Source organism: Xanthomonas sp. WHRI 6106 (genome assembly GCF_040202405.1).
In the GTDB taxonomy this organism is placed as follows: Bacteria; Pseudomonadota; Gammaproteobacteria; order Xanthomonadales; family Xanthomonadaceae; genus Xanthomonas; species Xanthomonas cannabis.
Map to the genome: position 1 here is coordinate 111,928 of NZ_JBEGFC010000012.1, position 57,671 is coordinate 169,598.

Sequence of the window (57,671 nt, forward strand, 5' to 3'; positions counted from 1 at the left end):
CCTTGCCGCGTAGTCCTGCCGGCGCAGCACGGCGCCGCTGGCGGCATCGAGGTCCAGGGCGTTCAAGGCGCGGTCGTGGTCCGCCTGATCGGGCAGAAACCGCACATTCAAGGCCTGCCCGGCACGGGCGGGAATACGCAGATCCAGCGCGGCGTGATGCGTGGCCGGGATGCCATCCAGGGTGCGTTGCACGCGCGCAAAATCCACTGTCGCCGGACGCCGGTCGCGCCGGTCGTCGCGCGCCACGGGCTCGCCGCCGAGCACGGCCGCCATGCCGTCGCGGTACCAGGGATAGGACCAGGTCAGGCCGGTCAACGCGATGAGCAGATACACCAGCAGGCACCAGGTGCCGAACACCGCGTGCAGGCTCCACAAAAAACTGCGGCCCTGCCGGCGCCACTCCACCACCCACCAGGTGCGCAGGCTCCACCACCGGCGTGGCCAGCGCAGATAGAGCCCGGAGGCGCAGAAAAACAGCAGGATCAGCGTGCAGGCGCCGGTCACTGCCTGGCCGCGTTTGCCCGCCGCCAGATGGCGGTGCAGATCTTCGAGGAAGGCAAACGTACTGCTCAGCCGCGGCGCCGCCACCCGTGCACCGGTATACGGGTCGAAATACACACGTGCACTGCCCTTGGCGGCGAGCCGCGCATTGGAGGGCCGCTCACCGGTGGGGTCGATCAGCATCCGGGTGACCGGCGGCGGCCCGGACGTGGTCGGTGCCAGATCCAGCCGCTGCAGCAGCACATCCACCGGCAACGCGCGCTCGCCTGCCGCGTGCCGCTGGGCCAGCTGCACGAGGGGCGGATTGGCCAGCCGCACGAGTTCGTTCTCGAAGGACATCGAGGCGCCGGTCAGCCCCGTTACCGACAGCACCAGACCGGCCGTGATGCCGAGCAACCAGTGCAGCTGGAACAGCAGCGTTTTGATCAAGACGGCAGAAGATCAGTGACGGCCGGGCATTGTAGATGAGAATGCGTCTCGCATGCGCCACCGCGCGGGTGACCCGGCGCCCACGGCGGCGCATGTGGTCCAACCGTCATCTGCCGCACGTGGGACTGCTGGATGCTCCCGATCCACGACCGTGCAGCATGCGGCGTGCGACGCGGTGATCGATCGCCTGTGGCCAAATCGGCAACACGGCACGCTCCGCATGGCGTTACCGGCGTGGCAGGAAGTGTCTGCACATCGCCTGGAGCGATCTGGAACGGGTCGTGCTGCATCTGAACACGACGCACCGAATCGCCATGCTCCAGATGCAGTGATCGCAGTCATCGCAGTGACTTTCGTGGCACCTGGATGCTGCTTGAAACGGCATTGGCCAGGCCGCAGTGCATCCCGGTGCGTGCGGGTTGGACACCGCAGGGAACCGACTCGGTCGCACCGCAAGACGTTCGGGACGTGCCGCTCATCGAACCATGATGTCGTTGCGAATCGAGTGCACTCAACCCATCCGCGCGGCCGCTCGCCGCGGATGGGTGACTGGAACCGGCGCGCTTCAGCCTCTTCCTGCGCGGGGGTTTACTCCCGCACTCTGCTCCACCCACGGCTCTGTCAGTCGCGCATTCAGCGCGTGCGGCTGCGTCGCCGTGGCGCAGCCGCGCCGTGCGGGTCAGCGTGCGTCTTCGCGCAACCAACGCGCCACTTGCGGGGCGAAATAGGTCAGCACGCCATCGGCACCGGCGCGCTTGAAGGCCATCAGCGCTTCCAGCACGCACTTGCGCTCGTCCAGCCAGCCGTTGGCCGCCGCCGCCTTGAGCATGGCGTACTCGCCGCTGACCTGATACGCGAAGGTCGGCACGCGGAATTCGTCCTTCACCCGGCGCACCACATCCAGATACGGCATGCCCGGCTTGACCATCACCATGTCCGCGCCCTCTTCCAGATCCAGCGCGATCTCGCGCAGCGCCTCGTCGCCGTTGGCCGGGTCCATCTGGTAGGTGGTCTTGTCGGCCTTGCCCAGATTGCCGGCGCTGCCCACCGCATCGCGGAACGGGCCATAGAACGCCGAGGCGTACTTGGCCGAATACGCCATGATGCGCACGTTGAGATGCGCGTCGGCATCCAGCGCGCGGCGGATCGCACCGATGCGGCCGTCCATCATGTCCGAGGGCGAAATGATGTCCACACCGGCCTGCGCATGCGACAACGATTGCTTGACCAGCGCCTCGACGGTGATCTCGTTGAGCACATAGCCCTTGTGATCGATGATGCCGTCCTGCCCGTGCGTGGTGTACGGGTCCAGCGCCACGTCGGTCATGACGCCCAGCTCGGGGAAGCGCGACTTGAGCGCCCGCACCGCGCGCTGCGCCAGGCCGTCCGGGTTCCAGGCTTCGGCCGCGTCCAGGCTCTTGCCGGCCGGGTCGATCACCGGAAACAGATCGATCACCGGGATGCCCAGTTCCAGGGCGTTCTCTGCCTCGCGCAGCAACTCGTCCAGCGACAGCCGCTCCACGCCCGGCATCGAGGCGATCGGCGCGCGGCCGGGCAACTCGTGCACGAACACCGGCCAGATCAGGTCATCGGTGGTCAGCGTGTTTTCGCGCATCAACCGACGCGAAAACGCGTCGTGGCGCATGCGGCGGGGGCGATAGTGCGGATGGGCCATGACAAGGCTCCTGGAGACAGCCCACAAGTCTACGCCCGCCGCCTTGCCGCAGACGCGCTGCGACGCACTGTCGCAGCGCTGCAACGGCTTAGATCACCCCGCCGCCCAGGCTCAGGCGGATCACCCCGACCACGATCACCAGGCCGTTGAGCAGCAGGCCGGTCTTGGCCCGCCCACGGTTGCCTGCCGAGGTGAACAACAGCGCGATCGCCGCGATGATGGCGCCGACCGCCGCGAACGGAATCAGGAACCAGTTGCCCCACCCCAGCAGCGGGATGAAGGCCAGCACCATCCACAGCAGCGCCACAATGCCCCAGAGCAGGCTGATCAGTCCCACGTGCCACCTCGTCCGTCGAAGAAAGGCGCAGCTTAACGGTGCGCCTGCCAAGACGCCGTGGGCGGGTGGTCACCCTGACCAATGGCGGCTTGGCGGCAGCCTCACATGGGCGTGGCTAGGGTGCGTCAAACTCCGGTGCACTTCGGAACCACTCGCACCACGGCCGCCCGCGCCGTGTTGTTAGCCACTCTTCAGTTCGGCCACCGGATCATCGCTGTCACTGTCGTCAACAGGGGGCTATTGCATGAACAAGCACATCGTCGTCGGCGCCACGCTGGCCCTGCTGCTGGCCGGCTGCGCCAGCAGCTCCAAGGTGATGCTGGGCCAGGCCCGCGCGCCGATCGACCCCGCGCAGGTGCAGGTGTATTCCAACGCCCCGGTCGGCTCGGTGGAGATCGCCCAGCTCGAATCCACCAGCGCCGCCGGCTTCGGCACCCAGGGCCAGACCGATGCCGCCGTGGAACGCCTCAAGCGCGAAGCGGCCAAGCTCGGCGCAAACGGCGTGGTCATCGTCGGGGTGGGCTCGGAGCGCTCCGGCGGCGGCCTGTCGGTCGGCGGCGGCAGCTACGGCGGCCGCGTCGGTGGCGGGCTGGGCATCGGTATCCCGACTACGCAAAAGCGCGCGGCTGGCATGGCGATCTGGGTACCTGCGGGGGCGCAGCAGCGCGCTGCACCGGAGATGCCGCCGCCAACGCGCTGAGGCGGCCCCAGGAAATTCGAGAGTGTTCAATGCAACGAGGCGCGATGGTTGGCTGATTCCAGCTCCATCGCGCCCAAGGCCTTTTACACAGCCTCTTTTACGCTGCGGCGGACTGCTTAGCGCTTGCGTTGCTGCGCGGGAATGAACTGCGTCTCCACCGCCTTGGCCAGTTGGTCCGGCGGCAACAAGCCCTGATCGAGCAGGAAATTGTTGAAGGCCAGGCGGTCGAACTTCTTGCCCAGTGCCAGTTCGGTGCGCATGCGCAGTTCGAGGATGCGGGTGTAGCCGTAGAAGTAACTGCCGGCCTGGCCGGGCGCGCGGACGGTGTAGCGGTCCAGTTCCTGGCGGGTCATGGCCGGTGAGAGGCCGACGTCGTCTTCCAGCACCTGGCGCGCGCGTTCGCGGTCGATCAGGCCCAGGTTGAGCATCGGGTCGAGCATGGCGCGGGCGGCGCGCAGCAGGCGGAACTGCAGGGCGATCAGCTGCCCGTCGATGGGTTCGTACGGCACCATTTCGGCTTCGGCATACAGCGCCCAGCCCTCGACGTTGACCGAGTTGAAGGCGAACAGGCTGCGCGCCAGCGAGATGCCACGTTCGACCATGGCGGTGAACTGCAGTTCGTGGCCGGGGCGGCCTTCGTGGGCGCTAAGCGTCCAGGCCGCCGAGCCGAAGTTGAAGTCGTCGTACTGTTCCTTCTTGCCGCCATCGGCAGTCGGGTTGCCCAGCGGCAGCACGAACTGGCCCTGCTGGCCGGTGTTGCCGATCAGCGGTGCCGGCAGGAAATGCGGCGCCGGCTGCGCGGCGCTTTCGGCGGCGCTGCCCAGGCGCATCTGCATCGGGCGGTTGGGCACATCGACGATGCGCTGCTGGCGGATGATCGGGTCGATCTGGTCGATCACGCCGCGGTAGTGGGTTTCCAGCTGGTCGTCGGCGATCTTGTTGCCCTTGAGCGCACGGATCACCTGCACGTAATCGCTGCCCTGCACGCCCTTGGCCTTGGCCACCAGCGGCGCCAGCTGGCGCATGGCCGAGCGGGTTTCCATGAATTCCAGTTGCGCGCGCTGGATCAACTGCTGCGGGGCGATGTCGATGCCGACCTGCTTGAGCTGGAAGGCGTACAGCGGCTCGGGCAGGCGGGTGTCCTTGCGCGCCTTGGGCAGCACGGTGGTGCGGGTCCAGGCGGCGTAGTCCTTGAGCTGGGTGGACATGGCCTTGAGCGCCTCGTCGGCACCGGCGATCTTGTACTTGGCGAACAATTCGCCGATACCGGCGACGTAGGTGTCCACATTGGCCAGCGCCTGCTCCACTTCGCGCTGGGTGGGCTGCAGCAGCGCGGTGTTGCCCAGCTTTTCCTCGTAGCGCTGGCGCGCCAGCGTGGTGGTGGGCGTGCTGCCCGGCACCAGGCCGACATAACGCTTGAGGCGGTCCAGTGCCTTGGCGCGGCGTTCGGGCACGGTCTGGTCGGACAGCAGACCATTGAGGCCACTGAAGACCGTCTCAGGGGCGTCGCTCCAGGGCAACAGATACCGCTCGTTGAGCTCGCTGCCTTCGATGTTCTGCGCGGCCGCGCCGATCATGATCTGCAGGTCCTGGCGCACGTTGGCATCGCGCTCGGTGGCCAGCTTGGCCTGCAGCGTGGCGCGCGCCTTTTGCATCGCATCGCGATAGCGCGCAGCGTTGTCCGGGCCCAGGTCGACGACCTGATCGTCGTAGCCAGGCACGCCGAAGAAGCTGGCGTATTCGGGCTGGAACGGCGCCTGCGCGTTGAGCAGGATCTGCGCATAGCCGTTGCTGGTGTGCACCCAGGCCGGGCTGGCCGGTTGGGTCGGCGCTGCCTTGCTGGTCTGTGCCTGCAGTGGCAACGAGGAACCGAGCGCCAGCGCGACGGCGAGAACGAGTGGCTTCATGAGGCGGATCCGCAAGTTGAGTAGCGCGACCCTACCCATCTGCAGCGACCGCGGCAATCTGCCTTTGGTCATGGCAGGCGGGCCACCGTAGCGATGCTGCGGCTGGCAACACATCGACCGGGTCGCCTTGAGTGCCGCGGACGCCAGTGCTGATCGGCCCCGACGGCCATGCCTGCGCGTGGCATCCACCTGCACTCGGCCCTCCGCGCGAGCCCCGCCGTCCAACGTTGGCGCGCGACGTCGGGGCGCAACACGCGGATGCTCCGGTTCCTGGACGCCGCGCACGCCGAGCTGACAACCGCTCGCGACGTTTCGTGCGCCGCGCCTAGTCGTGCACCGGCATCAAACAGCGCTGCAAAAACGCTTCGGCGGTCTTGTAACGATGCAGTGCAGTGGCACCTGAAACACTGTGCTTCGCACCAGGATAGGTCATCAGCTCGAACGCAGTGCCGCGTTGCTGCAACTCGCTCATCAGCGCGGTGGAGTTAGTGAACAACACGTTGTCGTCGGCCATGCCGTGGATCAGCAGCAGCCTGGCGCGCAGGCCGTCCAGATGGGTGGCGATGCGTGCGTCGCGATATCCGTTGGCATTGCCGGCCGGCAGGTCCATGTAGCGCTCGGTGTAATGGGTGTCGTACAGGCCCCAGTCGGTGACCGGTGCGCCGGCCACGCCGCAGGCATACGCATCACTATGCTTGGCCAGCAGCATCAAGGTCATGTAGCCGCCGTTGGACCAGCCCTGCACGCCGATCCGCCTGGCATCCACCCAGGGCTGGCGCTTGAGCCAGGCCACGCCTTGCAGCTGGTCGTCCACCTCGGCGGTGCCCTGCCTGCCGTACAACGCGCCACCGAAGTCGCGCCCGCGCCGTGGGGTGCCGCGGTTATCCAGCGAAAACACCACGTAACCGCGCTGGGCCAGGTATTGATCGAACAAGGCATCGCCACGGCCGGGCCAGGCATCGAGCACGGTCTGCGCGGCCGGGCCGCCGTAGACATAGACGATGACCGGGTAGCGCTTGGCCGGATCGAAATGGTCTGGCTTGGTGAGGCGGTACTGCAACGGCGTCTTGCCGTCGGCGGCAGTCAGCGTGCCGAACTCCACCGGGCGCTGCGCGTCGCGGTAGCGGGCATACGGATGCTGCGGATCGGCAAGATCATTGGTGAGCAAGGTGGCGATTTTTTCGCCATTGGCCCGGAATAGTTCGATCTGCGGCGGCGTGGTGGTGTTGGACCAGGTATCGACATACACGCTGGCATTACTAGCGAACGTGGCTATGTGCGTGCCGTTGGTCCTCGAGCGCTTTTCGATCGCGCCACCGGCCAGGGGTACCGCGTAGACCTGGGTCTGGGTCGGCGACTGCTTGCTGGCGGAAAAGTACACCGTGCCGGCCTGCTCATCGACGGCGAGCAAGGCATCGACCACCCAGTTGCCGGAGGTCAGCGGCGTCAGCGTGCGGCCGTCTTCGGAGGCAAGGTAGAGGTGCTCGTAGCCGCTGCGTTCGGAGTTCCAGAGAAAGCGGCCGTCCTCGAGGAAACGCAGGTCGTTGGTGAGCGGGACCCAGGTCGGCGAGGTCTCGGTGATGAGCGTGCGCTGCGCGCCGCTGGCCAGCGTGGTTTCGATCAGCTCCAGGGTTTTCTGGTCGCGCGACTGGCGCTGGAAGGTCAGCCGCTGCGCGTCGCGCCAGTCCACCCGTGCCAGATAGATATCCGGATTCTTGCCCAGGTCGACCCAGCGCGGTGTCGCGCCGGGACGTGGGGCGATGACGCCCAGTTGCACCGCCACATTCGGCTGGCCGGCCTGCGGATAACGCTGGCTGATGACTTCGGTGTGGTCGGCATACACTTCCGGGCGCTTTTGTACCGGCACCTGCGCTTCGTCGATACGCGCGAAGGCAATGGCCGAATCGTCCGGTGCCCACCAGTAGCCGGTGTGGCGATCCATTTCTTCGTCGGCGACGAATTCGGCCACACCATTGCCGATGGTCTCGCTGCCATCGTGGGTGAGCTGCAATGGCTTGCCGCTGGCCAGATCGATCACCCACAGATTGCGCTCGCGCACGAAGCTGACGAAGCCGCCCTTGGGCGAGAGCTTGGCATCGGTGGCGAAACCTTCGCCGTGGGTAAGCTTGCGCACCGCGGCCGCACCGGTCTTGCGCAGGTCATACAGATACAGCTCGCCGCCGAGCGGGAACAGCAACGCCTGCGCATCCGGGGCCCATTGGTAATCGACAATGCCGGTCAATGCGGCGATGCGTTGGCGCTCGCGCCGGGCCTTTTCGGCATCGCTCAAGGTCTCGGTGCCCGGCAGCACGACCTTGGAATCGACCAGCAGGCGGGTCTGGCCGCTGGCGATGTCGTATTCCCACAGATCCAGCTGATTGCGGTCACTGTCCTTGCCGCGCAGGAAGGTCACCCGCGAGCCATCGGGCGCCACCTTGGGCTTCATCAGCGTCGGGCCGGACAGCGGCAACGGGCCGGTGATGGCCTCCAGGGTGAGTTTTTCGGCGTGGGCCATGGGGATGGTGATAAGAGCGGCTAACAACACGTAACCGGCAGTCAACAGACGGGTGTGGACGGCGCGCAGGAACCGCAGTGTACGAGGAGTCCATGCCGATTCCGAGCAGCGGCCGCGTTGGTCTGATGGCGGCACAGTCTGCATGAGGGCAAGGTCGGCGGATGGGGCGCGCATCGAAGATCCTGTCTGAAGACTGCGCACAGGATGCGGGTGCGTGCGGTGTTTGAGAAGCGTGGCGGCCGTACGCGTTCGTGGCGACGGGTATCTATGGAGGATGGTCGGTGGTGTCTAGGCCGGGTCGCGAACAGGCCAGCGTATGTGCTTCCTGCTCGATGCTGAAGTGCGATGCGGGCGGGCTACCACAGGCTTGACGCGGCGCGGGTGACCGGTGGCTGTGACTGTGACGCGGAGCCGTACCCTCACCCCAACCCCTCTCCCGCGGGGAGAGGGGCTCTGGCTTCCTTCTCCCGCGGGAGAAGGTGGCGCGTAGCGCCGGATGAGGGTCGGGCGCAGCCTGGCCTTGCGATTGGTACCGCTGTGTAGCGCGGTGTCTGACCGCGCTAGTGCGCGCGGCGATCCACTCCAGGACATCCCTATGCAAGGCAACCTCTGCAGCGCTCAGCCCCAACAGCACGGCGCCTCAGCACCATGCTTGCGCGCTCTGCCTCAGCCCTACGCGTCAGCGCTTACCGAACAAATGCTTGCGCTCTTCCTCGCTGAGCGGCTTGCCGGCGTTGGGGTTGACCTGCTCTTTCAGCGCATAGGCGCGCTGCGTGGCTGGGCGGGCGGCGATGGCGTCATGCCAACGCTTCAGGTGGGGGAACGCGGCGTAGTCGGGGCGGATGTCTGCATAGACCTCCAGCCACGGGTAGCTGGCCATGTCGGCAATGCTGTAATCCTCACCCGCGAGGAAAGCGTGCTCGGCCAGGCGCTTGTCCAGCACGCCGTGCAGGCGGCGCACCTCGGTGTTGTAGCGATCCACCGCGTAGGCAATCTTGTCCGGGGCATAGACGTTGAAGTGACCCATCTGGCCGGTCATCGGGCCCAACCCGCCCATCTGCCAGAACAGCCATTCCAGCGCGGCGATCCGCCCGCGCGCATCGCGTGGCAGGAAGCGGCTGGTCTTTTCGGCCAGGTACAGCAGGATCGCGCCGGACTCGAACACGCTCTGCGGCGCGCCGCCATCGTCCGGTGCATGGTCGACGATGGCCGGCATCTTGTTGTTGGGCGAGATCTGCAGGAACGCCGGGGCGAACTGCTCGCCCTTGCCGATGTCCACCGGCTTGATGGTGTAGTCCAGCCCGGCTTCTTCCAGGAACAGGGTGACTTTGTGGCCGTTGGGGGTGGGCCAGTAATACAGATCGATCATGGGTGCTCCGCTAGCTGAGGGGTGATGCGCGACCGAGACGACGCCGAATTCCTCGGCATGCACAGCCGCGTGTCGGAGGTCGGCAACCGCGTTGTAGCCAAGGCAGTCCACCGGTGCACGCGTGGCGGCCCTGTCGGTCGCAATGAGACGCCGTCGGGACGGAACAAGCGCGTGAGGAGTGCACGCATTGGCCGTGCCAAAATGACCGATCCCAAGCACTGGACCATGTCATCGACGCCCGATGGTACGGCTCCGGCTGTTGCACGCACGTGCACCGTCAATGCCCGTGCTGGAACGATGTGTGACGCCATTGGCTTGCGGCCGATGCTGCAGTGCAAATTGACTTCGTTAAGCCCGCGCTAACAAATGCTCGATTGTTCGATCGACCTTTGCCTGTCCTGCTCGGGGCCGGCCTTATCTTTTGTTTGGGGAAGCAATCACCGTGAGAGAGACACGCACCCTGCCGCGCACGCGGCGCCTGACGTCTGCCCTGCTGTTCGCATTGTCGACGCCGCTGGCCGCGCAGACCGCGCCGGCGCCGCAATCGGCATCCACCGTCCCCGGCTCCAGCCAGGCCGATCCCGCCACCCTCGATACCGTCCAGGTCAGCGGTATCCGTGGCAGCCTCACCTCGTCGATGAATGTCAAACGCGATGCGCAAGGCATCGTCGACGGCATCGTGGCCGAGGACATCGGCAAGTTCCCCGACACCAATCTGGCCGAATCGTTGCAGCGCATCAGCGGTGTGTCGATCGACCGTTCGCTGGGCGAAGGCTCGCGCGTCACCGTGCGCGGCGTCGGCCCGGACTTCAACCTGGTGCTGTTGAACGGCCGGCAGATGCCGGGCGCCAGCATTGAGGAATCCAACGCCTCCAACTCGCGTGCGTTCGACTTCGCCAACCTGGCGTCCGAGTCGATCTCCGGCATCGAGGTGTTCAAGACCAGCCGTTCCAGCACGCCCACCGGCGGCATCGGCGCGACCATCAACATCAAGACGGCCCGGCCGCTGGACAACCCCGGCATGCATGCCAACATGGGTCTGAAGGGTGTGCACGATGCGTCCAACGAGAACCTGCCCGGGCGTTTGCAAGGCGATTCGCTGACGCCGGAAATCTCCGGCATCTTCAGCAACACCTCGGCCGATGGGCGCTTCGGCGTGTCGCTGAGCGGCAGCTACCAGGAACGCGACTTCGGCTACAGCCAGGTCGGCGTGCCCAATGGCTGGCGCTCGTTCCGTGGCGATGCCACCGCCTACGGCACCATTCCGCAGCCGGGTGCGCCGGGCTCGGAGAACATCGTCAACCGTCCTGGCCCCAACGATATCTATTCGGTGCCGCAGAACCTCAACTACCGCGTGGTCGGCGTCGAACGCCAGCGCACCAACGGGCAGCTGGTGTTGCAGTACAAGCCGCTGGACAACATCACCACCACGCTGGATTACACCTACTCGGAAAACAAGATCCAGCAGCAGCGCAACGAGATGTCGGTGTGGTTCAACTACGGGCCCTCCGCCAGCGCCTGGACCAATGGGCCGGTGGCCGGCCCGATCACCTATTCGGAAATCGTCAACCCGGCCACCAGCGATCTGGCCACCGCCGGCTCCAAGGCGGCCACGCGTAACCAGAACAAGTCGCTGGGCTTCAACGTGGATTGGGCGGTCAACGATCAGTTCAAGCTCAATTTCGACATCCATCGCTCCACCGCCGAAGCCGGCGCGGACAGCCCGTACGGGTCGAGCAACTCGCTGGGCGTGTCCGGTTTCTACCGCGGCACCTCGGTAGTGGATTTCAGCAAGGATTTCCCGGTGTTGCAGCAGCAGCTGGGCTTCGGGCTGACCGGGCTGGACCCGTCGCGCACGCTGGTCACCGGCTCGGCGTTCCGCAACAGCTACATGAAGTCGGAGATCGACCAGGCGCAGGTCAACGGCGACTTCACCTTCGAAAACTATTCGCAGTTGAAGTTCGGCATCGGCAGCACCGAGGTCAAGAACCGCTCGGCGTTCTCCAATGTGCAGCGCGATACCTGGAACGGCAACGGCACCGCAGCCGATTATCCGGACGATCTGTGGATTCCTAGTTCGTTCGCGCAGTATTTCGATGCGATCGACGGCAGCGGCAATCCGGCGCAGTTCGACCAGCTGTTCCTGTTCGACTTCGAACGTGCCCGCCAGGCTGCCGCGCAGGCTGCTGGCGACGACGCGCTGTACCGCATCGCGCCGGTGTTCACCACCGACCGCCGCGTCACCGAAAAGTCCAAGAACGCCTACCTGCAGTGGAACAACAGCTGGGACGATCTGCGCGTGCCGATCAGCCTGGCCGCCGGCGTGCGCTACGAAGAAACCAAGGTGGACGCGCAGGCACTGGTGCCGGTGGCAGTGGGTATCGACTGGGTCGCCAACAACGAGTTGCCGATTCGTGTGGCCAACTCGGCGTTCGCCAGCGACAGCGGGAAGTACGAATACTGGTTGCCCAGCCTGGATCTTAGCTTCAAGCTCACCGAGGACCTTGTGCTGCGCGGCAGTTACGGCGAAACCATCGGCCGGCCTGGCTGGGGCGATATCCAGGGCGGGCAGACGCTCAGCGAGATCGCGCGCGTGGAAGGCGGCACCGGCCGGGAAGGCAACCCGGGCCTGAAGCCGCTGCTCTCGCACAACATCGATTTTTCGCTGGAGTGGTACTACAGCGATGCCAGCTACGCCTCGGTGGGCTTCTTCCGCAAGAACATCGACAACTACATCGGCGTGACTACGCGCAACGATACCTCGCTGGGCTTGAATACCCCGATTGGCGGCACTTACTGGAACGAAGCGCTGGCCAATGGATGCGCCTCGTCCGACCTGACCTGTATCCGCAACTACATCTTCCGCAACCGTAACGGTTCGCCGGGCGTAGTGCGCGAGGCCGATGCCAACGGCAATGCCACCGGCGTGATCAGTGGGCAGCCGGGCGACCCGGTGGCCAACTTCGCCATCACCGCGCCGGCCAACCAGCGCTCCGCTTCGCTGGACGGCTGGGAATTCAACCTGCAGCACATGTTCGGCGCCAGCGGCTTTGGCGTGTCGGCCAACTACACCATGGTCGACTCCGGGCTGACCTACAACAACGCAGTGATCGGCGAGCAGTTCGCGCTGGAAGGGCTGAGCGATTCGGCCAACGTGGTCGGCTTCTACGACAAGGACAAGTGGCAGGTGCGTGCGGCCTACAACTGGCGCGACGAATTCCTGGCCGCGCGTTTCGACGGCAGCGGCCAGCCCAATCCGGTCTACACCGAAGCCTACGGCCAGCTGGACCTGAGCATCGGCTACCAGTGGAACGAGAACCTGTCGCTGAGCCTGGAGGCGATCAACCTCACCGACGAGGTGCAGCGTCAGCATGGCCGGCATCCGAACCAGATCGTGTATGCCACCCAGACCGGCCCGCGCTACATGCTGGGCCTGCGCTACAAGTTCTGGTGATCTAGGCAATGCACCGCACGTCCCGGCAGCCAGGCTGCCGGGACGTGGTTACGACCTTCCTGCGTGCTGACCGGAGCTGCATGCTCCGGCACTTGCCGTGCGAAGGGGATTGTCCAAGCATGGGCCACGCGCCCCCGCGTGATATAGCGACCCCCATGACCAATGCCGTGTTGTTGAACAATCTCGATCACCGCGATCTGCGCGTGATCACTGCCCGTGGCGCCGCCTATGGCGACGACGTGATGTCGGCGGCTACCTTCCCGCAGGAATTCCGCCAGCTGCAGGGCCAGTACCCGATCGTGTTCCATCGCAACGAGAACGGCCGTTTTCAGCCGCTGGCGCTGCTGGGACTGCGGCTGGGCGAGAACCTGTTCCTGGACGGTGCGCGCTGGGACGCGCCATACATTCCGCTGGCGATCCAGCGGCAACCGTTCCTGATCGGCCAGCAGCCGGAAGGGCCGATGGTGCACGTGGACCTGGACAGCCCGCGCGTCAGCACCGATGAAGGCGAGCTGCTGTTTCGCGAACATGGCGGCACCACCGATTTTCTGTATCACATCAGCCAATTGCTGCGCACGCTGCACGATGGGCTGGCGGCCAGCGATGCGTTTGTCGAACGCCTGCTGGGTTACGAGCTGCTGGAGCCGTTCGTGTTCGAAGCCACCCTGGACAACGGCCTGGAATGCCGACTGGCCGGTCTGCACACCGTGCATGAAGAACGCCTGCGCACGCTCGGCAATACCGCCTTGCTGGACCTGCACCGCCACGGCGATCTGGAACCGCTGTACATGGCGGTGGCCTCGATTGCGCAGTTCCGTCACCTGCTTGAACGCCTCAACCGCCGCCATGCCGGCTGAGCCGCGCGCCATCGAAGAACGGCATGGCCTGGATCCGCAGCAACTGGACCCGGCCCTGCTGCGCTCCACCACGCCGCTGGTGCTGCGCGGGCTGGTGCGCGATTGGCCGCTGGCACGCGCCGGTGCCAGCTCTGCACAGGCGGCCGCCGCCTACCTGCGTGGATTCGATCGCGGCGAGGCAGTGGTGGCGCAGGTCGGCCCGCCGGACATCGGCGGGCGCTTCTTCTACAACGCGGACATGACCGGCTTCAATTTCCGCCCCGAGCGCGTGCCGCTGAGCGTGGTGCTGGACACCTTGCTGCGCGGCCTGCACGACGCACAGCCGCCGGCGATCTACGTCGGCTCCACGACGCTGGACACCTACCTGCCCGGCCTGCGCGCGGCCAATCCGATCGCGCTGCCGCAGGCCGAGCCGCTGGCCAGCATCTGGATCGGCAACCGCACCCGTATCGCCGCCCACCAGGACCTGCCCGACAACCTGGCCTGCGTGGTGGCCGGGCGCCGCCGCTTCACGCTGTTTCCGCCGGACCAGCTGGCCAACCTGTATATCGGCCCGCTGGACCTGACCCCGGCCGGCCAGCCGGTCAGCCTGGTGGATATCGCCGCGCCCGACCTGCAGCGCTTTCCGCGCTATGCGCAGGCACTGCAGCACGCGTGCGTTGCCGAGCTGGAGCCGGGCGATGCGCTGTTCATTCCCAGCATGTGGTGGCATCACGTCCAGGCGCTGGAAGGCTTCAACGTGCTGGTCAATTTCTGGTGGCGGCAAAGCCCGGCCTACATGGACTCGCCGATGAACGCGCTGATGCTGTCGCTGCTCACCATTCGCGACCTGCCCGCCGAACAACGCGCCATCTGGCAGGAAGTGTTTCGCCATTACGTGTTCGAACCCGATGAGCGCACCGCCGCGCACGTGCCGGACGTGGCGCGCGGCGTGCTGGCCCCGATGGACGACACCCGTGCGCGCAGCCTGCGCGCGCGCTTGCTGCAACGCTTGAACCGCTGAGGACTGACCCATGGCCCACACCACTTCCCCAGACCCGACGCAGCGCCCGGTGCGTCGGGTCGTCATCGCCGGTGGCGGCACCGCCGGCTGGATGGCCGCCGCCGCGCTGTCCAAGCTGCTGGGCCGGCAGTTGCAGATCACCCTGGTGGAATCGGACGAGATCGGCACGGTGGGCGTGGGCGAAGCCACCATCCCCAGCCTGGTCACCTTCCACCGGCTGCTGGAGATCGACGAGGCCGCGTTCATGGCCGCCACCCAGGCCACCTTCAAGCTCGGCATCGCCTTCGAACATTGGCGCGACGTGGACAGGCACTACATCCACTCCTTCGGCCATACCGGTACCGATCACTGGAGCGCAGGCTTTCATCATTTCTGGTTGAAGGGCCGCCAGCGTGGCGTGGCGCGCGACTTCGGCGACTACTGCCTGGAATTGCGCGCCACCCAGGAAGGGCGGTTCGCGCATTTGCCCAACGGCGGCATGAACTATGCCTACCATCTGGATGCCGGTCTGTACGCGCGCTTCCTGCGTCGCTTCAGCGAAGGCTTCGGGGTGCAGCGCATCGAAGGACGCATCGGCCAGGTCGAGACCGACCCGCACAGCGGTTTCCTCACCGCGCTGACACTGGACAACGGCAGCCGCGTGGAAGGCGACCTGTTCATCGACTGCACCGGCTTTGCGGCATTGCTGATCGGCAAGACCCTGGGCGTGGGCAGCGACGACTGGTCGCGCTGGTTGTTTGCCGACAGCGCGCTGGCCGTGCAGACCGAATCGGTAGGCCCGCCGGTGACCTATACGCGGGCGCGGGCCGACCAGGCCGGGTGGATGTGGCGCATTCCGCTGCAGCACCGGGTGGGCAACGGCATCGTGTATTCCAGCCGCTACACCGACCAGGACAGCGCCAGGGCCGTGCTGGAGCGCAACCTGCAGGGACGCGCGCTGACAGAGCCGCGCGCACTGCGCTTCACGCCCAACCAGCGCCAGCGCGTGTGGGAGAAGAACTGCGTGGCGCTGGGGCTGGCCAGCGGCTTCCTGGAGCCGATCGAGTCGACCAACATCCATCTGATCCAGCGCGGCATCGTCCGCTTGTTGCAGACCTTTCCGCAGGTCATCAACGCGGTGGACATCGCCGAATACAACCGCCAGGCCGCCGACGAAATCGCGCACATCCGCGATTTCGTGATCCTGCATTACCACGCCACCGAGCGCCGCGACACGCCGTTCTGGCGCGACTGCGCCGCGATGGACATCCCCGACTCGCTGCGTCACCGGATGGAACTGTTCCGCCAGAGCGGGCGCGTGTTCCACCAGGGCAACGAGTTGTTTGCAGAAAATTCCTGGGTGCAGGTGATGCTGGGCCAGGGCATCGTGCCGCAGCAGCATCACCCGGTGGCCGACCTGATGGGCGATGCGGAGCTGAGCCACTTTCTGGAAAGCATCCGCGAGCGCGTGGACGCGACCGTGGCCAGCCTGCCGCCGCATGCACAGTTCCTGCGTCACCACTGCCCGGCCGTCCCGCTGCCCGACCCTGCCGCACGCACACCGGCCGATGTAGCCGCCATGGCGGCCCCGGCGGGATGAATTTCGCCTCCTGGCGCTGCAACCCTTCGCTTCCAACGCCCCAGCAATGCTAGATTGCGGCACTGCCGTCCATTGCGGGAACAATGGCCGGCGCTCGCCGCAGCAACGTAATCTTTCGCACTCGGGGTAAGGGGGACGCATGTTGGATCTGACACAGGGCCGTATGGCACGCCGGATCGCGCCGGTCATTTTGCTGGTGGGCCTGGCCGCCTGCTCCAAGCAGGAAGACAAGGCCGCCACCACCGCGCCAGCCACCGGCGCCACGCCGGCCGCACCGGCTGCGGCAGCAACGCCGGCCACCGCAGTCTCGCCGCAGGTGCAGTCGATGGCCGCCGACCAGTTGCGCGCATCGGCCACCAAGGCGCTGCAGGACAACCGCATGTACGCGCCGGCCGGCGACAACGCGGTGGAGTACTACCTGGCCTTGCGCGAAAAGCAGCCGCAGGACGCCACCGTCAACAGCGCGCTGACCGACCTGCTGCCCTACACGCTGATCGCCGCCGAACAGGGCATCAGCCGCGAGGAATTCCCCGAAGCGCAGCGGCTGATCGCACTGATCGAAAAGGTCGACCCCAAGGCCCCGGCACTGCCGCGCCTGAAGAGCGGCCTGGACACGGCCATGAAGACCGCCGCCAACCGCTCCGAGCAGGATGCCGAGCAGGCCAAGAAGCTGGTCGAGGACAAGGCCAAGCAGGCTGCCGAGCAGAAGCGCCTGGCCGAACAGCAGACCCGCGAGGCCGCCGCTGCCCAGCAGATTGCCGCCCAGCAGGAAGCCGCCCGCCAGCAGACCGCCGACGCCGAGCGCCAGGCCGCTGCGCGCCATCAGGCCGAGGCCCCGGCACCCGCACCGGCGGCGCCACGTCCGGCCCCGGCAGCCGCCGCGGCCGCCGCACCGGCCGCGCAGTCGCTGCGTCCGATCAGTACCCCGGCACCGCGCTACCCGCCCGAGGCCCTGCGCGCCGGCACCTCCGGCGAAGTGCTGGTGGAGATCACCGTCGGCACCGACGGCTCGATCACCGCCTCGCGCGTGCTGCGTGCCAACCCGCCGCGCGTGTTCGACCGCGAAGCGCTCAATGCGGTCAAGCGCTGGCGCTTCGAACCGGTGACCGCACCGGTAACCACGCGGCGTACGCTGTCGTTCAACCCGGGCGGTTGATGGCTGGATCGGCGATGACATAGGAAACGCAAAAGCCCGCAGCGATGCGGGCTTTTGCGTTGTGGCGGTGATGCGTTGTGGAGGCTGCTGCAGCGACACGCTTAGATGGTTGTGCACCTAGGAGCAGCGGTGGTTGCAAGTGCTGCTGAACCTGCACGCAAGGCCGTACCTTCATCCGCCCTTCGGGCACCTTTCCCCGACGGGAGAAGGCACATCACCCAGAAATCGCCAAGCGCTCCTGGTGATACCGGCGCACTGCTGCGTACCACAACACTGCCGCCACCCCGAAACCGGCCAGCAGATACACCGCCCAGGTCTGCGCGTTGATGGTCTCGTGGCGGATCACCTTGAGCAGCATCTGGTTCTGCGCCAGAAACGGCACCGCAAACTGCCATAGCTGGGTCTTCAACGGATACGCCATCAACGCATAACCCGGCAGCATCGGCAGCAGCAACAGCCAGGTCATGTGGGCCTGCGCTTCCTTCATGCTCTTGGCGGCCGCCGCCAGATACGTCAGCAACGAGGTGCCCACAAACAGCATCGGCACCAGGATGAAGAGCATCTGCAACATCGGCACGAAGCCCACGTTGAGCTGGCGTCCCAGATTGGACGAGGACAATTGCGCACTGAGCTTGAAGGCCAGCAAGGTGAGCAGCAACGACACCATGCCGATCACGCAGGCCGCCGCGATCTTGCCGCTGACGATCGCGCTGCGTGGCGCAGGCGTGGCCAGCAACGGCTCAAGCGACTGGCGTTCGCGCTCGCCGGCCGTGGCATCCAGGATCAACGAGGCGCCGCCCAGAAACGAGGTGATCACCAGCAAGACCGGCAGCAGCATCGCCATGACCTGACCACGCTTGGCTTCGGCGGTCGCCAGGTCCTGCGCGGCCACGTCCAGCGGCCGGCCCACCTGCGCATCGATGCCGCGCGCCAGCAACCGCAATGCACCCACCTGCTGGCTATAACCACTCAATGCCGCCTGCAGGCGCATGCTCGGCACGTCGGCCTCGCGGCGCGTGCTGTCCTTGATGACCTCCACCAACGCCGGGCGGCCTTCGCGCCAGTCCTCGGCGTAGCTGTCGCTGATGCGCAGGGCGACGTCCACGTCCTGGTTACGGATGGCGGCAGTCAGGTCTGCAGGTGCATCCACCGCGTTGAGCCCCTGCGCGGCGAGAAACCGCACCAGGTTGGGGGCGTGTTCGCGACCGAGCGTCGGGATGTCCAGCGGCTTGTCGATCTGGGTGCGCACGCGGCTTTCGCTCAAGGCGCCCATGCCGAGAATCAGGATGGGATACAGCAGGGGCGAGAGCAGCAATGCCAGTGCAAGGGTGCGGCGGTCGCGCGAGATGTCGCGCAGTTCCTTGCGCAGCACCGCCCACAGCGTGGCCATCAGGGTGGTCTTGCTCATGCGTGCAGTCCTTCTTCCGAGCCGATCGCCTTGACGAAGGCATCTTCCAGGTTGCTTTCACCGGTGGCAGCGCGCAGTTCGTCGGCGCTGCCGCAGGCCACTACCGTGCCCTTGGCGATGATGACGATGCGATCGCACAGCGCCGCCACCTCCTGCATGATGTGACTGGAGAAGATCACGCAGCGCCCTTCCGCGCGCAGCTGCTGCAGGAAGCCACGCATGGCGCGGGTGGTCATCACGTCCAGGCCGTTGGTGGGTTCGTCCAGGATCACGTTGCGCGGGTCGTGCACCAGCGCGCGTGCAATGGCGGTCTTGGTGCGTTGGCCCTGACTGAAGCCTTCGGTCTGGCGGTCGAGAATGTCGTCCATGTCCAGCGCGGCGGACAACACCTGCGTACGCTGCGCGATCTGCGTGCGCGACAGGCCGTGCAACTCGCCGAAGTAGGCGATGTTTTCGCGGGCGCTCAGCCGTTTGTACACGCCGCGCGCATCCGGCAGCACGCCCAGCGCACGGCGCACCGCAACCGGGTCGTGCGCGGCGTCCACGCCATCGACGGTGACGCGGCCCTGGTCCGGTGACATCAGCGTGTAGAGCATGCGCAAGGTGGTGGTCTTGCCGGCGCCGTTGGGCCCGAGCAGGCCGGTGATCTGCCCATCGGCGGCGCTGAAGCTGACCCCGTCCACCGCGCTCACCAGCCCGGTCTTGGTCTTGAAGGATTTATGCAGGTTCTCGACGACGATCATGCGTGCGCCTCCGTGGCGTGGTCGATGCGGCTCATGGTTCCCATCCGTTGAACGAGGTGAACGCAGGCACGGTGGTGAGGCTGGCCACGCAGGCCGTATCCAGCGCCTTGGCGTCGGTGGTCTGCAGGAACTGGCTCAGCACCTTGGGCATGCACCCCAACCGGAACACGCCGTGCCCCTGCCCTGGCGCGATCACATGGCGGCCATTGGGCAGGCCCTGCAGCACGCGCTGGGCGTAGCGCGGCGGCGTGACCGGATCGAGCTCGCCGGACAGCAGCAGCACCGGCAGCGTCGATTCGAACGGCTTGAAGGCCCCGGCCGGTGCCGGCTTCGACGGCCACACCTTGCATGGCGCGAAGAACATCTCTGCCACGTCGTTGCCCAGCAAGGTGGCGTCCTGGTCACGCGGCGCACGATAGCGGCCGGCGTCTTCGCTGCACAACACCGACCATTGCATCGGGCGATTCATCTGGTCGGACATGTCCGACGCACTCATCTGCGCCAGCGCCATCAGCGAGGCGTAACGGCCTGCCGCCGCCTCGTCCAGCACCAACGGCAGCAACGAGGCGGTTTCCGGTGCATACGAAAACCCGAACGCCAGCCCCACCACCGTATCGGCGGTCACCTGCTCGTGGCGCAGCGCGCCAGTGCGCGGGTCGCGATAGTCCACCGCCACCGGCGCCTGGCGCAGGCGCTCGACCACCTGCCGCAGCTGGGTGCGCGCGTCGACCGTAAAACGTCTGGCACAGGCCGGCGTGGAGGCGCATTGCCTGGCCTGTAGCGCAATCGCATCGTCGAAGGTGCGTGCAAACTCGCCGCCAATCACCAGATCGTTGGGCGCCACACCATCGAGCACCACGCTGCGGGTGTGCTGCGGGTAGCGCATCGCATACTGCTGCGCCACGCGCGTGCCATACGAACCCCCAACCAGGTTGAGCTGCTGCACGCCCAGGGCGGCGCGCACCGCATCCAGGTCGGCAATGGCCTCGGCGGTGGTGAAGTAGCGCGGATCGGCATCGTTGCGCAGGCCGGCCGCGCACTGCCGCGCGTAGTCGGTGAGCTGGCTCACGCTGGCTGCGGCACCGCCTGGCATCTCCAACGGCGTGCCGGCGGCCGTGCGACATTGCAGCGGATGGGAGCCACCGGTGCCGCGCTGATCGACCAGAAAGAGGTCGCGCTGCTTGCGCACCTCACGCAGGCCCATGTCCACGATCGCCGCCACCTGCGTGGCCGACTGCCCGGGCCCGCCGGCAATGAAGAACACCGGGTCCGGCGCGCTGCCGGCGCCAGCATCGCTTTCCAGCCAGGCGATCTTCAAGGCGATGCTGCGCCCGCTCGGCGCGGCTGGATTTTCGGGCACGCGCAGGCTTGCGCATTGCGCTTCGATGTTGCCGGCGGCGCTGCCGGAGCTCAGCGTGCAGGGTGCGAACTGCAGGCTGCCATACCGATTGCCCGCCGCATTGCCTGTCTGCGTGCTTGCAGCGCGCGGCTGCGCGGTGCCCGGCGCCACTGCACCGGTCTGCCCGTCGGCAGGCGCGTGTGCGCGCTGACAGCCGCTCGCGAGCATCGCGATCAGCGCTGCCGCCACCACTGTGGATTGCTTGACCATACTCACCCTATCTCCTGGTAGTCCCTGTCCCCTGACGTTGCATGCGCTCATGCGTGACCGCAGCAACTACTGCCCGTCTTCGTAAAGAAAAACGTGCTCGATCGATTCCCCGAACAACCGTGCAATCCGAAACGCCAACGGCAGGCTGGGATCGTACTTGCCGGTTTCCAGCGCATTGATCGTTTGCCGCGACACGCCCAACCGCTCGCCCAGCTCCCCTTGTGACCAGCCATTGGCCTCGCGCAATTCGCGTACGCGGCTAATCATGCAAAACGACGCGCATGGATGCCCTTGGTGATGCCGTAGACCGCGCAGAGCAGCGGGAACACCCATAGCATCCCCGCGCTCGCGGGCACGTCGATCAGACGGGCGGCCTGCAAAAACCCGGCGGTCATGTATGCACCGCTGACCAGGCCGGCGGCCATGGCGATCGCTTCCAGCTCGATACGCCGTTGCATCTCGTCCGAATCACGTACGTAACGCGCCACCGCGCGGATCACCAGCATGACCAGCACCGCCGGCAGCAAGGCGATCAGCACCCGCGCCCAGTCCGGATTCACCTGTGCAAGCAGATAGCGCCAGAACAGCATCACCACCACGTACGCCACCATCGGCACGCCGAATTCGCGGCGATAGCGGCGCGCCAACACCGGGCGGGTGCTGTCGCGCATATCGCCGCGTGCCAGCCACAGCGGCAAGGACAGCAGGATGCACGATCCACCGATGCCGGCGCTGAGCCCGGCAAGGTAACTGCTCAACGGCAGCACCTGCCACAGACCAAGCAGCCCGACGCCGAGCAGGGCCAGTCCCAGGCAGAACACGCGCAGCGCAGTGCGTTTGCAGCGGGTCATGCGCATGGCCTCTGCACCATCGTCGCCCGCCACGGCAGGCCATCGCACGCGCGCATGCCAGCAGCCGTCCGAGCCAGTGCCGGCAACGCGTGGTGTCGCAGACATTCCATGTGCGCGTGCTGCCGCTGCATCCCGTTCGCCCTGTCAAGTACGCTTGACAGGCACGATGCGCCTGCCGGATTCGCCTGTCAAGCACCCTTTACACCCTAAGCCGGGCGCATCCGTCCCGCGGCCGCTGCTCGCGGGAACGTGTTGCGCGCAACTGCAGTGCAACGCCCCACCTGCGTTAGGCTGCATGCCCAACCTTCAACGGAAGCGACGATGCGGTTACCTGTTTTGTTGGTGGCGGTCCTGGGCTGCGTGGCGACCTCTGCACTGGCGCAGGGCACCGCGCCGCGCACGATCCAGCTGGATCTGGCCACGGCCGGCGCGCCGATGGATCGTTTCTATGACCTGTCGGTCGGCTCGGATTTCCCCGGCACGCTGATTCGCAGCGACACCCAGGCGCATCTGGTGCCGGCGGTGCAGGAGCTGGGCTTTCGCTACATCCGCTTCCATGATGTCTTCCACGACGCGCTCGGCACGGTGAAGGAGATCGACGGCAAGCTCGTCTACGACTGGACCAAGCTGGACCAGCTCTACGACGCGCTGCTGGCCAAGCGCATCCGCCCGTTCGTCGAACTGGGCTTCACCCCGAGCGCGATGAAGACCTCCGAGCAGACGTTGTTCTACTGGAAGGGCAATACCTCGCATCCGGACCCCGCCAAGTGGACGCAGTTGATCGATGCGTATGTGCGCCACATCCGTGCGCGCTACGGCGCCGACGAAGTGCGCCAGTGGTACTTCGAGGTGTGGAACGAACCCAACCTCAAGGATTTCTGGGAAAACGCCGATCAGCAGGCCTATTTCGACCTGTATGCCAACACCGCGCGCACCATCAAGGCGATCGACCCGAAGCTGCGCGTCGGCGGCCCGTCCACCGCCGGTGCGGACTGGGTCCCGGAGCTGCTGGCCTTCGTGGCGGAAAGCAAGCTACCGATCGATTTCGTGACCACGCATACCTACGGCGTGGATGGCGGCTTTCTGGATGAAGACGGCAAGCAGGACGTCAAACTGTCGGCATCCCCGGATGCCATCGTTGGCGATGTGCGTCGCGTCCACGCACAGATCAAGGCATCGCCGTATCCCGACTTGCCGCTGTACTTCACCGAGTGGAGCAGCAGCTACACGCCGCGCGATTACGTGCACGACAGCTACATCAACGCGCCCTACGTCCTGACCAAGCTCAAGCAGGTCAAGGGCCTGGTGCAGGGCATGAGCTACTGGACCTATACCGATCTGTTCGAGGAACCCGGCCCGCCGCCCACGCCGTTCCATGGTGGGTTCGGGCTGATGAATCGCGAAGGCATCCGCAAGCCGGCCTGGTTCGCCTACAAGTACTTGAATGCGCTCAAGGGCCGCGAGATTCCGCTCGCCGATGTACATGCCTTGGCCGCGGTGGACGGCAAGCGTCTCGCTGCGTTGGTGTGGGACTGGCAGCAGCCGGTGCAGGCGGTGAGCAATACGCCGTTTTATACCAAGCAGGTGCCAGCCACCGACAGCGCACCGCTGCAGCTGCGCATGACCCATGTGCCTGCCGGCAACTACACCTTGCAGGTGCGCAAGACCGGCTACCGGCGCAACGACCCGCTGTCGCTGTACATCGACATGGGCCTGCCCAAGGCGTTGAACGCCAAGCAGCTGACCCAGCTGCAGCAGGCCACGCGCGATACGCCCGAGCAGGACAAGCCCGTGCGCGTGGGGGCCGATGGCGTGCTGGACGTCAGCGTACCGATGCGCAGCAACGACGTCGTGCTGGTGACGTTGGAACCGCGCTGAGCGTCAGGCACAGCGGCGATCGGCAACCGCACGCAATGTGTCCACCGCAGCTGCGCGGTGACGCGTTGCGATTGGACACAGCGCCGCGGCCGGCACGCCCGGCGTCACAGCGTCACCGCACCCTGATCAGCTCAGACAATCACTTCAGATAGGTCTTGAGGATGGCCGCGACGTCGTCGACGGCCTGTTCGCGGTCGCCCGGCGCATCCGGCGCAGCCACGTGATGCTTCAGGTGCTCACTGAGCAGCGCGACCATCAAGCCCTGCGCTGCACCGCGAAAGGCAGCCACCTGGGTCAGCAGCGCGGTGCAGTCCACGTCCTGCGCCAATGCCTTTTCCAGCCCTTCGACCTGCCCGCGGATTCTGCGCACGCGTGCGAGCAGCTTGGATTTGTCGTGATTCAGATGTGCCACTGGCTATACCCCATGGGGGTATCTGAGATACCCTGCGGGGGTATCGTAGCCAGAGCTCCTGCCGATGTCGATCACGCACGTCGCACCTCACTGCGCGCAGTCGCACAGCTTCGCCAGCGCCAACCCGCTGGCCGAGCGCAGCACCCGCAAGGCCGTGGTCCTGACCGTCGTCATGATGGTGGTGGAGATCGTGGGCGGCTGGGCGCTCAATTCGATGGCCCTGCTCGCCGATGGCTGGCATATGAGCTCGCATGCGCTTGCGCTGGGCCTGGCATTGTTTGCCTACCGGTTCGCGCGCCGCCATGCCGGCAATGCGCGCTTCACCTTCGGCACCTGGAAGGTCGAGGTGCTGGGCGGCTACAGCAGCGCGATGCTGCTGCTGGGCGTGGCCGGCCTGATGGCCTTCCAGTCGGTGGAGCGGCTGTTCTCGCCCCAGCCCATCCACTACCAGGAAGCCACCGTCATCGCGGTGATCGGCCTGCTGGGCAATCTGGTCTGCGCCTGGTGGTTGCGCGATTCGCATGGCCACGCCCATGGGCATGATCATGGTCACGGGCATGAGCACGCACACCATGGTCATGATCATCGCCATGAAGGCCATGCCGATCTGAACCTGCGTGCGGCCTATCTGCACGTGGTGGCCGATGCGGCCACGTCGGTGCTGGCCATCGTGGCCCTGGTGGCCGGCATGCAGTGGGGCGTCAGGTGGCTGGACCCCATCATGGGCATCGTCGGCGCGGTGCTGGTGACCGTCTGGGCATGGGGCCTGCTGCGCAGTACCGGCCGGGTGCTGCTGGACGCGGAAATGGACGCGCCGGTGGTGGCGGAAGTGAAGCAGGTCATCGCCGAACTGCCGCATGCCATCGACATCACCGACCTGCATGTCTGGCGCGTCGGCAGCGAGCGCTATGCCTGCATGCTGAGCCTAGTGACCGAGGCACCGATCGATGCAGACCAGGTGCGCACGGCGCTGCAGGTTCACCAGGAGCTGGTGCACGTCACCGTCGAGTTGCTACGCCCGGCGCAGCTCGCCGCTTCGTCATAAGGCCACAGGACTTCCGGGTGGCGCGGGACAGGCGCCAGTCACCACGCCAGGCGACAGCGCCAGTGCGTGGAAGCTGACGCCTGTGCTCAGGTTTTCGGCGGCGTGGAGCTGACGTACTTTTCGCGACGGATCTGCGCGTTCGGCAGACCGGCGGTCTTGAGGGCCTCGGCGCAGCTGTCCACCATGTCCGGGTTGCCGCACAGGTAGGCAATATCGGTCTGCGCATCAGGGGCGACTTCGGCCAGATGCTGCTGCACATAGCCATGCCGCACATCGGCATGCGGCTGGGCGGGCAACTCGCGCGAGAAGCACGGCACGTAGCGGAACTGCGGATGCGCATCGGCAAAGGCGCGGAAATCATCCCCATACAACAGCTCGGCCGGCGTGCGCGCGCCCTGCAGCAGCACCACCTGCACGCCGCGGGTGGTCATCGCCTCGGCCAACAACGGCAGCATCGAGCGGTACGGGGTGACACCGGTGCCGGTAGCGATCAGTACATAGCGCCGGTTGTGGTCGCCCGGCTGCAGGCAGAAGCGGCCGTAGGGCCCGCTGGCCTGCAGCTGGTCGCCGATCTGCAGGCCTTCGAACAGGGCCGTGGCCGAGCCGCCCGGCACGAAGCTCACTGCGATATCCACTGCCTCGCCCGGTCCCAACGCATGGTCGTGGATGGTCGCCAGCGAATAGCTGCGCTTGGTTGCGGTGCCGTCGACGTTGTCGAAGTGGATCTGGATGAACTGCCCGGGCTGGAAATCCAGCGGCTGCCCGTCGTCACGCAGAAACTGGCAGTGGGCCACGGTGGGCGCAATCATGCGCCGGTCGACAAGCTTGAGGGGGAATTGAACGGGCACGAACGTATTTGGGACAGTCTGTGATCGGGGCGATCCCCCGCGGGCTTCTATAATAACGGGCTGCAACTCGCTGCGCCGTCACCCTGGCGCGAAGGACCCGGCTTGAATTCCCCATCTTCCAATGCGCCCGCCCTGCGCGTGTGCGATCTGCGCAAGACCTACGACAACGGCACCCAGGCGCTCAAGGGCGTGTCGCTGGACGTGGCACCGGGCGATTTCTTCGCCCTGCTCGGCCCCAACGGCGCCGGTAAATCCACCCTGATCGGCATCATCAGCTCGCTGGTGAACCTGTCCGGCGGGCAGGTGGAAGTGTTCGGCACCGACCTGGTCGCCCATCGCAGCGAAGCGATGCGCCTGATCGGCCTGGTGCCGCAGGAAATCAACTTCAACCTGTTCGAAAAGCCCTTCGACATCCTGGTCAACTACGCCGGTTTCTACGGCATGCCGCGCAGCGAGGCCGAGGCGCTGGCCGAAGTGGAACTGCGCCGCGCACATCTGTGGGAAAAGGCCCAGGTGATGAGCCGCACGCTCTCCGGCGGCATGAAGCGCCGGCTGATGATCGCCCGCGCCATGATGACCCAACCGCGCCTGCTGATCCTGGACGAGCCCACCGCCGGTGTGGACATTGAGATCCGCCGTGACATGTGGCGCGTGCTCAAGGACATCAACGCCGCCGGCACCACGATCATCCTGACCACGCATTACCTGGAAGAAGCCGAGCACCTGTGCCGCAACCTGGCCATCATCAACCACGGCCAGATCGTCACCCAGGGGCCGATGCGCGAGCTGCTGGCCAAGCTCGACGTGGAAGGCTTCCTGTTCGATATCGACGGTGACCTGCCCGCGCAGCTGCCGGCGATCGAAGGCACCACGCTCACCGCCATCGACGGCCATACGCTGGATCTGGACATGCCGCGCGCCATGGACCTCAACCGCGTGTTCGCCGCGCTGGGCGATGCCGGCATCCGGGTGCGCTCGATGCGCACCAAGAGCAACCGGCTGGAAGAATTGTTCGTTCGCCTGACCGGGCCCGGCGAGACCCTCGCCGCCCCGGCCCCTGCCGCAGCGGCGCCCGCGCGCCCGGCAGGTCACCCATGAGTCCCTCGGAGCCGTCGATGTCCGCCACGCCTGCCACACCCCGCCAACGCAACTGGATTGCGCTGGGCACCATCGTGCGCCGCGAAGTGCAGCGCATCCTGCGCATCTGGGGCCAGACCCTGGTGCCGCCGGCCATCACCATGACGTTGTACTTCTTGATCTTCGGCGGGCTGATCGGCTCGCGCGTCGGCGACATGGGCGGCTACAGCTACATGCAGTTCATCGTGCCGGGCCTGGTGATGATGAGCGTGATCCAGAACAGCTATGGCAACATTTCCTCCAGCTTCTTCGGCGCCAAGTTCGGCCGTCATGTGGAAGAACTGCTGGTCAGCCCGATGCCCAACTGGGTGATCCTGTGGGGCTATGTTTCCGGCGCGGTGTTGCGCGGGGTGATGGTCGGGGCAATCGTGCTGATCATCGCGATGTTCTTCACCCCGGTGCGCATCCCGCATCCGTTCGTCACGCTGACCACCGTGCTTCTGGGCGCGATCATTTTTTCGCTGGCCGGCTTCGTCAACGCGGTCTATGCCAAGAAGTTTGACGACGTGGCGATCGTACCCACCTTCATCCTGACCCCGCTGACCTACCTGGGCGGCGTGTTCTATTCGGTCAAACTGCTGCCCGGCTGGGCCGAAGCGGCCACCCACGCCAACCCGATCTTCTACATGGTCAACGCGTTCCGCTACGGCCTGCTCGGCAGCTCGGACGTACCGATCTGGGTCGCCTACGCGCTGATGCTGGGCTTTGTGGCGGTGCTCAGCGCGCTGGCGCTGTGGCTGCTGCGGCGCGGTGTGGGGCTGCGGAGTTGATGGCCATGCGCATTCTCATCCTGGGCGCCGGCGGCACCGGCGGTTATTTCGGCGGGCGCCTGGCGCAGGGCGGTGTCGATGTCACCTTCTTGGTGCGCGATGCGCGCGCCGCGCAGCTGCAGGCCGAAGGCCTGCGCATTCGCAGCCCGCTGGGCGATGCGCAGCTGCCGGTGGCGCATGTCACCGCGCAGGACTTGCCGGCCCTGGTGGCGCAGCGGCCGTTCGATCTGGTGATCCTCAGCTGCAAGGCCTATGACCTGGACAGCGCGATCGAAGCGATTGCGCCGGCGGTGGGCGAGCACACCACGGTATTGCCCATCCTCAACGGCCTGCGGCATTACGCGGCGCTGGACGAACGCTTCGGCGCGGCGCGGGTGCTGGGCGGGCTGTGCTTCATCAGCGCCACCAAGGGCGAGCATGGCGAGATCCTGCACCTGGGCAAACCGGCGTCGCTGACCTTCGGCGAGCGCGATGGCAGCGCGGAGTCGGCGCGCGTGCAGGCGTTTGCGGCCGCGTGCACGCAGGCAGGTATCGACCATGTGGTCAGCGCGCAGATCGCGCAGGAGCAGTGGATCAAGTACAGCTTTCTCACCGCGCTGGCGGCGGCCACCTGCCTGATGCGCGCCCCGGTCGGGGCGATCGTCGCCACTGACGATGGGCGCGCCGTGATCAACGGCCTGTACAACGAATGCCTGTGGGCGGCCGACGCGGCCGGGCAGTCGATTCCGGAAGCTGCGCGCGCCAAGGCGCTGCAGACCCTGTTGCAGGTGGACTCCCCGCTCAAGGCCTCGATGCTGCGCGACCTGGAAGCCGGCCAGGACGTGGAAGCGGCGCAGATCGTCGGCGACATGCTCAAGCGCGTGCGCGAAACCGGTCGCAATGCACCGCTGCTGATGGCCGCCAACGTGCATCTGCAGGCATATCAGGTGTTGCGGCATGGTTGATGGTTGATGACCGGTGACTGTGCTGGGCCGGTGAGCTGCCTCCCCCATCCGCCCTTCGGGCACCTTCCCCCGCAGGCGGGAGAAGGGAAGGGTCATCAGCGCTGCAGCAGTGGACGTATCACTTGCCCCCCTGCACCTAGCCCGTCCCTTCTCCCGCATGCGGGAGAAGGTGGCGCCAAGCGCCGGATGAGGGCACTCCGGATGAGGCCGGCCAGTTGGGCGCAGCCTTCATGCCTGTCATGAAACTGCTCAGCCACCTGTGCTGGTCACTTCGCAATCCTGTCGGTCATCGTTCGGCGACATGCTCAGGCGCGTGCGCGAAACCGGTCGCAACGCACCGCCGCTGATGGCCACCAATGTGCATCTGCAGCCGTATCAGGTGGTGCGGCATGGTTGATGGTTGAGGACCAGTGACTGTGCAGGGCCTGCGAGCTGTCTCCCCCATCCGCCCTTCGGGCACCTTCCCCCGCAGGCGGGAGAAGGGAAAGATCGTCAGCGCTGCAGCAGTGGACGTATCACTTGCCCCCTGCACCTACCCCGTCCCTTCTCCCGCCTGCGGGAGAAGGTGGCGCGAAGCGCCGGATGAGGGCACTCCGGATGAAGCCGGCCAATTGGACGCAGCCTTCGCGCGGCCGCGACGTCGGGCCCATGATGCTCTGCATCCCTTCCCTGTCGCGCCTGCCATGAAACTGCTCAGCCACCTGTTCCGTGCCGGTCACTTCGTGATCCTGGCGTTCTTCGTGCTGTGCGCGGCGGGCCTGGTGACTATGGCCGGGCTGGAGTTGTGGCATGGCTTTACCCCGGGCGGCGACATGGTGGTGCGCGACCGCTTCAATGTCGTGCTGGAAGCGGTCGGCCTGCTGACGGTAGCGCTGGTGACGCTGGAACTGGGGCAGACCATCTTCGAAGAAGAGATCCTGCGCGACGTCAAGGTCAGCGGGCCCACGCGCGTGCGGCGTTACCTGTCGCGTTTCTTCGTGGTGATCGTGATCGCGCTGGCAATCGAGACGCTGGTGTCCATCTTCGAGCTGATGCACGCCGACCCGGCCAAGCTGCCATACGCCGCAGCGGTTGGCTCATGCGCGGCCTTGCTGCTGATCGCCTGGGGCGTGTTCGTCAAACTCAATCGCAGCGCCGAAGAACTGGAACCGGAGGCGATGGAAGAGACCAAGCGCGAGGATCGCGAGGTACAGGAGTAAGCGCAGCGGACTAATCGAGCGGCCGGTCGCCAGAAGAGGCACGCACGTTGCGATGCAAACGCAGTGGACGCGCGGCACTCATTCGTTCCGGCATTGCCGGCGCTTCTCAGGAGGCCGCGCAGCCGTCTAGTCGGCCGCTCGTCGCCCGGTCATTCGGCGGCCGACGGCAGCGGGGGTACCGACGTCGGCTTGCCGTCGGCATCCAGCGCGATCATCACGAAGTGCCCGCGCGTGCACAGTTCGCGTGCGCCGCTGAGCAGGTCTTCGGCGATCAGTTCCACTTCCACCTTGATCGAGCTGCGCCCCACCGACACCACGCGTGCAATGGTTTCCACCATCTGGCCCTGGCGGATGGGCAACTTGAAATCCACCTGGTCAGAGCGCGCGGTCACCACCGCGCGCCGCGCATAGCGCGAGGCCGCCAGAAATGCGGCCTTGTCCATCCACGCCAGTGCCTGGCCACCGAACAGCGTGCCCATGTGGTTGGTGTGGTTGGGGAACACGATCTCGGCCATGCGCGCTTCGATCGGCGGGTGGGTCTGCAAGCTGTCTGACATGGTGATGATCCGTTGGGGAAAGCGCTGGTGGCCGACGCCGTGCGTGCCGCGATTGCAGCAGCAGCGACGCTGGAAGGCAGGCCGCTGGACGCAGCGGCGTGCGCGGGAGCGTAGTGAGGTGCTTGCTGACGGGACTGCGGCGTCCTGGAGCAGGTGCGACTGAGCAGGCCATGTCTGGATGCAGAAGCGTGCCATCTGCTGGATATCGAAGGCGCGCTGCTTGGCGGTATCGGTAAGTCCTCGCGCCAGGGCCGCTCCTACGAAGCGTCGGTGCGTACCGTTGACCATTCGCGCCATCGCTGCCTGGCCGTTCCTACGAAGACATTGGTGCGTACGGCGACCGGCCCGGACTTGGCCGCTCCTCGGGGAAGCACCGCCATTGCGCAGGCGGGCGCTCGGACCTACCGATGATTCAGAGGCTGGTCCTGACCGCAGTTTCCACCTGCGCCGGCGACTGGAAGCCAGGCAGGCGCGCCACCTCACTGCCATCGCGGTACAACGCAAGGGTCGGCGTCTGGCGCAGGCCCAGGTCGCGGAAGAATTCCTCGCCCACCACTTCCAGCTTGACCTTCAGCAAGGCCACGCCATTGGCGGCTTCGCTGTTGGCGAACTTGTCCAGCGACATGTCCAGCATCCGGCAGCCGGGGCAATTGTCCTTGTAGAAATCCACCAGCGCGCGCGGATGCGCGGCCAGGGTCTGGGTGTAGTGCTCAGGCGACGTGACGGTAATGGTCTGCATTGGGATCGTTCTTGCATTGGGCCAGAACCTCGTCGGTCCAGGCGGCGATGGCCTGCGCATCACGCTGGCCGTGGGGCATCTGTTCGATGGTCAAACGGGGAAACGGGCTGTCGAAGAAGTGCGCGATGCGATGCACCGCCCCGCAAAAATACTCTTCGCCCCACTGCGTTTCGCCGGTGCCGAACACAGCAACACGCGGCGGCTTGCCCAGCGTGTCGACCAGTTCGACGATGAAACGTTTCATCTCTGCTGGCGTACGGCCGCCGTTGCTGGTCCAGGTACCAAGCAGAAACAACTCGTACTGTTCGTGCGCATGCGGCACCTGGTCCAGCCGCTGCACATCGGTTTCCAACCATGTCACCGCATGCCCGGCCGCTTCGCAGCGCAGTGCAACACTGCGCGCGACATCACGCGTGTTACCGCTCAACGAGGCCAGGGCGAGCAGGATGTTCATGGGGCGGGGATTGGGGAGTCGGGATTAGGGATTCGCAAAGGCGGCAACTGATACCTCATTGAAAGTCGTTAATCGATGTCTCTTAACGCAAATGCTGCTGTGACGAATCGCAAATCTCGAATACCTAATCCCGGCGCTTCAACGAATCCCCAATCCCGAATCCCGGCTCCTCACAGATCGTCGAAGCCGTTGTCCGAATTGGTCTTCTTGTACGACGCATTCCGCATCTCGAAGAAGTCGGTCTTGGTTTCGGTGAAGTTGTCGGCGTAGGCCTTGATCCACGGCATCACGTTGTCGTTGGCGCCTTCGTACAGCTTCTCGATGCCGAGCATGCCGGCCATCTTGTTGGCGCGGTACTTCACGTAGCGGATCATCTCGTCGACGTCGATGCCGTCGATGCCGTCCAGCACTTCGGCGGTCCACACCGTTTCCAGGTCGATCGCGTGTTCGAAGGCCTTGTGCACGTAATCGGTGAGCTCGTCGCCCTGCAATGCCTGGTTCTCGCCGATGATGGCGCGAATCAGCTCGCTGATGAACTTGGAATGCGCCAGCTCATCGCGGTTGATGAAGCTGATGATCTTGCCGGTGCCGGTCATGCGGTTCTGGCGGACCAGATTGTAGAAATACGCAAAGCCGGAATAGAAGTTGATGCCTTCCAGGATCGAAGACTGGATCAGCGAACGGATCAGCGTTTCGGCCGTCTTCTCGCGCATGAAGTCTTCGTAGGCGCCCATGATCGGCGCGTTGCGCTTGATGATGGTCGGGTGCGTGCGCGCGATTTCGAACACGCGGTTCTGGTCGGCCAGGCCGGTGATCGAGGCCAGCACGTAGCTGTAGCTCTCGTTATGGATCACTTCCTGCTGGCCGATGATCGCGGCATTGGCGTGCGCGGCCGGGTCGGTGATGTATTCGGCCACGTTGTAGATGAAACGCGTCTGCGGCGAATCCAGCGTGGCCAGCAAACCGATGATCGAATCGTAGGCATTCTTTTCACGCGCCGACAGCTCGTTGTACTGGCGCGCATCGCCCTTCATGTCCACCTCGTCGGGGATCCAGAAGTTGGTCGACAACTCCTTGTACGCCCGATAGAACGACGGGTACGGGATGTCGTTCCAGTTGAGGATGCCCGAGGTCTGACCGTTGATGATGCTGGTCGAACGGTTCGGGTGACGCGGCTCAAGAATTTTGATGCGTTCAAGCGGTGTTGCGGACATGGGTCTCTACTCGTGTTTCAGGCGTCGCGCGCGTGCAGCGGGGACGACAGCAGCAATCATTCTGGAGGAAAGCCCCCTGAGTCAGGGGGCGCGCCGAAGGCGCGGGGTGTGGAAGCTGGTGAAGCAGGGTCCACGGTTCGCAAGGCGAACCGTGGAAGCGAAGCGCGAATGCGCTTAGCTACTGCACCACTCGCACTCACTGATATCGATATCGTTGGAGCGCACGTAATACGTGGTCTTCAAGCCTTCGCGCCAGGCGGTCATGTGCAGGTCCAGCAGCGTGCTCGCACGGATGGTGCTGGGCACGTAGAAGTTGAAGCTGATCGACTGGTCCACGTGACGCTGGCGACGCGCGTTCTGGCGCACGCTGGCGAACTGGTCGACCTTGTAGGCGCCCTTTTCGTAGTACGGCCAGGTGTCCAGCGACAGGCCGGGCGCGGCGACCGGGCGACGGAAGTCCTTCTTTTCTTCGTAGTAGAACGCGCTGTAGATCGGGTCGATCGACGCAGTGGAACCGGCGATCTGCGCGGTGCTCATGTTCGGCGCAACCGCCAGCATCCACGCGTTACGCACGCCATTGACCGACACCTGCGCCGACAGCTCCAGCCACTGCGGGCTGTTGTAGTCGCGCGCACGGAAGTACTCGCCGTTGTGCCAGTCGCTGCCGCGGAACACGCTGTAGGTGCCCTTTTCCTTGGCCAGCTCCATGCTCGCCTGGATGGTCAGGTAGTTGATGCGCTCGTACAGCTCGTCGCTGTAGTCCTCGGCTTCCTTGGCATTCCAGTGGATGGACTTCTGTGCCAGCAGGTGATGCCAACCGAAGGTGCCCAGGCCAATGGCGCGGTACTTCTGGTTGGTGATGGTGGCCTGCGGCACCGGCAGCTGGTTCAGGTCGATCACGTTGTCGAGCATGCGCACCTGGATCGGGATCAAGCGCTCCAGCACGTCGGCGCCCAGCAGATCCGCCTGGTCGGCCTGCACGGTGATCGCGCGGCCCAGGTTGATCGAGGACAGGTTGCACACGACGAAGTCGCCCGCCTTCTTGGTGGTGACGATCTGATTGCCGCTGATGATCTCCTGCATCATCCGCGTCGGGCTCATGTTCTGCAGGATCTCGGTGCACAGGTTGGACGAATAGACCATGCCCTCGTGCTTGTTCGGGTTCTTGCGATTGACTTCATCGCGGTAGAACATGAACGGGTTGCCGGTTTCCAGCTGGCTGACCATGATGCGCTTGAAGATGTCGATCGCCTTGACGGTCTTGCGCGTGATGCGCTCGTCGGCAACCACTTCCTCGTACTTGCGACGGAAGCTGCTGTTGGCGTCGCCCTTCTTCTCATCAAAGAAGTCCTGCAGGTACCAGCCCTTGATCCGCTTCACTTCGTGCGGGTCGAACAGATACCAGTCACCGCGGCGCTCGACCGCTTCCATGAACAGGTCGGGGATGCACACCGAGGTGAACACGTCGTGCGCGCGCAGACGCTGGTCGCCGTTGTTCAGGCGCAGATCCAGGAACGCTTCGATGTCGCGGTGGAAGATGTCCAGATAGACCGCGATGGCGCCCTTGCGCTGGCCCAGCTGATCCACCGACACGGCGGTATTGTTGAGCTGCTTGATCCACGGCACCACGCCGCCGGACGAATTGGACACGCCACGGATCGCCGAACCCGACGAACGCACATAGCCCAGGTACGCGCCCACGCCGCCGCCGTGCTTGGATACGCGCGCCACGTCGGTGTTGGAGTCGTAGATGCCCTGCAGGCTGTCGTCGACGGTGTCGATGAAGCAGCTCGACAGCTGGCCGCCAACCTTGCCGGCATTGGCCAGCGTCGGCGTTGCCACCGTCATGTACAGGTTGGACAGCGCCCAGTAGGCCTCGCCCACCAGCTGCATGCGGCGCTCGCGGCTGCCCTTGCCGGTGCCGATCTCGTCCTGCATCAGGTACAGCGCAATGGTCAGCCAGCGCTCCTGCGGCAGCTCGAACACGCCGCGCGAGTTGTCGGTGGCCAGGTAACGGGTGGCCAGCAGATACAGGCCGTTATAGGCGAACAGCTTGTCGCGCTCGGGCTCGATCATCTTGCCGGCTTCGATCAGCTCGTCCTTGGAATAGCGACGCAGGATGTCGTTGGAATAGACATTGCGGTCGGCCAGGCTCTCCTGCAGGCCCACGAACGAGCCGTACTTCTGGCTGGCATCGTAGAAGCGGTTGCGGCTGGCGCGCTTGTACAGCCGGCGCAGGTACAGACGCGCAGCGAAGTGCTCCCACTCCGGGGTGGTCAGATCGACGCGGGCTTCGGCCTCGCGGATCAGGTGGTCGACCAGGTCGTCGGCGTTGACGCTGTCCTTGCGCTCGACAAAGCCGAACACCGAGCGCTTGTAGTCGGCCACGTCCAGCTGCGGAAACTCGGCATGGATCTGGTCGATGGCGCGCTCCAGGCGCTCCGGCTCGAACGGAATCTTGCGATTGCCCGCTTCCTTGGTGATCCAGGTGGAGACGTTTTGTTCTTCGATGGTCTGTGCGTGCATTGCAATGGCTTGGCGGGGAGGCGGCACGATGTCCGACGGGTCGGTCAATTCCGGCGCGCCACAGGCAGGCGCGGCGACACTGGCGGAGACGCTGGTGGGTGTTGCGGTACCGGCGGCGATCGCGGAAAGGGTGTCGTTGGTGGTCATGCGTCCTCCATGCGTAGGCACACGAACCCGCTCGGGGAGCGAGTTGCGGCCGGATCCGGACTCCCTGGACAGTGATGACGGTGCAGGGCGAGCGGCACGCAAGACAGGCGTCTGCGGCGGCATCGACATCACCAGCCATCTCCTCACCGGAGATTCCACGGCCGCCACCGCGCGGTGTGCTGTCGCGTGGTGGTCGGTGGCGAAACAGCAGCGGCGCCACAAGACCACATCACCAAACCCAGGCCGAGGCCCGGATGGCTGTAGTCATAAGTACGACCGCGGCGGGGAGGCCATTTCGACCGCGGCCCCGCCGCGATACGTGCTCCCACTGGTCCGGCCGCCTTGTGCGACCAACCACCGACTCCCCCAAGATAGTGGGGTACCCGGGAGGGGTCAACACCAAATGTGGGAAAAACCCGCAAACCCTTGTAGCGCAAAGAACTGTCTGACGAACGGTCGTCCCGGGCCGGCGAACCTGTCCAAGTGGACTGCGCAGTCAAGGCCCAAACCGGCTTTCTGCTGACTGGTCGGGTTCGGCTGGGACGACCGCCGCACGTCTCGATGCTGCAGCCGGTCACAGTGGGCCGCCACTGCCATGAAGGAGACTGCAGCAACGGCGCAGAGGATCCGCTCTCCGCCTGATCTGCCGGTATTGAGCAATCAGATCGAGGCGCCCGCACGGTACGTCTCGCGATCAATTGGCTGCCTTCACGCCTGGTCGAGGGCGCGGTGCCCTCGCCGCTCGCGGGACACGCCGTCAACCCGTCCATGGGGGCTCGGTGGCGGCATCCATGCCGCCAACGGTCCCGCAATCGGTAAGGACACCGCGCCAGACAGTTGGCTGGTGGTTTCGTTGAGGAGCGAGGAGCACGTCGCTGCTTGCCGGTTGCTCGTTGAAAACCATGCATACCGACCATCTCGACTGGTCCTTGCCCGCCTACCGTCGCGGGACCCTTGGCGGCATGGATGCCGCCAAGGAGCTACAAGGACGTACTTGCAGCGCGTCCTGCGATGGTGGGCGGGCAAGGGCCCTGCAGCAAACGCAAAGTCCTCGAGGGCGCAGTGCCCTCACCGCTCGCGGGACACGCCGTTAACCCGTCCATGGGGGCTCGATGGCGGCATCCATGCCGCCAACGGTCCCGCAATCGGTGAGGACACCGCACCAGACAGTTGGCTGGTGAGTCCATTGAAGAACGAAATCATCGCCCCGGACAGCCTGCTGGCGACGTTGTTGAAAACCCTGCGCACCGACCAATTCGACTGGTCCTTGCCCGCCCACCGTCGCGGGACCTTACGCGGCATGGATGCCGCGTAAGAGCCTACACGGACGTACTTGCGGCGTGTCCCGCGATGGTGGGCGGGCAAGGGCCCTGCAGCAAAGGCGCAGATAATTTGCTTTGCGCCTGATCTGCTCGGATCGAGCAATCAGATAGCGACGCCTGCAGCGTGCCTATCGCGATCGCTTGGCGATCTTCGAGTCTGATCGAAGGCGTAGCGGCCTCAGATCTCGGTCGGGCCGAGGTGGTGACGCTTGCGGTAGCGGATCGAGGACCACACCGAGGCGGCGATGAAGGCCACGCCGATCAGGCCGGTGAGCACTTCCGGTACGTGGTACACGGTGCCCACCAGCATGATGATCGCCAGCACGCCGATGGCGTAGTGCGCGCCGTGCTCCAGGAACACGAACTCGTCCAGGGTGCCCTTGTGCACCAGGTAGACCGTCATCGAGCGCACGAACATCGCACCGATCGCCAGGCCCAGCATGATGATGACCACATCGCGGGTGATCGCGAACGCGCCGATCACCCCGTCGAACGAGAACGAGGCGTCCAGCACTTCCAGGTACAGGAAGGCGGCAATGCCAGAGCGCTTGGCCGGGCCCATGCCGCCGTCTTCGCTTTCTTCGGCCTCGAACAAGGCATCCACGCTGCCGACCAGCAGGTACAGCAGGATGCCGCCCAGCCCGGCGAACAGCACGCTCTGGAAGATGGCATCGGGCAGGAACAGCTTGGTGCACAGCAGGACCGTCACCGCCACAATCACCGACATCGCATCGGCCTTGCCCAGCTTGCCGACCAGCCGCTCCACCGGGCCCAGCCAATGCAGCTTGCGCTCCTGGTCGAACAGGAAGTTGAGGAACACCAGCAGCAGGAACATGCCGCCGAAGGCGGCAATGGACGGGTAGTTGTCAGTCAGCACTTGGCTGTAGCGGTCCGGCTCCTTCAGCGCCATCTGCATCACCGGCACCAGGCCCATGCCGGTGGCCACCGACACGATCACGATCGGGAACACCAGGCGCATGCCGAACACCGCGATCAGGATGCCCACGGTGAGGAACAACTTCTGCCAAAACGCGTTCATGTGCTTGAGCACACCAGCGTTGACCACTGCGTTGTCGAACGACAGCGACACCTCCAGCACGCTGAGCACCAGGCATAGCCACAGCGCCTGCCAGATGCCCATCGCGGAGGTATGACCCCACCAGGCAGCCAGGCCCAGGCAGATCGCTGTGACCAAGAACGACATTCTGAAATCGCGAAACATTGACACTCCCAGGCGGGCCGAGACGACAGCCGGAGCAGCGGGCCGGGGCAAGGCCCGGCAGATCCGGCGTGCGGTGGAGGATGGGGGACCGCGGCGTGACGCAACGTCAGGCCGGGCGCGGCTCGCCCATTATAGGGAGTGTCACCGCCATCAGGGTCGCATCGTCCGGATCCGGGCGCACGCCAAAGCCCAGGCTCTGGCACATCGCCAGCATGGTGCGGTTTTCGCGCAGCACCTGGCCTTCGATCTGTTTGAGGCCCAGCCAGCGCGCGTACTCGATCATGATGCGCATCAGCTGCCAGCCGATGCCGTGGCCCTTGAGGTCGGAGCGGATCAGGATGCCGTACTCGCCGCCTTCGTAATCGGCGTCGGCATGCAGCCGCACTGCCCCAAGCATGTCGCCGGTCTTGGGGTCGATGGCCACCAGCGCGATCGAACGTGCGTAATCGAGCTGGGTCAGGCGGGCGATGAATTCGTGGCTGAAATGCTTCACCGACTGAAAGAAGCGCAGTCGCAGGTCTTCGTCGGTGACCCGCGCGAAGAACGCGCGGAACAACGCATCGTCTTCCGGGCGCACCGGGCGCACCAGCGCGTGGGTGCCATCGCCCAGGCCGATCTGGCGCTCCCATTCCTTCGGGTACGGGAAAATTGCAAAGCGCGGATGGCCGCGACCCTTGTGCAGCTTGCGCGCCGGCGCCACCGCCACGCGCGCGTCCAGCGCAATCACGCCATCGCGGTCGGCCAGCAGCGGGTTGATGTCCAGCTCGGTGATTTCCGGGATGTCGGCGGCCAGCTGCGCCAGCTTGACCAGCACCAGCGCCACCGCGCGCTCGTCGGCGGCCGGTACGTCGCGGTAGGCCTTCAGGATGCGCGAGACGCGGGTGCGGCCGATCAGCTCGTGGGCCAGGCGCAGGTCCAGCGGCGGCAGGGCCAACTCGCGGTCGTTGATCACTTCCACCGCGGTGCCGCCGCGGCCGAACACGATCGCCGGGCCGAACACCGGGTCGTCGGCAATGCCGGCGATCAGTTCACGCGCCTTGGGCCGCAGCACGGTGGGCTGCACGATCACCCCTTCGATCAGCGCAGTGGGGTGCGCGGCGCGCGCACGCGCCAGGATGCCGGTGGCCGCCTCGCGCACCGCTGCCACGCTGGACAGGTTGAGCCGCACGCCATCCACATCGGACTTGTGCGCGATGTCGCTGGACAGCACCTTCAGGGTGACCGTGCGCCCCATCGCCAGCAATGGGTCGGCCAACAGCGCAGCTTCGTTGGCGGTGGCGGCCACCTGTAGCGGCACGATGGGGATGCCGTAGGCGGCCAGCAGCCGGTTGGTGGCCACCGGGTCCAGCCAGCGCCGCCCGGCGGCCAGGGCGTCGTCGACCACGGTGCGGGCGATGCCGGCATCCACCACGAAGTCTTCCGGCAGGCTGGGTGGGGTTTCCATCAGCGCCGCCTGCGCCTCGCGGTAGCGCACCAGGTGGGTGAAGCCGCGCACCGCGTCCGATTCGGTGGCATAGGTGGGCACGCGCGCGGCGTTGAGTGCGGCGATGGCCGCATCGTCCTGGCCCAGCCACACCGCGAACACCGGTTTGTCGCGCTGGTAGCGGTTGCGCTGGTCCAGCGCGCGGGTCAGCGCCTTGGCCGCGTCGGCCGAAGAGGTAAACGCGGTGGGCACGTTGACCACCAGCAGCGCGTCGTTCTCCGGATCGTCCAGCAGCGCTTCGATCGCCGCGGCGTAGCGCGCGCCATCGGCATCCACAATGATGTCCACCGGGTTGCTGCGCGACCAGCCTTCCGGCAGCGACTGATCGAGTTTTTCCAGCGTCTTGGGTGACAACTCGGCCAGGGTGCCCCCGCGCAGCACCAGCTGGTCCACCGCCAGCTGCCCCACCCCTCCGCCATTGCTCAGAATCGCCAGCCGCCGGCCGGGGAAGCTGCCGAGCCGGCCCAGGGTTTCGGCCGCGGCGAACAACTCGTCCAGCGCGCCCACCCGCAACAGGCCGGCACGTGCGAACGCGGCGCCATACACCGCATCCGAGCCGGCCAGCGCCTGCGCGTGGGTGTCGGCATTGGGGTTGATGCGGAACTGGCGCCCCGATTTGACCACCACCACCGGCTTGGCGCGCGCGGCCGCACGCGCGGCCGACATGAACTTGCGCGCATCGCCGATGCGTTCGACATACAGCAGGATCGCGCGGGTGCGGTAGTCGGTGGCGAAGTAGTCGAGCAGGTCGCCGAAATCCACATCCAGCGTATCGCCCAGCGACACCACCGCGGAAAAGCCAACCGAACGTGCCACGCCCCACTCCACCAGCGCGGCGGCAATGGCGCTGGATTCGGAGATCAGCGCCAGATCGCCGGCCTGCGGGCAATGTGCGGCAATGCTGGCATTGAGCCGCGCGTGCGGCGCAATCACACCTAAACAGTGCGGGCCGAGGATGCGCATACCCTTGGCGCGCGCAGCCGCCTCCATGCGTGCAGCCGGCGAGCCGGGCCCGCGACCCAGGCCGGCAGTGAGGATGATCGCCGCGGCGACCCCGCGCCGCGCCGCGATGGAGACGATACGCGGCACGATGCGCGCCGGCGCAGTGATCACCACCAGATCCGGCACCCACGGCAGATCGGTCAGCCGCGGCACCGTGCGCACGCCATCGATTTCGGTGTAGCGCGGGCTCACCCAACCGATCTGGCCAGGGAAGCCGGCCGCGCGCAGATTGCGCACCACCGCCCGCCCGGCCGAGCGCTCACGCGGGCTGCCGCCCACCACCGCCACGGTGCTGGGGCGAAAGACCTGCTGCAGGTGATAGGTACTCATCGTGCGGGGGAAAACGCTGCCATCGCGCTACGGTACACGTCAGGCAGAGCTGGCGTCATCGACCCGGCGGCAGAGAAACAGCGACACAGCACATCCTATTGTTGTGAACGATTCTTATTTTCGTTAATATCCCGTGGTCAGCCAGCTTCCCGCGCCGTCCCGCGCCCCTGCCGCCAGCGACTCCGGAACAGGGACCCCCATGAAACTGCTGACACTATCGGCGCTGCTGCTCGCTGCATCTGCCTCCGCGCACACCCCTTATCTGGCACCGAACACCTTCGCTCCGCAGCCCGGTCAGACGGTGACGCTGGACGCGGCCTTCGCCGAGACCTTCTTCGTGCCCGAAGCGGCCTTCGACCAGAGTCATTTCGGCATCACCGGGCCCGATGGCCGCGATGTCGAACCGGTGCGGGTGCAGGCGCTGGACACCCGCACCGTCGTCGAACACACGCTGGGCAAGCAGCCGGGCACCTATCGATTCAGCAGCGGCCTGCGCGTAGGCGCGCAGTTCCGCACCTGGGAACTGGATGGCAAGCGCGAGACCGTGCGCGACCCGAAGGTGCCCATGCCCAAGGGCGCCACGTTGATCGCCAGCTTCCAGTCGCGCACCCTGGCCGAAACCTATGTGAGCGTCGGCAAGCCCGATCGCAACGCATTGGCGCCGCGTAACCGCGGCCTGGAACTGGTGCCGGTCACCCATCCCAATGACCTGTTCGTGGGCGAGACGTTCGCTTTCACGGTGCAATACGACGGCGTGCCGCTGGCCAAGCAGACCGTGGAGATCAGCGAGGCGGTGTGGACCTCCGACCGCAAGCCGACGGTGCTCAGCGTGACCACCGACGCCGCCGGCCGCGCAGTCCTGAAACTGGACCACGCCGGCACCTGGCTGGCATTGACCCGCCACCGCACCCCCGCGCCGGCCGGCGCCCCGGTGCGCGAGTACAGCAACAGCACCACGCTCACCTTCCAGGTGCTGGAGCAGTAGCGCTGCGCAACCGCTGCGGCGGTTGCGTGTCTTGCGGCGTCCACACACCGGTACGGACGCATCTGCCTGGCTCAGCTGGCCGTCTACAGGCAGCGCTCTGCCTGTCGCACCGGCGCCAAGGCCCGGCACTTTTTTCTTCCCTCACGAGGCAATCCATGAACACTGGCTCCCTGGCCGGCGCGTGTCTGTGCGCGCTGCTGCTTCCTGCCGTCGCTGTCGCCCAATCCGAGCCGCGCCCGCTGCTCGGCGGTCACGGCAACAATGTGCAGGCCTTCATCACCCAGCACGACGACAACCACGACGGCCGCATCACCGCCGCCGACTTTGCGGCCTTCCGCCGCAGCCGCTTCGATGCCACCGACCGCAACCACGACGGCACGGTCGATGAAGACGAGTACGTGGCCGAGTTCCGCGAGCGCCGCCAGCATGCGCTGGAGCAGGAACGCGGTGCACAGGCCGCGCAGGGCAAGCAACGCTTCGCCGCACTCGACAGCGATGGCGATGGGCAGGTGTCGCGCGCTGAATTCAAGACTGCCGGCGCAAAGGACTGGGCGCGCGGACAGGCAGCCCTGGCAGCCGCCGCCACCGCTGCAGCCACCGAGCCGACGGTCGCCTTCGATCGCGACGGCGGCCGCCCGGGCATGCCCGACAGCCAGTCGGCCGACGGCTTCCTGGCGCTGTACGACGAGAACGGCGACGGCAAGGTGGGCCGCGCGGAATACGCGGACCTGCGCGCGGCGCAGTTCGCCGGTGCCGACGGTAACCGCAACAGCGCGCTGTCGATGGACGAATACCGCGTCGAGTTCGAAGACCGCCTCAACCGCCGCCTTACCGCGCTCGAGCAGGCCGACGATCGCCAGGTGCACGTGCGCTTCAACGTGCTCGACACCGACAAGGACCAGCGCATGACCTTCGCCGAATACCAGGCCTCGGGCCTGCGCACGTTTGCCCGCGTCGACCGCAATCACGACGGAGTGGTGGATGCCCGCGACGCGGCGTTGCCGCCGCCTGCGCCTGCCCCGGCTTCTAGACCGGCCCGGGCCGACTGACGAACCGGCCGACTGCCCCTTCCGGCGCGGATCAACACCCGCGCCACCTGGCCCGCCACTGGCGGGCCCCACCCAGCCACGCGACCGCCCCGTGCCGCACGCAGCCAGGTCCGCGCCTTTCGCGCCCCTCCTTTTCCTGACTGTGGACCCCACGATGACTTCGACACCGACCCTGCTGGCCCTGGCGATCGCCGCCGGCCTGGCCTTCCCGCTGCATGCCGAACAGGCGCCCGCCGACGCCACCACCTTCGACCCGGTCGAAGTGAAGGCCACGCGCGACAAGCGTGCCTCCAGCAACCAGAACGTCACCACCCTGGACACTGCGCAGCTGCAGCAGGAACAGGCCGAAAGCATGGAGGACCTGGTGCGCTACATCCCCGGCGTGAGCATCGCCGACATGGGCCGCTTCGGCGAGAACGGCTTCAATATCCGCGGGCTGGAAGGCGACCGGGTGGCGATGACCATCGACGGCCTGTCGATGGCCGAAGGCGTGGAGACCGCGCGCGACTACGAGTTCTTCCGCGCCGGGCGCGGTGGCGTGGATGTGGATTCGCTCAAGAGCGTGGACATCGTCAAGGGCGCCGATTCGATCAGCGCCGGCAGCGGTGCGCTCGGCGGCGCGGTCGTCTTTACCACCAAGGACCCCTACGACTATCTCAAGGCGCAAGGCAACGACACCTATGTCGGTCTGAAGACCGGCTACACCGGTCATAACGACCAGCGGCTGGGCAACGTCACCGTCGCCAATCGCACCGGCATCGTCGAATCGATGCTGACCTACACCCGCCGCGACGGCCACGAATCGGAGGGCTGGTATTCCAGCACCGACATCGACACCGGCAGCGCGCGGCGCACGCCCGACCCGATCGACAGCGAAAGCGACAACGTGCTGGCCAAACTCGACGTGGTGCCGAATGCACAGCACCGCTTCGGCGTGGTCTACGAACGCAACCGCTCGCAGAACCGGGTCGACAACCTGAGCCGTGTCAGCGCGCCAAGTTATGCCGAACGCATCGGCGACGACAGCAACGACCGCGACCGTTATGGCCTGCGGTATCTCTGGAACGCCCACAACGCCCTGTTCGACACACTCGAAGCGCAGCTCGACCGACAGCAGACCGACAGCCGCGGCACTACCCGCATCCTCACCCAGAGCGGCACCTCAAGCACCCCCGCCACTGCGGCCACCACGCGCTGCACGGTGGCGCTGCCATGCCGCCGCGCCGAAGACCGCGACACCGAGCAGACCCTGGACCGCATCGCACTGGATTTGGACAAGCAGTTGCACGGCAACGGCTGGTCGCAAGCGCTGCTGTACGGGGCCGCCTGGCAGCGCCGCAGCATCGATTTCAGCGCGGTCGACTACCGCTGGAACAACGCCGGCGCGCTGGACACCGCCACCGTCGACCCGGCACAGGTGCCACAGACCGATGCCGACAGCTGGAGCGTGTACCTGCGCGATCGTATCGGCCTGCTCGACGACCGCCTGCAGCTCACCCTGGGCGCCCGCTACGACCACTATCGCTATACGCCAACACTGTCGCCCACCTTCATCGATACCACCGGCACGGTACGCGAGGTGACGTTCGCTTCGCCCACGTGGCAGGCCGGTATCAGCTACGCCTTCACCCCGCAGCAGACGCTGTGGTTCCAGACCGGGCGCGGCTTCCGTGCGCCGACCACCGCCGAAATGTACGCCCCGACCAGCATCACTGCGCTGACCCGGGTGGACACCGGCACCACCGTCAACGTGCCGACCGTGGCCGCCAATCCCGCGCTGGACGCAGAGCGCAGCCTCAACCTGGAACTGGGCTGGCGCTGGGAAAGCGACTGGGCGCGCGTGGGAATGTCGGTGTTCCGCGACCGCTACGACGACTTCATCCAGAGCGAGACGGTGACCGCCGATGCCGGTACGCGTTACCAGACCTGTACCCGCGGCGTGTGCACCTCGCGCAACGGCTACGCCTACACCACGCTGCTCAATGTCGGCCAGGTCGAGGTCACGGGGGTCGAGTTGGATGCGCAGTTCAAACTCGGCGATGCCTGGCTGCTGCGCGCGGCCTGGACCCACAACCAGGGCGAGCTGGAAGACGGCCGCCCGCTGGACAGCATCAATCCGGATCGCGGTGTGCTCGGCCTGAGCTGGCAGGGCCTGGACGAGCGGCTGCGCATCACTGCCAACATCACCCACGCGCTGGCCAAGAAGGCCAAGGACGTCAACGTGGAGAGCGATGTCTTCGGCGCGCCGGCCGAGCCGTTCCTCAGCGACGCCTACAGCGTGGTCGATCTGTTCGGCAGCTATCGCGTCAACGCACACGTGCGCATCAATCTCGGCGTGTACAACCTGTTCGACGAGCGTTACTTCCAGTGGGCGCGCATCCGCAACGTCACCCGCGGCGATTTCTATCTGTACGGCTATGCCACCGACGACGGCATCGGCCGCTATAGCGAGCCTGGCCGCAATCTGCGCGCCACGGTGTACGTCAACTTCTGACCCGCGTTGCCGGTGCGCAGTGATGCACGGTCTGCCATGCATCACTACGCAGGCTGTGCAAGATGTTCCGCAACCGCACGGCCGGGTACTGCAGCGCCTCTGCGCGCCACGTGATGGCACGCAGAGGCGACTTACCCCGTATGAAATGCCGCCCTGTATACGGCACCTCGACCGTCGGATCTCGACGATTGCAGACGTGACGAGGGCGGCGCGCAGCTGCTCGCACACGCGCCACGCATCGCGACGCTACAACAACGTGCCGCTCAGGATCGCCGCGGCGATGCTGAAATAAATCACCAGCCCGGTGACATCCACCAGTGTGGCCACGAACGGTGCCGAGGCGCTGGCCGGGTCGAAGCCGAAGCGTTGCAACACGAACGGCAGCATCGAGCCGGACAGCGAACCGAAGGTGACGATGCCGATCAGCGCCGCGCCGATGGTCAGCGCCACCATCTGCCAGTGCGGGCCGTAGTCGTACAGGCCGGCGTTCTGCCAGATTGCGATACGCACGATCGCCAGCACGCCCAGGATCGCGCCCAGGGTGAGGCCGGTGGGCAGCTCGCGCAGCGCCACCCTCCACCAGTCACGCAGACGCAGTTCGCGCAGTGCCAGCGAGCGGATCAGCAGCGAGGTGGCCTGCGATCCGGAGTTGCCGCCCGAGCTCATGATCAACGGAATGAACAGGGTCAGCACCACCGCCTTGGACAGTTCATCCTCGAAGTGCTGCATTGCGCTGGCGGTGAGCATTTCGCCCAGGAACAGCACGCTCAACCAGCCGGCGCGCTTCTTGATCATCTGGCCAAAGCCGATCTGCATGTAGGGCCTGTCCAGCGCCTCCATGCCACCGAACTTGTGCACGTCTTCGGTGGATTCGGCGATCAACGCATCCAGTACATCGTCCACGGTGACGATACCCAGCACATGGCCATGCGCATCCACCACTGGGATGGCGAGCAGGTCGTGGCGGCGGATCAGCCGCGCGACTTCTTCCTGGTCCAGCGACGGGTCCACGGTGACCGGCGGATTGACCTGCGCCACATCCAGGATCGATGCCTCCGGCACGCCGGTGATCAGCCGGCGCATGGTGACCACCTGCTGCAGCACGCGGGTGTGCGGATCGAGCAGATAGATGGCGTAGACCGTCTCGCGGCTGCGCTCCACCTCGCGGATATGCTGCAGGGTGCGGCCCACCGTCCAGTCGGACGGCACCGCCACGAACTCGGTGGTCATCAGCGCGCCGGCAGTGTTGGGTGGGTAGCGCATCAACGCCTGGATCGACAGCCGCGCCTCGGCACTGAGCAACCACAGCAGCGGCTGGCGCTGGTCGGCATCCAGGCCATGGAAGATATCGGTGGCGCGGTCGTCGGCCATCTGCCCGAGCAGCGAGGCGGCCTGTTCCGCAGGCAGTTGCGCGATCAGTTCGCTGGCATCGCGCAGCTCGGGTTGTTCGAGCAGCTTCACTGCACGCGGGGACGGCAACGCGGCCAGCACATGCGCAGCATCGTCGCGGTCGAGGGTGTTGAGATATTCCACCGCATCGGCCGTGTTGAGTTCGGCCAGGGGTGCGGTCAGTGCATCGACGCCTTGGGCAAGGCGCAGGGTTTCGTTGTACATGGTGGTTCGCCTGGTGACGACCGTCGTCGATGACAGCCGGCGAACCTCACGCCTCAGGCGCGCGCCAGCTGGGTCATCGACCCGGGTCTAGGGTGACTGTCGCTGGACATGAGATAGGGCTCCGAGAGTGCGCACCGTCCGGCGATCCGGGCGGCAGCGCGGCGCAGTCTGCGCGCCTGAGTCGGCTTGGTCAATGCCCTGCGCAGGCCATGCTCAGCGACCGTGCAGGCCGTGCGAGTGGCCAGCGTCAGCTGGCGGGCCGGGGCGGCACCTCGCAGCATGCACGCATGGAGACCCGACGCCTGGAGCGTGCGCTCACCTGCCTGTTGCAGCGCGGCCCGGAACAGGCGATGCGCTGGCGACTGCAACGCGGCGCACCGTGCCTCGATGCCGGGATTGGGCGCAGGCAGGCGTCGTTGCCGTGCGGCCGCGTCATGTCATCGGACGGACACCGGTTGCCGGTGGCGTGCTGCGCGCCTCACAGCGCTTGGCGGATCACCCAACCGAAGCGTACCGCCGGCCCGCACCGTTGCACGCAGCGCACGCCAATCCAGGCGGGCACACGCAGGCCGGCGGCATAATGAGCACCTCAACGGAGAACGTGCATGCATAGCGGTGGTCTTGAACTGGCTCTGGTGCTGATGCTGGCCGCCATCGTGGCGGTGCCGGTGTTCAAGCGCTTTGGTCTGGGAGCCGTGCTGGCCTATCTGGTGGCCGGCGTGGTGCTCGGACCCGATGGCGTGGGCGTGGTGCAGGACGCCGAGCGCATCAGCGGTGCGGCCGAGATCGGTGTGGTGATGCTGCTGTTCGTGATCGGGCTGGAGCTATCGCCGGCGCGGCTGAAGGTGATGCGCCATTCGGTGTTCGGCGCCGGCGCCACCCAGGTGGTGGTGACCACGGTGATCCTGGGCGGCCTGCTCATGGTGGGCAATCTGGGCTGGAAGAGCGCGCTGATCATCGGCGTGGCACTGGCCTTGTCGTCCACCGCGGTGGGCCTGCAATTGCTGGCCGAGCGCAAGGCGCTGGGCAGCGACTACGGCCGGCTGGCGTTTGCGATTCTGCTGTTCCAGGACTTGATTGCAATCCCGCTGCTGGCGGCCATTCCGCTGCTGGGCGGCAGCAAGAACGCCACCCTCGCCTGGCCGGACGTGGCCAAGGCCGTGGCGGCGCTGGCACTGGTGATCCTGTGCGGGCGCTTTGTGCTGCGCCACCTGTTCAACGTGGTGGCGCGCACGCGCATGCCGGAGGTGTTTACCGCCAGCGCCTTGCTGGTGGTGCTGGGCACCGCCTGGATCATGCAGGAAGCCGGATTGAGCGCCAGCCTGGGGGCCTTCATTGCCGGCGTGCTGCTGGCCGACTCGGAATTCCGCCATGAACTCGAATCGCAGATCGAACCGTTCGAAGGGCTGCTGCTGGGGCTGTTCTTCATCTCGGTGGGCATGGGCATCGACCTCAACCGCGTGGTCGCCGAGCCCGGCTTGATCGCGGCGGGTGTGGCGATCCTGCTGGTGGTGAAGTTCTCGCTGCTGGTCGGCATCGGCAGCCTCGCCAAGCTGCCGCTGCGCAGCAGCCTGATGCTGGGCAGCGTGCTGTGGCTGGGCGGCGAATTCGCGTTCGTGGTGTTCAACGAGGCCGACCGCGTGGGCCTGTTGGACGCGGCCAATCACGACCGGCTGGTGGCCATCGTCGGTGTGTCGATGGCACTGACGCCGCTGTTGTTGCTGGTCATGCAACGCATCCTCAACGGACCGCTGCGCCTGCGTGCGCCCAAGTCCGAGCGCCCGTTCGACACCATCGATGCGCAGACGCCCAAGGTGCTGGTGGCCGGCATGGGCCGCTTTGGCCAGGTGGTTGCGCGCCTGCTCACCGCGCGGCACGTGCCGTTCGTGGCGCTGGAACATAACCCCGACACAGTGGAAGACCTGCGCCGCTTCGGCAGCCAGCTGTATTACGGCGACCCCACCCGCCCGGAGCTGCTGCGCGCCGCCGGTGCCGACCGCATCAAAGTGTTCGTGATCGCGGTGGACGACCCGGAAACCAATATCAAGACGGTGCGCCTGATCCGTCGCCTGTACCCGCAGGCCACGGTGCTGGCGCGCGCACGCAACCGCCAGCACGCCTGGAAACTGATGGACCTGGGCGCCGAACCGTTCCGCGAGGTATTTGCCTCCAGCCTGGAACTGAGTGGGCGGGTATTGACCTCGCTAGGACTCGGCGAGGCGGATGCGCGCGAACACGTCAAACGTTTCCGCCAGCACGACGAAGACCTGCTCCGCCGCCAGCACCTGGTCTACGACGACGAAGCCAAGGTGATCCAGACCTCGCGCGACGCGCGCGCCGACCTGATGAACCTGTTCGAAGCCGACGTCAAGGCCGACGTGGATGCCGAGCCGGCACCCACCACCATGCACGAGCGTTGAGCCGGCACATCGCACGACGTAGGAGCGTGCCTGAGCGCGATGAAGCTTTATCGGTAATGCCCGTCGCGCTCGGGCGCGCTTCTACGAGGCAGGGAATACCGGCCGCTCGCTGGTAGTCGCCGACTCAAAAATCGGCGAATCGTTGCGCCAACAACAAACGCGCATCAACTCGCGAAGCCGCCCTTTTGTAGGAGCGCGCCTGAGCGCGATGAAGCTTTACCGGTAATGCGCGCCGCGCTCGGGCGCGCTCCTACGAGGCAGCGAATACCGGCCGCTCGCTGGCGAGTGCCGACTCAAAAATCGGCGAATCGTTGCGCCAACAACAAACGCGCATCAACTCGCGAAGCCGCACTTTTGTAGGAGCGCGCCTGAGCGCGATGAGGCTTTACCGGTAATGCCCGTCGCGCTCGGGCGCGCTCCTACGAGGCAGCGAATACCGGCTGCTCGCTGGCGATCGCCGACTCAAAAATCGGCAAATCGTTGCGCCAACAACAAACGCGCATCAACTCGCGAAACCGCGTTTTTGTAGGAGCGCGCCTGAGCGCGATGGGGCTTTACCGGTCATGCCCCGTCGCGCTCCGGCGCGCTCCTACGCGGGCGCTTGTATTGCATGACTGCAATTCATTGCACGCTGTCTGCGTGCACAGCCGCCGCCCGGCGGCGGCGTTTCTGTCGCTCAGCTGCGTGGCTTGCGTGTGGTGCGGGCCGAGGACTTCGTCGCTGCGGCCTTGCTGCCTGCTGCGTTGCTGGTGGTCCTTGGTGCTTTTGCCACGCGCTTGCCTGCACGCTTGGTAGCGGTCTTCTTTGCCGACGTGCTCGAGGCTGCCGCTTGCGCAGGCGTGCTGGCAGACGCCGACGCTCGCTTGGTTGACGCTTTAGTTGCCTTGGACGCGCCACCCGTCCTGGTCGCTTTCTTGGCCGCCTTCTTGGTGGCTTTCTTCACCGGCGTTGCAGCACTGGCACGCGCTTCCGGCGGCCGGCGCGGTGGCGGCTTGCGGCCCGGGGTGAGCGCGCGCCAGGCGTGTCCGCCGTTCATGGCCAGCAGTGCGTCGGCTGCCGAGGGGCCCGCGCTGCCTGCAGCGTAGTTGGGGAAGTCGCTGGCTGGCTGTTTCCACGCATCCAGGATCGGCTGCACGATGCGCCAGGCGCCTTCCACCATGGCTGCGTCCTGGAACAGGCCCGCCTCGCCGTTCATGCAGTCCTGTAGCAGGCGCTCGTAGCCCACCGTGTATTCCTTGGGAAACCAGTCGCGATAACGGAAGTCCATGCGCACCGGCGCCAGCGCGACCTGTGCGCCCGGGCGCTTGACGTCGAACTGCAGCGAGATGCCTTCATCCGGCTGGATATGCAGCACCAGCCAGTCGGGGCCGTAGCCGCCCACTTCAGTGCTGCGGAACGGTGCCAGTGGCGCGGGCTTGAAGCGGATCGCGATCTCGGTGGTGCGTTCGCGCAGGCGTTTGCCGGTGCGCAGGTAGAACGGCACGCCGGCCCAACGCCAGGTGTCGACCTGCAACTTCATCGCCACGTAGGTTTCCGTGTCCGAATCGTCCGGCACGGTGTCTTCTTCGCGGTAACCGGGGACGGCGTTGCGATTGACCGCGCCGGAGGCGTATTGCCCGCGTACCACGTCCTCTGGCTTGATCGGGCGTACCGCTTCGATGACTTCCGCACGCCGGCGATGCATGGCCTCGGTGGTGAAGGCGGCCGGCGGCTCCATTGCGATCATCGCCAGCAGCTGGAACAGGTGATTGGGCACCATGTCGCGCAGGCACCCGGTGGGGTCGTAAAAGCGGCCGCGCCCTTCCACGCCGATGGTTTCGGCGGCGGTGATCTGCACATGATCGATGCGGTCGCGGTTCCACACCGGCTCGAACAGGCCATTGGCGAAGCGGAACGCCAGGATGTTCTGCACGGTTTCCTTGCCCAGGAAATGGTCGATGCGGAACACCTGATCCTCGTGCAGCACCTTGGCCACGGTGGCATTGAGCGCGACGGCGCTGGGCAGGTCGTGACCGAAGGGCTTTTCCACGATCACGCGACGCCAGCCCTGGTTTTCGCGCTGCTTGACCAGACCGGCTTCGCCCAGGTTGAGCAGCACCGGCTCGAAGAAGCGCGCGGCGGTGGCCAGATAGAACAGCACATTGCCTTGCGTACCGTAGCGCTTGTGCAGTTTCTCCAGCACGCCGTCCAGCGCCTGGTAGGCGCCCACATCGGTGAAGTCGCCGCGCAGGTAATGCATGCGCTCGCGCAGCCAGTCCCAGGTGTCGGTGTCGAATTCGTCGGTCTGGAATTCCGCATCGCGGCTGCTGAGCAGCTGCGTCATCGATTGGCCCATGTTGCTGCGCCAGGCGCGCTCGCTGATGTCGCCGTGGTCCATGCCGACGATGGCGAATTGCTCGCCCAACGCACCGGCGCGGCGCAGGTTGTACAGCGCCGGCATCACCAGCCGCCGGGTCAGATCGCCGCGCGCGCCAAATACCACGATGATGCAGGGCGGTGTGGTCTGTTGCTCGTTCATGGATGTGTTTCCTCTTCGCCCATGCGTCCGTGCAGGCGCAGTGCCGCATTGACCAGGGCCACGTGGGAATACCCTTGCGGGAAGTTGCCAAGCATGCGTTTTGCCCGTGGGTCGTACTCTTCGGCGAGCAGGCCCACGTCGTTGCACAGTCCGAGCAGGCGCTCGAGCAATGCGCGCGCTTCGTCGGTACGACCGACCAGCGCGAAATTTTCCACCAGCCAGAAACTGCAGGCCAGGAACGTGCCCTCGCCCGCCGGCAGGCCATCGGCGCTGTCGTCGGCGCGATAGCGTTCGACCAATCCGTCGATGGTGAGCTCGCGCGCGATCACATCGGCGGTTGCCGCGATGCGTGGGTCGTCGGCCGGCAAAAAGCCGACGATCGGAATCAGCAGCAGCGATGCGTCCAGGCGGTCCGAGCCATAGCTCTGCACAAAGTGCCCGTCCGGGTGCACGCCCTTCTCCAGCACTTCGGCGCGGATCTCCTCGGCGATGCGGCCCCAGTGCGCGCGTTTTTCTGCAGTGGCATGGGTGATGCCGTCGCGGGTGCCGCAATCGAAGGCCAGCCAGGCCATCACCTTGGAATGCACGAAGTGGCGGCGCTCGTCGCGGATTTCCCAGATGCCTTCATCGGGTTGGCGCCACAGCGTTTCCAGCGTGTCGAGGATCTTTTCCAGCAGCGAAGCAGAAGAACCATCGTCATCGGACGGCGGCGCCACGCCTTTTTCGCGCGCGTAATGGAAGGCGCCAATCAGCTCGCCGTAGACATCGAGCTGGAACTGATCCACCGCGCCGTTGCCGATGCGCACCGGGCCGGAGTTCTCGTAACCGGGCAACCAGTGCGCTTCCCATTCCTGCAGGCGGCGTTCGCCACCAATGCCGTACAGCGCCTGCAGTTGATCGGGCGAACCGGCGATGGTGCGCTGGACCCAGTCGCGGAACGAGGCAGCTTCGTCGCGATAGCCGGCCTGCAGCAAGGCGATCAGCGTGAACACCGAATCGCGTAGCCAGCAGTAGCGGTAATCCCAGTTACGCGTGCCGCCCAGATGCTCGGGCAACGAGGCGGTGGGCGCGGCCACGATGCCGCCGGTGGGCAGATAACTCAGCCCCTTCAACACCACCAGCGAGCGGCGCACCTGCTCGGTCCACGGGCCGACGTCGGTACAGCGGCGCGCCCAGCCATGCCAGAACGCGGTGGTGCGTTGCAGCGCCTGCTCCGGGTCGATCGCCGGTGGCGTGGGCTGGTGCGAAGCGCCGTGGCTGAGCAGGAACCAGGTGCTCTCGCCGTCGCGCAGGGTGAAGTCCGCTTCGGTGCCCATGTCCTCGCCGTGCAGCGCCTGCGGCGAGCGCAGTGCGAGCTGATCGGGGCCGGCGATGGCGCGGATGCCGTCGTCGATGCGCGTCACCCACGGCACCGTGCGGCCATAGTTGAAGCGGAAGGTCAGGCGCATGTGCATGGGCACTTCGCCCTGCACGCAGCGTACGATGCGCACCAGGTGCTGATGCACCTCGCCGTCTACGCTGGCCACCATGAAATCGACCAGCTCCACCGTGCCGGTATCGGTGCTCAGCCGTGTGCACAACACCAGGCTGTCGTCTTCGTAGGCACGTTCGCTGCGGAAGTCCGCTGCGGGCGCCAGTGCCCATTGCCCGTGTTGCTCGTCGCCCAGCAATGAGGCGAAAACCGCATCGGAATCGAAGCGTGGCAGACACAGCCAGTCGATGGTGCCACGGTGGTCGACCAGGGCCGCGCTGTGGCAATTGCCCAGCATGGCGTGGTCCTCGATACGCACGCTCATCGTATGGGCGCTTCCTTCCGGCGAAAGAACATGCAGTCTTGCATGTGCGGTGTCGGGATCAGGTTACGAATACGCCGGCAAGCGCAGCAACGGTGGCACCGTGTGTTCCAGCCGACGGATCAGTGCCGGGTCCATGTAGGCATAGTCGTCGGGAATCTGCAGCGACAGCACGCGGCAATGGCGCAGATGCGCGGCGAAGCGTTTGCGCAGCAACTGCAGATGGCGGCGCTCCATCACCAGCACCAGCTCGGCCTCATGCAGCAGTTCGGGGGTGACCTGTACGTCGGCATCGGCAGCCAGACCGGCCGACTGGGTCTGCACGCCGGGCCAGTCGGCGAACACGCGCTCGGCAGTGGGGCTGCGCAGGCGGTTGCGGCTGCACACGAACAGCACCCGCAGCGGTTGCCCGCCGCGCCGGCTCAGCGGCCTTCGCGCAGGAAGCGCGCCATCGACGACACGCCCGGCAGCGCCGGTTCGAACTGGCCGGCCACATCGATGAAGCCGCGCATGATGGCGATCTCGCGCGGGGTGCGGTTGAGCGCATCGCGACGATCGGCGTCGGCACCGGCGCGCAGCAGGCGCTGCACCAGCAGCGGCAGCCCGTGCAGCGCGGCCAGATGCAACGGGCCGAAGCCACGCTGATCGGCCACATCCAGCGAGACGTCTTCGTCCAGCAGGCGTTCGACGCCGGCCAGCACCACCTTCTCGTCGCAGGCGGTGCCCGGTTCGGCACGCGCGCCCAGCAGCAGCAGCAACGGGCTGACCCGGCCGCCGGCCAGATGGTCCGGGTCGGCACCGGACAGCAGCACGGTATCCAGCAGGGCCAGCAGGCGGGTCTTGTCGCGCGCGGTGAAGCCGTACAGCGCCGCGCAATGCAGCGGCGCCAGCCCCTGATCGTCGGTGGCATGCACATCGGCTGCCGCAGTGAGCAGGCGCGCCACGATGTCCGGCAGGCCCAGCGCGCAAGCCAGCATCAGCACGGTGACCCCGCCCGGCAGGCGGTGTTCGATCTGTGCGCCGGCCTGCAGCAAGGCGGCCACGATCTCGGTCTGGCGCATGCTTACCGCCGCCGACAACGGGGTGGCGCCGCTGTTGGCTGCGCGCTGCGGATCGGCGCCACGCCCGAGCAGATGCGCCACCACGCCGAGATGGCCGCCACCGGCCGCACGCAGCAGCGCGGTGCAGCCCTGCGCGTCGACGGCATCCACCGGCAGCCCCAGGTCGATCAGGCGACGCACGGCGTCGGTGTCGCCGGTCATCGCCGCGGACGGCACATCGGCCTCGCGCAGCGTGCGGCGTGGCAGCGACCAGATCCGCCAGTCCAGCCAGTCGGCCAGATCGCGGCGGCCGATCGACAACGCCACGCCGAGCGGGGTCTGCCCGTCGGCAGCGCGCGCTTCCGGCGAGGCGCCCTGCTTGACCAGTAATTTCAGCGACGCGTCGCGGCCCAGCGCGGTGGCCAGATGCAGTGCGGTCATGCCATGGCTGTCGCGCGCTTCGCGGTCCACCCCGTGTTCCAGCAGCCACTGCTGCAGGCGCAGCCAGCCCAGCCGCACCGCCAGCGACAATGGGGGGTCGCCCGCCGCCGACGGCGCGAACGGGTCGGCGCCGCGGTCGAGCAATTCCAGCGCGAACTGTTCCAGCCCGCGCGATGCGGCGTCGTGCTGCACGCAGGCACTGAGCAGCCGGGTCAGCCCACCGGCGCCGGCCGGCGACACGCCATGGCGCAGCAGGGCCTGCATGGCCGGCACCGCCTCCACGCCGCGCGAGAGCAGCGCAAACATGGGCACATCGCCGCAGGCATCGCGCACTTCGGCATCGGCGCCGTGGCGCAGCAGCCAGTCGACCGCATCGGCATTGAGCGCCAGATGCGCGTCGTGCAGCAGGCCGCCGAGTTCTTCCGGGCCGCACAACCGCGCCAGGGCGGTCAGGCCGTCACGCTGGCCGAACTGCAGGCCTTCGCGCAGCAGCACCAATGGCGGGCGATCCGGCAGCACGGTCACACCCGGGGTGTCGCCCGGGGCGTCGCTGACGGCGGCCGGCAGCGGGTAGGCCGGATCGAGCAACTGCACGATCGCCCAGCGCCCGGCTTCGGCCGCCACGTCCACAGCGCGGCGGCCATGCACATCGGCCGCGTCGGCCGGCACCTGCAGATCCAGCAGGCGGCGAATCAGCGCAGGCGAGACGCTGTCGGCGGCGCAGGCGAGCATCACCGCATTGCGGCCCTCGCCATCGACGGCCAGGACATCGGCCTTGCGCGCCACCAGGCGTTCGAGCACCGCGCTGCGCGCCTGCCGCGCGGCGTCCAGCAACGGCGTGCGGCCGAGCAGATCGCGCGCTTCCAGGTTGGCCCCGGCCGAGAGCAGCGCCTCGACGATGTCGCCATGTCCCGCCAGCGCGGCTTCGTGCAGGGCGCTACGGCGCTGCCGGTCGCGCGCATCCACGCGGGCCTTGTGCTTGAGCAGCAGCTGCACACCGGCCGGGTCGTCCTCTTCGGTGCCGGCGGCTGCCAGCAGCACCGGTGCGCCGCCGTCCGGTTCGGAATGGGCACCGCGCTCCAGCAGGAATTTCGCCAGCCGCCAGTTGCCGACCTGGCAGGCCATTGCCAGCGGCGAGTGGCCGTCGTTGTTGAGCGCATCGAGTTCGGCGGCGGCATCGCGCAACAGCGCGGCCACGCCGGGGTCGGAACTGCGTACCGCATGGTGCAACGGGGTGTTGCCGTCGTTGTCGCTGGCGCGCGGGTCGGCACCGTTGGCCAGCAGGGTCATCACCGCATCCGGGCGGCCATGCCAGCTGTCGCGGGTGGCGGCCAGCAGCGGGGTCATGCCGCGGTGCGGCTGGTTGACGTCCACGCGCCGCACGATCAACTCGCGCAACAGGCGCAGGTCCGGCAGCACCGCCGCCAGTGCCGGCAGGCTGCGTTGGTCGCGCCATTCCGGCAGCGGCATCGCCTGCGGGTCGGCACCGGCCTCCAGCAGCTGCAGCGCGCGATCCACCCGGCCGCTGCGCGCGGCCTCGAACAATTCGGGCACCAGCTGATGCTGGGCCACCGGCTCCAGCGGGCGCGGCTCGGCGGCGGCCTCATTGAAGAAATCGGCCGCCTGGCGTGCCACCGGCGCATCGCTGCGGGTCGGTGCGGCGGTGCGTTGCAGCAGCAGGTGGGCGGCCGGCAGCAACGCGGCGGCGGCAATCGCCAGGCCCCAGCGCAGGCTGTCGGACAACCAGCCCGGCCAGGCCAGCGCCACCCCCAGCGTGCACACCGCCAGCACCAGCGCGGCCGCCAGCAGGCCACGCCAGGCATGCAATTCCTGCGTGGCCAGCGCATGCCAGCGCGGCGCCAGCGCACCACCGTCGCGCTCGACCTCGCCCCACAACGGCCAGGTCCGCCACAGGCCCAGCAACGCGGCGCTGATCGCCACGCTCAGCGCCAGCGCCGCGGCCAGGCTGCCGCTGTCGCGCAGGGCGGTCAGCGG

42 protein-coding genes, 1 other RNA gene and 1 pseudogene (2 of these 44 only partly in view) are annotated in these 57,671 nt (G+C 66.5%); 18 read left to right on the forward strand and 26 right to left on the reverse strand.

What is annotated here, in order from left to right; translation table 11 throughout:
• The 3 genes from ABQZ09_RS16790 to ABQZ09_RS16800 all read right to left on the reverse strand — a co-directional run.
• On the reverse strand, positions 1 to 930 hold the 5' portion of the coding sequence (locus ABQZ09_RS16790) for a PepSY domain-containing protein (RefSeq protein ID WP_349777423.1). It extends 1,602 nt beyond the left edge of the window; 930 of the gene's 2,532 nt are visible here — the first part of the coding sequence; it begins with the start codon at positions 928 to 930; its stop codon lies beyond the left edge, outside the window.
• Between the two features lie 679 nt (positions 931 to 1,609).
• Positions 1,610 to 2,605, reverse strand: a complete 996-nt coding sequence (gene hemB, locus ABQZ09_RS16795; RefSeq protein WP_039406350.1) for a porphobilinogen synthase — start codon at positions 2,603 to 2,605, stop codon at positions 1,610 to 1,612.
• An 88-nt stretch (positions 2,606 to 2,693) separates the two neighbouring features.
• On the reverse strand, positions 2,694 to 2,936 hold the full coding sequence (locus tag ABQZ09_RS16800) for a hypothetical protein (protein WP_179456633.1): 243 nt from the start codon (positions 2,934 to 2,936) through the stop codon (positions 2,694 to 2,696).
• A 250-nt stretch (positions 2,937 to 3,186) separates the two neighbouring features.
• Between ABQZ09_RS16800 and ABQZ09_RS16805 the strand changes: the two genes are divergently transcribed.
• Positions 3,187 to 3,642, forward strand: a complete 456-nt coding sequence (locus tag ABQZ09_RS16805) for a hypothetical protein (RefSeq protein ID WP_228313520.1) — start codon at positions 3,187 to 3,189, stop codon at positions 3,640 to 3,642.
• A 116-nt stretch (positions 3,643 to 3,758) separates the two neighbouring features.
• Here the strand turns inward: ABQZ09_RS16805 and ABQZ09_RS16810 are convergent, their stop codons facing one another.
• The 4 genes from ABQZ09_RS16810 to ABQZ09_RS16825 all read right to left on the reverse strand — a co-directional run bounded on the left by ABQZ09_RS16810 (position 3,759) and on the right by ABQZ09_RS16825 (position 9,433).
• Positions 3,759 to 5,549, reverse strand: coding sequence for a DUF885 domain-containing protein (locus ABQZ09_RS16810; RefSeq protein WP_349777424.1), 1,791 nt, complete (start codon positions 5,547 to 5,549; stop codon positions 3,759 to 3,761).
• 325 nt (positions 5,550 to 5,874) lie between these two features.
• On the reverse strand, positions 5,875 to 8,064 hold the full coding sequence (locus ABQZ09_RS16815) for a S9 family peptidase (RefSeq protein WP_349777425.1): 2,190 nt from the start codon (positions 8,062 to 8,064) through the stop codon (positions 5,875 to 5,877).
• 18 nt (positions 8,065 to 8,082) lie between these two features.
• A non-coding RNA gene (locus ABQZ09_RS16820) (sX9 sRNA) lies at positions 8,083 to 8,158 on the reverse strand.
• Between the two features lie 585 nt (positions 8,159 to 8,743).
• A complete protein-coding gene (locus tag ABQZ09_RS16825; RefSeq protein WP_349777426.1) occupies positions 8,744 to 9,433 on the reverse strand; it encodes a glutathione binding-like protein in 690 nt (229 codons plus the stop codon).
• Positions 9,434 to 9,875: 442 nt separating this feature from the next.
• On the opposite strand from ABQZ09_RS16825, the gene ABQZ09_RS16830 reads away from it, so the two are divergent.
• The 5 genes from ABQZ09_RS16830 (at position 9,876) to ABQZ09_RS16850 (ending at position 17,482) form a co-directional block, all read left to right on the forward strand.
• Positions 9,876 to 12,887: a TonB-dependent receptor gene (locus ABQZ09_RS16830; protein ID WP_349777427.1), complete on the forward strand. Its 3,012-nt coding sequence runs from the start codon at positions 9,876 to 9,878 to the stop codon at positions 12,885 to 12,887.
• 155 nt (positions 12,888 to 13,042) lie between these two features.
• Positions 13,043 to 13,744: a SapC family protein gene (locus tag ABQZ09_RS16835; RefSeq protein ID WP_039406367.1), complete on the forward strand. Its 702-nt coding sequence runs from the start codon at positions 13,043 to 13,045 to the stop codon at positions 13,742 to 13,744.
• Positions 13,734 to 14,747, forward strand: coding sequence for a cupin-like domain-containing protein (locus ABQZ09_RS16840; RefSeq protein WP_349777461.1), 1,014 nt, complete (start codon positions 13,734 to 13,736; stop codon positions 14,745 to 14,747). Before ABQZ09_RS16835 ends, ABQZ09_RS16840 begins: the two co-directional genes overlap by 11 nt.
• Before the next feature lie 10 nt (positions 14,748 to 14,757).
• On the forward strand, positions 14,758 to 16,326 hold the full coding sequence (locus ABQZ09_RS16845; RefSeq protein ID WP_166744929.1) for a tryptophan halogenase family protein: 1,569 nt from the start codon (positions 14,758 to 14,760) through the stop codon (positions 16,324 to 16,326).
• Between the two features lie 139 nt (positions 16,327 to 16,465).
• Positions 16,466 to 17,482, forward strand: a complete 1,017-nt coding sequence (locus tag ABQZ09_RS16850) for an energy transducer TonB (protein WP_166744930.1) — start codon at positions 16,466 to 16,468, stop codon at positions 17,480 to 17,482.
• A 214-nt stretch (positions 17,483 to 17,696) separates the two neighbouring features.
• On the opposite strand, the gene ABQZ09_RS16855 is transcribed toward ABQZ09_RS16850, so the two are convergent.
• Genes ABQZ09_RS16855 through ABQZ09_RS16875 form a run of 5 tightly spaced genes read right to left on the reverse strand, consistent with a single transcriptional unit; the run spans position 17,697 to position 22,093 of the window.
• Entirely contained in the window at positions 17,697 to 18,890 is a 1,194-nt protein-coding gene (locus tag ABQZ09_RS16855; RefSeq protein WP_166744931.1) for an ABC transporter permease, read from the reverse strand.
• Entirely contained in the window at positions 18,887 to 19,633 is a 747-nt protein-coding gene (locus ABQZ09_RS16860) for an ABC transporter ATP-binding protein (RefSeq protein WP_039406377.1), read from the reverse strand. The genes ABQZ09_RS16855 and ABQZ09_RS16860 overlap by 4 nt, the downstream gene beginning before the upstream one ends.
• Positions 19,634 to 19,664: 31 nt before the next feature.
• Complete coding sequence (locus ABQZ09_RS16865; RefSeq protein WP_349777428.1) at positions 19,665 to 21,248, reverse strand: alpha/beta hydrolase; 1,584 nt, start codon at positions 21,246 to 21,248, stop codon at positions 19,665 to 19,667.
• A 60-nt stretch (positions 21,249 to 21,308) separates the two neighbouring features.
• A complete protein-coding gene (locus ABQZ09_RS16870; RefSeq protein ID WP_039406380.1) occupies positions 21,309 to 21,509 on the reverse strand; it encodes a helix-turn-helix transcriptional regulator in 201 nt (66 codons plus the stop codon).
• Positions 21,506 to 22,093 carry a hypothetical protein gene (locus ABQZ09_RS16875; protein WP_349777429.1) on the reverse strand — a complete coding sequence of 196 codons (588 nt, stop codon included), beginning with the start codon at positions 22,091 to 22,093 and terminating at the stop codon, positions 21,506 to 21,508. Before ABQZ09_RS16875 ends, ABQZ09_RS16870 begins: the two co-directional genes overlap by 4 nt.
• Positions 22,094 to 22,414: 321 nt before the next feature.
• Between ABQZ09_RS16875 and ABQZ09_RS16880 the strand changes: the two genes are divergently transcribed.
• Positions 22,415 to 23,971, forward strand: a complete 1,557-nt coding sequence (locus tag ABQZ09_RS16880) for a GH39 family glycosyl hydrolase (RefSeq protein WP_349777430.1) — start codon at positions 22,415 to 22,417, stop codon at positions 23,969 to 23,971.
• A gap of 139 nt (positions 23,972 to 24,110) precedes the next feature.
• Here the strand turns inward: ABQZ09_RS16880 and ABQZ09_RS16885 are convergent, their stop codons facing one another.
• Complete coding sequence (locus ABQZ09_RS16885; RefSeq protein WP_104581238.1) at positions 24,111 to 24,383, reverse strand: metal/formaldehyde-sensitive transcriptional repressor; 273 nt, start codon at positions 24,381 to 24,383, stop codon at positions 24,111 to 24,113.
• A 64-nt stretch (positions 24,384 to 24,447) separates the two neighbouring features.
• Between ABQZ09_RS16885 and dmeF the strand changes: the two genes are divergently transcribed.
• A complete protein-coding gene (gene dmeF, locus ABQZ09_RS16890) occupies positions 24,448 to 25,428 on the forward strand; it encodes a CDF family Co(II)/Ni(II) efflux transporter DmeF (protein WP_349777431.1) in 981 nt (326 codons plus the stop codon).
• An 86-nt stretch (positions 25,429 to 25,514) separates the two neighbouring features.
• Here dmeF and ABQZ09_RS16895 read toward each other — a convergent pair whose 3' ends face one another.
• Complete coding sequence (locus tag ABQZ09_RS16895; protein WP_349777432.1) at positions 25,515 to 26,342, reverse strand: ferredoxin--NADP reductase; 828 nt, start codon at positions 26,340 to 26,342, stop codon at positions 25,515 to 25,517.
• Between the two features lie 36 nt (positions 26,343 to 26,378).
• Here ABQZ09_RS16895 and ABQZ09_RS16900 point away from each other — a divergent pair, with 36 nt between their 5' ends.
• From ABQZ09_RS16900 to ABQZ09_RS16920, 5 genes and pseudogenes are all read left to right on the forward strand, one after another.
• Positions 26,379 to 27,374 carry an ABC transporter ATP-binding protein gene (locus ABQZ09_RS16900; RefSeq protein WP_166744937.1) on the forward strand — a complete coding sequence of 332 codons (996 nt, stop codon included), beginning with the start codon at positions 26,379 to 26,381 and terminating at the stop codon, positions 27,372 to 27,374.
• Positions 27,371 to 28,183 (forward strand): ABC transporter permease, encoded by an 813-nt coding sequence (locus ABQZ09_RS16905; RefSeq protein ID WP_193395421.1) that lies wholly within the window; start codon positions 27,371 to 27,373, stop codon positions 28,181 to 28,183. Before ABQZ09_RS16900 ends, ABQZ09_RS16905 begins: the two co-directional genes overlap by 4 nt.
• Complete coding sequence (gene panE / locus ABQZ09_RS16910; protein ID WP_349777433.1) at positions 28,183 to 29,127, forward strand: 2-dehydropantoate 2-reductase; 945 nt, start codon at positions 28,183 to 28,185, stop codon at positions 29,125 to 29,127. Before ABQZ09_RS16905 ends, panE begins: the two co-directional genes overlap by 1 nt.
• A 295-nt stretch (positions 29,128 to 29,422) precedes the next feature.
• A pseudogene (locus ABQZ09_RS16915) lies at positions 29,423 to 29,524 on the forward strand (oxidoreductase); the annotation flags it as partial.
• A 286-nt stretch (positions 29,525 to 29,810) separates the two neighbouring features.
• Positions 29,811 to 30,326 carry a hypothetical protein gene (locus tag ABQZ09_RS16920; protein WP_010369841.1) on the forward strand — a complete coding sequence of 172 codons (516 nt, stop codon included), beginning with the start codon at positions 29,811 to 29,813 and terminating at the stop codon, positions 30,324 to 30,326.
• 149 nt (positions 30,327 to 30,475) lie between these two features.
• Here ABQZ09_RS16920 and ABQZ09_RS16925 read toward each other — a convergent pair whose 3' ends face one another.
• The 5 genes from ABQZ09_RS16925 to ABQZ09_RS16945 form a co-directional block, all read right to left on the reverse strand.
• Positions 30,476 to 30,883, reverse strand: coding sequence for an acyl-CoA thioesterase (locus tag ABQZ09_RS16925; protein WP_228313508.1), 408 nt, complete (start codon positions 30,881 to 30,883; stop codon positions 30,476 to 30,478).
• A gap of 412 nt (positions 30,884 to 31,295) precedes the next feature.
• Positions 31,296 to 31,622 carry a thioredoxin family protein gene (locus tag ABQZ09_RS16930; RefSeq protein WP_184557896.1) on the reverse strand — a complete coding sequence of 109 codons (327 nt, stop codon included), beginning with the start codon at positions 31,620 to 31,622 and terminating at the stop codon, positions 31,296 to 31,298.
• Positions 31,594 to 32,076, reverse strand: coding sequence for a flavodoxin (locus ABQZ09_RS16935; RefSeq protein WP_039406401.1), 483 nt, complete (start codon positions 32,074 to 32,076; stop codon positions 31,594 to 31,596). The genes ABQZ09_RS16930 and ABQZ09_RS16935 overlap by 29 nt, the downstream gene beginning before the upstream one ends.
• A 170-nt stretch (positions 32,077 to 32,246) precedes the next feature.
• Entirely contained in the window at positions 32,247 to 33,290 is a 1,044-nt protein-coding gene (locus ABQZ09_RS16940) for a ribonucleotide-diphosphate reductase subunit beta (RefSeq protein ID WP_024712257.1), read from the reverse strand.
• A 174-nt stretch (positions 33,291 to 33,464) separates the two neighbouring features.
• On the reverse strand, positions 33,465 to 35,963 hold the full coding sequence (locus ABQZ09_RS16945; protein WP_349777434.1) for a ribonucleoside-diphosphate reductase subunit alpha: 2,499 nt from the start codon (positions 35,961 to 35,963) through the stop codon (positions 33,465 to 33,467).
• Positions 35,964 to 37,149: 1,186 nt separating this feature from the next.
• Between ABQZ09_RS16945 and ABQZ09_RS16950 the strand changes: the two genes are divergently transcribed.
• Complete coding sequence (locus tag ABQZ09_RS16950) at positions 37,150 to 37,278, forward strand: hypothetical protein (RefSeq protein ID WP_349777435.1); 129 nt, start codon at positions 37,150 to 37,152, stop codon at positions 37,276 to 37,278.
• 185 nt (positions 37,279 to 37,463) lie between these two features.
• Here the strand turns inward: ABQZ09_RS16950 and ABQZ09_RS16955 are convergent, their stop codons facing one another.
• Positions 37,464 to 38,507: a DUF475 domain-containing protein gene (locus tag ABQZ09_RS16955; RefSeq protein WP_349777436.1), complete on the reverse strand. Its 1,044-nt coding sequence runs from the start codon at positions 38,505 to 38,507 to the stop codon at positions 37,464 to 37,466.
• A 106-nt stretch (positions 38,508 to 38,613) separates the two neighbouring features.
• Positions 38,614 to 41,322: a bifunctional acetate--CoA ligase family protein/GNAT family N-acetyltransferase gene (locus ABQZ09_RS16960; RefSeq protein ID WP_349777437.1), complete on the reverse strand. Its 2,709-nt coding sequence runs from the start codon at positions 41,320 to 41,322 to the stop codon at positions 38,614 to 38,616.
• Positions 41,323 to 41,521: 199 nt separating this feature from the next.
• On the opposite strand from ABQZ09_RS16960, the gene ABQZ09_RS16965 reads away from it, so the two are divergent.
• The 3 genes from ABQZ09_RS16965 to ABQZ09_RS16975 all read left to right on the forward strand — a co-directional run bounded on the left by ABQZ09_RS16965 (position 41,522) and on the right by ABQZ09_RS16975 (position 45,850).
• On the forward strand, positions 41,522 to 42,307 hold the full coding sequence (locus ABQZ09_RS16965; RefSeq protein ID WP_349777438.1) for a DUF4198 domain-containing protein: 786 nt from the start codon (positions 41,522 to 41,524) through the stop codon (positions 42,305 to 42,307).
• Between the two features lie 155 nt (positions 42,308 to 42,462).
• Positions 42,463 to 43,356 carry an EF-hand domain-containing protein gene (locus ABQZ09_RS16970; protein ID WP_184557911.1) on the forward strand — a complete coding sequence of 298 codons (894 nt, stop codon included), beginning with the start codon at positions 42,463 to 42,465 and terminating at the stop codon, positions 43,354 to 43,356.
• Between the two features lie 154 nt (positions 43,357 to 43,510).
• Positions 43,511 to 45,850: a TonB-dependent hemoglobin/transferrin/lactoferrin family receptor gene (locus ABQZ09_RS16975; RefSeq protein ID WP_349777439.1), complete on the forward strand. Its 2,340-nt coding sequence runs from the start codon at positions 43,511 to 43,513 to the stop codon at positions 45,848 to 45,850.
• 246 nt (positions 45,851 to 46,096) lie between these two features.
• Here the strand turns inward: ABQZ09_RS16975 and mgtE are convergent, their stop codons facing one another.
• Positions 46,097 to 47,464, reverse strand: coding sequence for a magnesium transporter (gene mgtE, locus ABQZ09_RS16980; RefSeq protein ID WP_349777440.1), 1,368 nt, complete (start codon positions 47,462 to 47,464; stop codon positions 46,097 to 46,099).
• Positions 47,465 to 48,069: 605 nt separating this feature from the next.
• On the opposite strand from mgtE, the gene ABQZ09_RS16985 reads away from it, so the two are divergent.
• The gene (locus ABQZ09_RS16985) at positions 48,070 to 49,884 is read left to right on the forward strand and encodes a monovalent cation:proton antiporter-2 (CPA2) family protein (protein ID WP_349777441.1); all 1,815 of its coding nucleotides are present in this window, start codon (positions 48,070 to 48,072) and stop codon (positions 49,882 to 49,884) included.
• 676 nt (positions 49,885 to 50,560) lie between these two features.
• Here ABQZ09_RS16985 and zwf read toward each other — a convergent pair.
• The 4 genes from zwf to ABQZ09_RS17005 form a co-directional block, all read right to left on the reverse strand.
• Positions 50,561 to 52,402: a glucose-6-phosphate dehydrogenase gene (gene zwf / locus ABQZ09_RS16990; protein WP_349777442.1), complete on the reverse strand. Its 1,842-nt coding sequence runs from the start codon at positions 52,400 to 52,402 to the stop codon at positions 50,561 to 50,563.
• Positions 52,399 to 54,198: a glycoside hydrolase family 15 protein gene (locus tag ABQZ09_RS16995; protein WP_228313498.1), complete on the reverse strand. Its 1,800-nt coding sequence runs from the start codon at positions 54,196 to 54,198 to the stop codon at positions 52,399 to 52,401. Before ABQZ09_RS16995 ends, zwf begins: the two co-directional genes overlap by 4 nt.
• 63 nt (positions 54,199 to 54,261) lie before the next feature.
• Entirely contained in the window at positions 54,262 to 54,591 is a 330-nt protein-coding gene (locus ABQZ09_RS17000) for a low molecular weight protein tyrosine phosphatase family protein (RefSeq protein WP_166752564.1), read from the reverse strand.
• Positions 54,592 to 54,617: 26 nt separating this feature from the next.
• Positions 54,618 to 57,671 carry the 3' portion of an ankyrin repeat domain-containing protein gene (locus tag ABQZ09_RS17005; RefSeq protein ID WP_349777443.1) on the reverse strand. It continues 267 nt past the right edge of the window, so the window shows 3,054 of its 3,321 coding nt (coding positions 268-3,321); its start codon lies off the right edge, out of view; it ends in the stop codon at positions 54,618 to 54,620.

Coding starts and splice junctions, on each gene's coding strand:
- hemB (WP_039406350.1), bottom strand. CDS start 2,605: ATGGCCCATCCGCACTATCGCCCCCGCCGCATGCGCCACGACGCGTTT.
- ABQZ09_RS16805 (WP_228313520.1), top strand. CDS start 3,187: ATGAACAAGCACATCGTCGTCGGCGCCACGCTGGCCCTGCTGCTGGCC.
- ABQZ09_RS16810 (WP_349777424.1), bottom strand. CDS start 5,549: ATGAAGCCACTCGTTCTCGCCGTCGCGCTGGCGCTCGGTTCCTCGTTG.
- ABQZ09_RS16815 (WP_349777425.1), bottom strand. CDS start 8,064: ATGGCCCACGCCGAAAAACTCACCCTGGAGGCCATCACCGGCCCGTTG.
- ABQZ09_RS16825 (WP_349777426.1), bottom strand. CDS start 9,433: ATGATCGATCTGTATTACTGGCCCACCCCCAACGGCCACAAAGTCACC.
- ABQZ09_RS16835 (WP_039406367.1), top strand. CDS start 13,043: ATGACCAATGCCGTGTTGTTGAACAATCTCGATCACCGCGATCTGCGC.
- ABQZ09_RS16840 (WP_349777461.1), top strand. CDS start 13,734: ATGCCGGCTGAGCCGCGCGCCATCGAAGAACGGCATGGCCTGGATCCG.
- ABQZ09_RS16845 (WP_166744929.1), top strand. CDS start 14,758: ATGGCCCACACCACTTCCCCAGACCCGACGCAGCGCCCGGTGCGTCGG.
- ABQZ09_RS16850 (WP_166744930.1), top strand. CDS start 16,466: ATGTTGGATCTGACACAGGGCCGTATGGCACGCCGGATCGCGCCGGTC.
- ABQZ09_RS16855 (WP_166744931.1), bottom strand. CDS start 18,890: ATGAGCAAGACCACCCTGATGGCCACGCTGTGGGCGGTGCTGCGCAAG.
- ABQZ09_RS16860 (WP_039406377.1), bottom strand. CDS start 19,633: ATGATCGTCGTCGAGAACCTGCATAAATCCTTCAAGACCAAGACCGGG.
- ABQZ09_RS16870 (WP_039406380.1), bottom strand. CDS start 21,509: ATGATTAGCCGCGTACGCGAATTGCGCGAGGCCAATGGCTGGTCACAA.
- ABQZ09_RS16875 (WP_349777429.1), bottom strand. CDS start 22,093: ATGACCCGCTGCAAACGCACTGCGCTGCGCGTGTTCTGCCTGGGACTG.
- ABQZ09_RS16880 (WP_349777430.1), top strand. CDS start 22,415: ATGCGGTTACCTGTTTTGTTGGTGGCGGTCCTGGGCTGCGTGGCGACC.
- dmeF (WP_349777431.1), top strand. CDS start 24,448: ATGTCGATCACGCACGTCGCACCTCACTGCGCGCAGTCGCACAGCTTC.
- ABQZ09_RS16905 (WP_193395421.1), top strand. CDS start 27,371: ATGAGTCCCTCGGAGCCGTCGATGTCCGCCACGCCTGCCACACCCCGC.
- panE (WP_349777433.1), top strand. CDS start 28,183: ATGGCCATGCGCATTCTCATCCTGGGCGCCGGCGGCACCGGCGGTTAT.
- ABQZ09_RS16920 (WP_010369841.1), top strand. CDS start 29,811: ATGAAACTGCTCAGCCACCTGTTCCGTGCCGGTCACTTCGTGATCCTG.
- ABQZ09_RS16925 (WP_228313508.1), bottom strand. CDS start 30,883: ATGTCAGACAGCTTGCAGACCCACCCGCCGATCGAAGCGCGCATGGCC.
- ABQZ09_RS16930 (WP_184557896.1), bottom strand. CDS start 31,622: ATGCAGACCATTACCGTCACGTCGCCTGAGCACTACACCCAGACCCTG.
- ABQZ09_RS16935 (WP_039406401.1), bottom strand. CDS start 32,076: ATGAACATCCTGCTCGCCCTGGCCTCGTTGAGCGGTAACACGCGTGAT.
- ABQZ09_RS16940 (WP_024712257.1), bottom strand. CDS start 33,290: ATGTCCGCAACACCGCTTGAACGCATCAAAATTCTTGAGCCGCGTCAC.
- ABQZ09_RS16945 (WP_349777434.1), bottom strand. CDS start 35,963: ATGACCACCAACGACACCCTTTCCGCGATCGCCGCCGGTACCGCAACA.
- ABQZ09_RS16955 (WP_349777436.1), bottom strand. CDS start 38,507: ATGTTTCGCGATTTCAGAATGTCGTTCTTGGTCACAGCGATCTGCCTG.
- ABQZ09_RS16960 (WP_349777437.1), bottom strand. CDS start 41,322: ATGAGTACCTATCACCTGCAGCAGGTCTTTCGCCCCAGCACCGTGGCG.
- ABQZ09_RS16965 (WP_349777438.1), top strand. CDS start 41,522: ATGAAACTGCTGACACTATCGGCGCTGCTGCTCGCTGCATCTGCCTCC.
- ABQZ09_RS16970 (WP_184557911.1), top strand. CDS start 42,463: ATGAACACTGGCTCCCTGGCCGGCGCGTGTCTGTGCGCGCTGCTGCTT.
- ABQZ09_RS16975 (WP_349777439.1), top strand. CDS start 43,511: ATGACTTCGACACCGACCCTGCTGGCCCTGGCGATCGCCGCCGGCCTG.
- mgtE (WP_349777440.1), bottom strand. CDS start 47,464: ATGTACAACGAAACCCTGCGCCTTGCCCAAGGCGTCGATGCACTGACC.
- ABQZ09_RS16985 (WP_349777441.1), top strand. CDS start 48,070: ATGCATAGCGGTGGTCTTGAACTGGCTCTGGTGCTGATGCTGGCCGCC.
- zwf (WP_349777442.1), bottom strand. CDS start 52,402: ATGAACGAGCAACAGACCACACCGCCCTGCATCATCGTGGTATTTGGC.
- ABQZ09_RS16995 (WP_228313498.1), bottom strand. CDS start 54,198: ATGAGCGTGCGTATCGAGGACCACGCCATGCTGGGCAATTGCCACAGC.